This is a genomic window from Streptomyces sp. CT34 (genome assembly GCF_000805335.1).
Taxonomy (GTDB): domain Bacteria; phylum Actinomycetota; class Actinomycetes; order Streptomycetales; family Streptomycetaceae; genus Streptomyces.
Window position 1 is genome coordinate 1,630,728 of the sequence record NZ_KN708638.1, and the last position, 53,268, is coordinate 1,683,995.

Below are 53,268 nucleotides of genomic sequence, written 5' to 3' on the forward strand. Positions count from 1 at the left end.
GCCGACAACGTCGGGCGCGGCAAAGCGCAGCGGAACGGCGGGACGGCCGACAACGTGGGGCGCAGGCAAAGCGCAGCGGAACGGCCTAGCGGCCGGCCCCCGTTCGCCGCAGCAGATACGCCGCCCCGCCCGCCAACGTCAGCAGGGCCAGCCCGCCGGCGGCCTGGGTCGCGTCGACGCCCTCTGCCCAGCCGCGGCTCACCAGGAGGGTTTCGGTGTGCCGGGGGCCGCCCGGTGCGCATTCGACGGTCACCCGGTAGCGGCCCGGCACCGCCCGGCGGGCGATCCGGATGTCGGTGGCCATCCCGTGGGCGCCCGGCCGCAGCGGCACCGAACCGAACAGCCGGGAGACCGCCCGGACGTCGTGGGCCGTGCCGCACCGCCGGCCGTCGCTGATCGTGATCCGCTCCCCGGCCGCCACCGGATTCGGTGCGACCCGGGCCGCCGCGCCGGGCGCGGTCGCGCCGAGGGCGACGGCACTGATCAGGACGGCGGCGGACAGGTGCGCAGGCTTCACTTTCAGCTCCCGGGCCGGCCGGCCGCGGCCCCTCCGGCCGCCGGGGACGCACACCGGCACAGGGCGAGCGAACCACCGGCCGCGGCACCGGGCCAGGCGGGCGCGGCCGGTCAGGTGAAACCGGCGAGCCCCGCCGCCGGCTGCTGACAGGGCGGGCTCGCCGGCCCAATGCCCGTGGACCGGGGCTACTTGAACGGTGCTACATGACCGGGGCGATCGTGTCGACGATGCCCGGGTGGTCGCCGATCCACTTCTCGACGCCCTTGTTCTCGTTGCTCTTGCCGGCCTCCTGGATGTCCTGCTCCAGGCTGCCGAGCTCGTCGGCGGTCATCTTCCAGTTCTTCGGCCAGCCGTGGAACTCCGGGAACTTCTTCGGGAGGCTCTTGTTGCCGAGCGTCCTGATCTGGTCGTTGGCGCCCCATGTGCCCTTCGGGTCGGCGAGCTTGGTGAGGTGGTACTTGCCGTACGCCCGGTGCGGGGACCACAGGACGACGGCGACGGGCTCCTGCTTGTGGTGGGCCCGGTCCACCGGGAGGTCGCGTTTGGGGCATACGGCATCATGCGGGGTGTGAATCGACGCCTGATGCTCCTCGACACCGCCTCTCTGTACTTCCGCGCCTATTTCGGGGTACCGGAATCGGTCACGGCCCCGGACGGCACCCCGGTGAACGCGGTACGCGGTCTGCTGGACTTCATCGCCCGGCTCGTCCAGGACCACCACCCCGACGATCTGGTCGCCTGCATGGACTTCGACTGGCGCCCCCAGTGGCGGGTCGACCTGATCCCGTCGTACAAGGCGCACCGGGTCGCCGAGGAGGCCCCCGCGGGCTCCGCGGAGCCGGACGAGGAAGAGATTCCGGACACCCTCTCCCCGCAGGTCCCGGTGATCGAGGACGTCCTCGACGCGCTCGGCATCGCCCGGATCGGCGCGGCCGGCTACGAGGCCGACGACGTCATCGGCACCCTGGCCGCGCGGGCCCGGGGCCCGGTCGACATCGTCACCGGCGACCGCGACCTCTTCCAGCTCGTCGACGACGCCCGCGGCATCCGCGTCCTGTATCCCCTCAAGGGCGTCGGCACCCTCCAGGTCACCGACGGGGCGCTGCTGCGCGCGAAGTACGGGGTGGACGGCCCCGGTTACGCGGATCTCGCGCTGCTGCGCGGCGACCCCAGCGACGGTCTGCCGGGGGTGGTGGGCATCGGCGAGAAGACCGCGGCCAAGCTGCTGGACGCGTACGGCGACCTGGCCGGGATCAGGGCCGCCGCCGCCGATCCGGCCAGCAGGATCACCCCGGCGCAGCGCACCCGGCTCACCGAGGCGGGCGCCTACCTGGACGTCGCACCGCGGGTGGTCCGGGTGGCCACCGACGTACCGGTTCCGGACGTCGACCTGGCGCTGCCCGGCGAGCCGGCGGACCCGGAGCGGCTGGAGGCGCTGGCCGCCCGGTGGGGGCTGGGTGGCGCATTGCAGCGGTTGCTCGACGCGCTCCCCCGGTGAGCTGTTAAGTTAGGCAAACCTAACAAGCGGGGTTCACCCAGCGGGGCCGCCCCGTCGTCGACCGCGTCAGGGGAGATTGCCGTGGCAGCAGAGCGTCCGGCCCGCCGAACACCCACCCTCCACCGCGCCCGGGTGCGGCGCACCGAACGGCTGAGCCCGCACATGGTGCGGGTGGTCCTGGGCGGCGAGGGGCTGGCGGCGTTCGCCGCCGGCGAGTACACCGACCACTACATCAAGCTGGTCTTCCCGCTGCCGCACATCCGCTACCCGGAGCCGTTCGACATGGCCCGGATCCGGGCCGACCTGCCGCGCAACCAGTGGCCCAGGACGCGTACGTACACGGTGCGCTCCTGGGACCCGGCGGCGTGCGAGCTCGCGGTGGACTTCGTCGTGCACGGGGACGCCGGCCTGGCCGGGCCGTGGGCGGTGGCCGCCCGGCCCGGCGACGAGATCCGCTTCCTCGGTCCGGGCGGCGCCTACGCCCCGGACGCCACCGCCGACTGGCATCTGCTGGCCGGCGACGAAAGCGCCCTGCCGGCCGTCGCGGCGGCGCTCGCCGGCATGCCCGCGGACTCCCTGGTGCACGCCTTCATCGAGGTCGCGGGCCCGGAGGAGCAGCAGGAGCTGACCGCTCCGGCCGGCGCCCAGATCACCTGGCTGCACCGCGGCGCCGCCCCGGTCGGCCGGGAACTGGTCGCCGCCGTACGGGCGTTGGAGTTCCCGGCGGGCCGGGTCCAGGCGTTCGTCCACGGCGAGGCGGGCTTCGTCAAGGAGCTGCGCCGGCTGCTGCGGGTCGAGCACGGCGTCCCGCGCGAGGATCTGTCGATCTCCGGATACTGGCGTACCGGCCAGGACGAGGACGGCTGGCAGGCCGGCAAGCGCGAGTGGAACCAGCAGGTGGAGGCCGAGCAGGAGACCCCGGCGACGCTCGCCTCCTGACCCTTTTCCCGCCGTCTCTCCCCTCCGCGGCGCGGCTCAACTCCGGGCCGCGCCGCTCTTCTTCCCCTCCGGCCCGGCCGCCAGCCGCGCCTCGTGGCGCCGCGCCGAGCGGTCCACGTGCGCCAGCCGCCGCATCGCGGTGAGCACCGCATCACCCACCACGGTCCCCACGACCACGCTCTCCACCCGTCCCTCGACGTCCGCGTTGCGCCCCACGTACGCCAGGTCGGCGGCGGCGATCCGCTCGCACGCGTCGGCGTAGTCGTCGAGCACCTCCTCGTAGGCGCCCTGCCCGAGGTCCCGGAGGGTGGCCAGTGCGACGGCCATCGTCTCGGCGGCCGGATGGCCGTCCTCGACCCGCCAGCCGCGCCGCTCGATCAGCTCCGCGATCGTGCGCCGGGCCTCCGGCAGACCGTCCGGATCGCCCGACGGGCGCGCACAGCGTCGGTGTCCCCGACGGCGGCCCGGCCATGCCGCTGACCGGCTGGAACACCACCGGGGGCGATCTGCGCATCCCGCACTTCGTCGGGATGCACGCCCTCCAGGCCCTCCCCTTCTTCCGCTACGGGATCGAGGCGCCGGCCCGCCGCCTCCCCCGGCGGCGGCACGACCGGGTACGGCTGCGCCTGGTCCTGACCGCGGCCGGCTTCACCGCCGGGCTGCTCGCCCTCGTCACCTGGCAGGCGCTGCGCGGCCAGGCCCTGATCCACCCCGACGCGGCCACCCTCGGCGCGCTCGGCGCGCTCCTCGCGGCCACCGCGGCAGCCGCCGGCGCGGCCCTGCGCCTGCCCGTCCCAGGCTCGGAACGCCCCGCCACCGCCCAGGAGTTGGCCGCATGAACGACAGCGTCCTCTTCAACCTGGCGTTCGCTCTCGCGGCACCGTTCTGGGCACTGCTGATCCTGGTCCCCGGCCGCCGCTGGACCGACCGGATCGCCGCCTCACCGCTGACCGTGGTCCCGGTCATCGGCGTCTATCTCGCCCTGGCTGTACCGGTGTTCCCGCAGCTGTGGGCGGCGGTGAGCCGCCCGGACCTGGCCGGCTTCCAGAAGCTGCTGGCGCTCGGCGGCGGGGCGGGCGCGATCTGGGCGCAGCTGATCGCCTGGGATCTGTTCCTGGGCCAGTGGATGTACCGGGAGGCCCGCAGGCTCGGCATCCACCCGCTGGTGACGGGCCCGCTGCTGGTCCTGACCGTGCTGCTCTCCCCCTTCGGCGTCCTGGTCTTCCTGGGCCTGCGGGCGGTGGTACGGCGGCGGGCCGGGGCGGTCAGCGGGGCCGCGGCGCCACGATCTCGGCCAGTTCCGCCAGTGTCCGCTCCGCCTCGGGACCCCGGGCGCTGAGCACGATCTCCTCGCCGCACCGGATGCCGATCGACATCAGCGACAGCACACTGCGCGCCGAGACCTCCCGGGCGTCGTCCCCGGGACCGGGCCCCGGCCGGGCGCGGCGGACGGTCACCACCGCCGCGCTCCGGCCCGCGGTCTGCGCGAAGACGGCGGCGGGGCGGGCGTGCAGCCCGGCCGGCTCGGTGACGACCAGGCGGCGCTCCACCGCCTCGTCCGCGGCGTCCGGTCGGGTCCCCGGCGCGGCCCAGGTCAGGATCCCGGTGAGCCGCGCCACCACCTGCTCCTCCTCGTCGGCCGTCAGCGGGCGCGGATCGACGGCCAGCCGTCCGGCGGCCATGTCATGCCCCCGCAGGAAGATCGGCGGGGGGGCCGCCGCCGCCAGGCCCGCCGCGTCCCGCCCCGCCGCCTCCGGATCGACGGTCAGCTCGGCGCGGTGGATGCCCCGCCCGGCCGGGTCCGCCACGACCCGGGCCGACACCCCCGGCAGCCCGTCCAGCCGCGCCGCCAGCCGCGCCATCCGCGCCTGCTGCCCCGCCGCCCGGCCGGCCGCGTCCGCGCCGCCGGCCTCCTCGTACGCCCGCACCGCCCGGACGAGGCCGAACACGGCCTCCTTGCTCACCTTCATGGGGCGGCCGATGCCGCCGTACTGGGCGCGGCAGGCGGCGATCAACTCCGCCCGTCCGCAGATCAGTCCGGAGGTGGGGCCGCCGATGGCCTTGCCGCCGCTGTAGACGACCAGGTCGGCGCCGGTGGCCGGCCAGTACCGCAGGTCCTCCTCGGCCGCCGCGTCCACGATCACCGGCACACCGTGCGCCCGCCCGAGGGCCACCACCGTCTCCAGCGGCACCTCCCCGCTGCGCACCGCGTGGTGCGACCGGACGTACAGCAGCGCGGCGGTGCGCTCGGTGACGGCGGCCGAAAGATGCTCCGGACGCACCGTGTTGACGCTGCCGACCTCCACCGGACGGCCGCCGCCCAGCGCGATCATCTGGGTCAGCGGGGCGCCGAAGTGGACCGCGTGCCCTTTCTGGAGCACCACCTCGGCGGGGGCGTCGCCGGCGTCCGGCAGCCGCTCGACGCGCGCCGGGTCCGTACCGGCGACCAGCGCGGCGACCGCGATGGCGATCCCGGCGGCGGCGCCGGTGGTGGGGCAGGCGTCCTCGGTACCGGTGGCGCGGGCCAGCTCCCGGCCCGCGGCGACCAGCAGATCGTCCATCACCACATGGCTGCGGGCCGCCTCGCCCATCGCGGCGATCACCGCCTCGTCGAGCCTGCTGCCGCCCAGCACGGTCAGCTTGCCGGCGGCGTTGATGGCGGGGGTGACGCCCAGGTCCTCGTGGAGGGTGCTCATGGTGGGGTGCCTTCCGTCAGCGGTGGTGAGCGGTGCGCCGGTCCCGGCCGGCACGGGCACGACCGGTCCCGGCCGGCACGACCGGTCCCGGCCGGCACCGGCGCACCGAGGCGACCGGGCCGGTCCAACTCCGGTGCCTCCTCCCTCACTTCCCCGTGATCGGGAAGAACACCCCGAGAACCATCGCACCGAGGATCGCCCCACCGGTGAGCGGCTTGCGCCACCGGTAGAAGAGCGCCGCCCCGAGCGTGGCGCCCAGGCCCACGGGAAGCGACGCGGTGGCCGCGGCGATGATGACGAGCGGGCCGAGGTACCGCCCCGCGGCATTGCCGGCGCCCATCATCACGTCGGCCCCGAAGGTCGATCCGCCGCCGCCCGGGGAATGCACCGTGGCCCGGCGGACGGCGAGGACGACCGCGCCGATCAGCGCGCCCAGCACGGCCCCGGTGGGCACCGCCAGCCAGAAGTGCTCCAGCGGGGCGGTGATACCGGCCGCCAGCAGCATCGCGGGGATCCCGATGCCGACGCCAGTCTGGAGGGAGCCGCCGATGTCCAGGATCCCGACCATCGGTCCCTCGATGACCCGGGCGAAGAGGAAGCCCGCGCCGAAGGCCGCCGCCGCGCCGTAACTCCCGGTGTCCATACCGGCCTTGAGCAGCGCGGTGACCGCGATATCGCTGAAGGTGCCGGTGCGGTGGACGTAATACAGCTGCGTCCCGGCGAAGATGCCCGCCGCCAGGCACGCCGCGAAGAGCGGAAAGGCCCCTTCGGAGAGCCAGAGACTCCCCTCGCCGGAGGCGTCCCGCGGCCTCTTCCTCTTCCTCATGACGTCCTCATGGCTTCCTCATGGCTTCCTCGTGGCTCCCCTCACCTCGCCGGTCCGCCGCCGATGGCGTCGTGCAGCCGCCGCAGCCACCCCGGTACCTCGGCGTGCAGCTGGCGCAGCAGCTGGAGGTCGGCACCGCGCAGCACCGCGCCGGCCGCGAACAACGCCACCACCGCCGCGCACAGCACCCTGGTCGTCCTGGTCCAGCCCAGTTCGTCGACGCCCCTGCCGACGACGATGCCGAGCACGATGCCGGGCACCGCGTTGCCCATCACCACCTGCGCCAGCCCGCCGAGCGCGGTGCCCCAGCCGCCGGTCCGCCGCCCGGCGTCAACTGCCGCCATCCAGAAGACGATCGGCATCACCGGGTTGATCAGCCACTGCGACGCCGGCCCGAGGACACCCGCGGCGACCTGCTGGAGGGAGTGCGGAACGGCCGCCGCGGTGGTGTTCAGCACGGTCACCAGGACGAGGCCGACGGCCGCCCCGACCACCGCCATCCGCCGCGGGTCGTGCAGCGTCCCGGCGGCCTCCCGGCCACCGCGCCGGGCCGTCGACAGCGCCGCCGCCCAGTGCGGAACGATCCGATGGTCCACGTCCGAGGTCAGCGCACCGGTGCCGACGGCGCTCGCCCAGGCGTGGAAGAAGAAGCCGAGCCCGAAGGAGAAGTGCGCGACCGGGTCGTTCTCGCAGGCGTTCAGCTCGCCCAGGGTGCGGAAGGCGCCCATGCCCTGGACGGTGGGCGCATGGAACATCCGGGCCACGCCGGCGCCCGCCCCGAAGCCGATCAGCGCGCCGATGACCATCGACTCCAGCGCGACGGTGAGCGTCCGGCCCGGCGCGGCGGCCACGGCGGTGTCCCCGACGGCGTACAGGAGGCCGCTCACAGGGGTGTCCTGACCATACGGGTGTCCTCACCGCATGCGGAGCGCATGCTGAAGGGGCGTCAGCCGCTCCTCGCGGACGGTGAACGCGATGGCGTCCGGATCGAGTGCGGCGACCCGCACCTCGATCCGCAGCGTCAGCTCGTACCGCCGGCGCTCCCGGGGGAACAGCAGTCCCAGGAACCGTTCCGTCCACCGGTGTTCGACCGCCGAGACCACCTCTACGGCCAGCGGCTCCACCCGGTAGCAGACCCCGTCCACGGCCCTGCCGACCGCCGCGGCGACCTCCCGCAGCGCGGCGGCGAACGCCCGCTCCCGGGTCGGCCCGCCGCCGCTGACCCGGACCGTGCGCCGCTCCTCCGTCACGCCGGGTCCCCCAGCCTCCGCAGCAGCGCCTCGGCCACCGCGAAGCCCAGCTCCGCGGTGTCCAGGAACCCGAAGCCGAGCACCGTACGGCCCTCCTGGACGGCGGTGACCCCGGCCTGTGCCGAGCGCAGCCCGAACGCGATGTCGTGCCCGTACCGGGTCCGGGCGGTCACCGCCCCGGCGCCGCCGCTCCCGCAGAACGAGATCCCCAGCGCCGCCCCCTCGGCGGCCATCACCTCGCCGACCTTCATGTCCGCACCCGGCCCCGGGATCAGCACCGGTACGGCGCCGGCCGCCCGGATGCCGTCGGCGACCGCCTGGCCCTTGCCGAGCCGGTGCCCGATCACGATCTTGACTGTCATGCGGTGCTCCCTTGTGGTGGAGTCGGCCGATCACCCGGCCGGTACGGCCGCGCCATCGCCAGGTGCAGTGCCAGCAGCAGGACTTCGGCATCCCGGGCGCGGAAGCCGAGGGGCGCGCAGTACGCGTCGATGGCCGTACGGGCGGCGGTCAGCAGCCGCGGCGCGAGTTCCTCGGCCAGGGCCGCGTCCAGCGCGTCGAGGTGCGCGCCGGACCGCACCCGCCGGACGAACCCGAGGGCGTGCACGGCCAGCGCCAGCCCGCGCTCGTCGTCGAACGCGAGCCGCTCCGCGGCGGCCCGCTCCGCGATCAGCGGGAGCAGCCGGGCGAGGTCCCGGCGGTCCGCCTCCCGCACCGGGTCGCCGCTCGCGGCGACCGCGGCGGCCAGCCGCTCGACCAGGCCGGCGGCCCGCTCCGCACCCGTCATACGGCGGCCCCGCGCACCGGCACCAGCCGCCCCGCCCGTACGGCCGCGACCGGCACCGGCCACCGCCGCACCGGCCGACGCTCCCCCGCCGCGTCGACCAGCCACCGCGGCCCGCCCGCCGCCCGTTCCGCCAGCACGGTCAGATCCGCCACCGCCCCGACCCGCAGCGTTCCCAACTCCCCGCGCAGCCCGAGCACTTCGGCCGGATGCAGGGTGACGCAGCGGATCACCTCCGGCAGCGGCATGCCCAGCGCGAGCAGCTTGCCCATCGTCATGGTCAGGTCGTGCACGGGCCCCGCCGCGTTGTGCCGGTGGAGGTCGGTACTGATGGTGTACGGGCGGATGCCCGCCGCCAGCGCCCGTTCCGCCGTGCCGAACGCGAAGCTCGCACTGCCGTGCCCCACATCGAGGCGGACACCCCGCTCCAGCGCCGCCCGCACCTGCGGCAGGGGCTCCGGGCCGCCCCCGAACAGCCCGCCGGCCTTCCCGTGGAACGCATGGGTGACCACATCGCCCGGCCCGAGCAGATCCAGCACCGCACCCAGTTCCGGCGGCGCGTTCCCCACGTGCACCATCACCGGCACCCCGCACGCCTGCGCCACCTCGCGGGCGACCCGCAGCGGTGCCAGGCCGCTGCCGCCGAGCACCGAGCGGCTCATCCGCACCTTGATCCCGCGCACCGTCCCCCGTGCCCGGACCAGCACACCGGCGGTGGCCTCGGGATCCAGATCGGCCGAACCGCCGGCCAGTTCACCGCTCCCCCGGACCAGCCCGTGCCGTGCGACGTTGAGCCAGCCCAGTACGCGGGTACCGGCCGGCGCGACGACGGACGCGCCGAAGTCCGCCCACCGGTCGCTGCCACAACTCCCGGCATCCACAACCGTGGTGACGCCCCGTTCGATCCCCGCCCGGTCGGCCGGGAGCCCCAGATCCGTCGCCCCGTCGTAGACATGGACGTGCAGATCGATCAGCCCCGGGGCGACCAGCAGCCCGCTCGCGTCGTACACCTCGGCACCCGGCGCGGACAGCGTCCCGGGCGCACCGACCGCCGCGATCCGCCCGCCGGCCACGGCCACCTCGCCCGGCGCCGGCACGCCGCGCTCCGGATCGACCAACACCCCGCCGCGCAGCAGCAGTTGGCAGCGGACGTCGGGGCCGGGCGGGGACGGCGGCATGGTTGCGGGCATACCGGCGGCCTTTCGCTGCGAGGCGTCGCGTCGTGCCTTGGGCGGGGACCTTCCGTAGGGAGAGATTTACGCCGGGCGGCCCCGGCAAACCAGGCGCTGCCCGCCGGCCCGGCGCCGGTTCCTTGCCCGGTAAACGGTTGACGCCGCATACATCCGCCTGTTCCACTGGCTGCATGCGACCTCGGCAACGGCTGGTCACCCGGGACCACATCGACTTCGGTCGGGTGTGGTCCGCCTCCTGTTGCCGCTGACTTCTCGACACGCCCCAGACCCAGGCACTTTTCACGAGAAGACGAGGCCGTACCCATGCCTGTCGAGTTCCTCGGCATCGCCGCGACCAACGACGGATCCGAAGTCACCCCCCGCTCCGGCGCCTCCTTCGACAAGGAGTACACGCTCCGGCTCGCCCGCGCCCACGAGGACCACGGCTGGGACCGGGTCCTGTTCGCCTACGGATCCGGCTCCCCCGACCCCTCCCCGGCCGCCGCGTATGTCGCCGCCCGGACCGACACCCTCCAGATCCTGGTGGCGCACCGCCCGAACGTCTCGTACCCGACGTTCGCCGCGAAGACCTTCGCCACCCTGGACCACATCAGCGACGGCCGGCTCGCCGTCCACTTCATCACCGGCGGCAACGACCACGAGCAGCGCCGCGAGGGCGACACCCTCACCAAGGACGAGCGCTACGCCCGCACCCGCGAGTACATCCGGATCGTCAAGAAGATCTGGACCACCCATGAACCCTTCGACCACGAGGGGACGCACTACCGCTTCCACGACTTCGTCAGCGACACCTTCCCCGTCCAACAGCCGCATCCACGGGTCTCGTTCGGCGGCTCCTCCCCCGCGGCGTACGCGGCGGGCGGCGCCGAGGCGGACATCTACTGCCTGTGGGGCGAGCCGCTGGCGCAGACCGCCGAGCAGATCGCCTCGGTCGAGGCGGCGGCGCAGGCGGCCGGCCGCGGCGACGTCCCCCGGATCCAGGTCGCCTTCCGGCCGATCATCGCGCCCACGGAGGAGCTGGCCTGGGAGAAGGCGCACCGCACCCTCGGCCGGATCAAGGCGCGCACGGCGGGCGGCCCGCCGAGCCGCCGCCATCCGCTGACGAACCCTCAGAACGCCGGATCGCAGCGGCTGCTGGCGGTGGCCGCCGAGGGTGAACGACACGACCGTGCGCTGTGGACGCCGACCGCCGCGGAGACCGGCGGCGCCGGCAACTCCACGGCCCTGGTCGGCACGCCGGAGACGGTGGCCCGGGCGCTGCTGGACTACTACGACCTGGGCGTGAGCATCCTCTCCGCCCGCGGCTACGACCTCCTCGACGACGCCGTCGACTTCGGCCGCTACGTCATCCCGCTCGTCCGGGAAGAGGTCGCCAAGCGGGACGCGGAACGGGCGGCGGCCGAGCGGGCTTCGTAGCCCGGTATCCGTGGTGCCGGGCCGTCGCGGCGGGATGCGCCGCAACGGCCCGGCGGCGGACGGCAGGCCCGGCGGCGGGCCACCGCTAGCCCACCGACGAGTACGCCACGACCCCGCGCAGCACCCCGTCCATGGCCTTGCGCGCGGACCGCGCGACCGTGCCCTCGGCGGGCGCCGCCGCCGCGATCTGCCCGAGGACGTCCACCAGTTGCTTGCACCAGCGGACGAAGTCGCCGGCGGGCATGTCCGCCTCCTGGAGCACCTCGTCGAGGCCGAAGCCGGAGGCCCAGCGGTACGCGGCCCAGGCGAAGCCGAGGTCCGGTTCGCGCTGGCCGACGCCCTCCGCCTGGTTGATCTTGTGGTCCTCCTCCAGGGCGTCCAGCCGGCCCCAGATGTGGACCATCTCCGCCAGCGCGTCCCGCGCCTTGCCGGCCGGCAGCTTGGGCGCCACCGCGTCGTCCGCCTGCCGCGCCTCGTACACCAGCGCCGAGGCGCAGGCCGCCAGCTCCGCCGGGCCCAGGCCCTCCCAGACCCCCGCCCGCAGGCACTCGCTGGCCAGCAGGTCCAGCTCGCCGTAGAGCCGGGCCAGCCGGCGGCCCTCGTCGGTGACGGTGTCGCCTTCGAGGTAGTCCAGCTCGGTCAGCAGCGCGCAGATGCGGTCGAAGGTGCGCGCGATGGTGTTCGTCCGCCCCTCGATGCGCCGCTCCAGCTGGCGGGTGTCCCGCAGCAGCCGGTGATAGCGCTCCGCCCAGCGGGCGTGGTCCTCCCGCTCGTCGCAGCCATGGCAGGGATGCGCCCGGATCTCCGTCCGCAGCCGCCTGATCTCCCGGTCGTCGGCCGCCTCCGTCCGCGGCTTGCGGTGCCGCGAGGGCACCAGATGACCGGCCTTGGTGCGCAGTGCGGACGCCAGATCGCGCCGCGACTGCGGGCTGCGGGCGTTGAAGGTGCGCGGGATCCGCATCCGGTCCAGCGCCGTGACCGGCACCGGGAAATCGATCGAGGCCAGCCGCTTGACCTGCCGCTCGGCGGTCAGCACCAGCGGCCGGGGCCCGTCCTGGGCGTCGAAGCCGCGGTGGCCGTTGGTCCGCCCCGAGGGCATGCCCGGATCCAGCACCAGCGCCAGCCCCGCGTACTTGCCCGTCGGCACATGGATGACATCGCCGGGCTTCAGCTTCTCCAGCGCCGCCGCTGCCGCCGCCCGCCGCTGCACCGCGCCCTGCTTGGCCAGCTCCGTCTCGCGGTCCTTCAACTCCCGCCGCAGCCGGGAGTATTCCTCGAAGTCGCCGAGGTGGCAGACCATCGAGCCGCGGTAGCCGGCCAGCCCCTCCTCGTTCTTCTGCACCTGCCGGGAGATTCCGACCACCGACTTGTCCGCCTGGAACTGCGCGAACGACATCTCCAGCAGCTCCCGCGAACGGTGCCGCCCGAACTGCGAGACGAGATTGACCGCCATGTTGTACGACGGCTTGAACGAGGAGCGCAGCGGATACGTCCGCGTCCCGGCGAGACCGGCCAGCGCACCGGGATTCATCCCGCGCTGCCACAGCACCACCGCATGGCCCTCGACGTCGATCCCGCGGCGCCCGGCCCGGCCGGTCAGCTGGGTGTACTCGCCGGGGGTGATGTCGGCGTGCTGCTCGCCGTTCCACTTGACGAGCTTCTCCAACACCACCGACCGGGCGGGCATGTTGATGCCCAGCGCCAGCGTCTCGGTGGCGAAGACGGCCTTCACCAGGCCCTTGACGAACAGTTCCTCGACGACCTCCTTGAACGTCGGCAGCATGCCGGCGTGGTGCGCCGCGATGCCCCGCTCCAGGCCCTCCAGCCACTCGAAGTAGCCCAGCACGTGCAGGTCGTCGTCCGGGATCCCGGCCGTCCGGGCCTCCACTATCCGGCGGACCTGCTCACGGCCCTCCTGGTCGTTGAGCCGCAGGCCCGAATACAGGCACTGCTGGACGGCCGCCTCGCACCCGGCGCGGCTGAAGATGAAGGTGATGGCGGGCAGCAGCCCTTCGTTGTCGAGCCGCTCGATCACCTCGGGCCGGCTCGGCGTCCAGATCCGGGCCCGCTGGCGGCGCTCCCGCTCGCGGTCCGCCTCACGCATGTTCCGCCCGCGGCGCTTGTCGCGGCCGAACGTGGGCCGGCTGTTCTCCATCCGCGCCAGCCGCTCCAGGTCGGGGTTGACCTCCCGCCGGCCGCCGCTCTGCCCGTCCCGCTCCTCGAAGAGGTCGTATATCCGGCGGCCCGCGAGGACGTGCTGCCACAGGGGCACCGGGCGGTGCTCGGAGACGATCACCGCGGTGTCACCGCGGACCGTGTCCAGCCAGTCCCCGAACTCCTCGGCGTTGGAGACCGTCGCGGACAGTGACACCAGCGTCACCGACTCGGGAAGATGGATGATCACCTCTTCCCAGACGGCGCCGCGGAACCGGTCGGAGAGGTAGTGCACCTCGTCCATGACCACATAGCCCAGGCCCCGCAGCGACTGCGAGCCCGCATAGAGCATGTTCCGCAGGACCTCGGTGGTCATCACGATCACCGGGGCATCGCCGTTGACACTGTTGTCGCCGGTCAGCAGGCCGACCTTCTCGGGGCCGTAACGCTTGACCAGGTCCTGGAACTTCTGGTTGGACAACGCCTTGATGGGCGTGGTGTAGAAGCATTTGCGGCCCTGCGCCAGGGCCAGGTGGACGGCGAATTCGCCGACGATCGTCTTGCCGGATCCGGTGGGAGCGGCGACCAGCACGCCCTTACCGGCCTCCAGGGCCTGGCACGCCTCGACCTGATACGGGTCCAGCTCGAAGTCGTACAGCTCCCGGAAGGGGGCGAGTGCGGTGGCCTGCTCGGCCGCCCGGAGCTTGGCGGCGGCATAGCGCTCAGCAGGGGACATGTCCTCGGTCATCGTGCTTACGAGCCTACCGGCCACCTCTGACAACGACCCGATCTTTATGGCGGGGCTTTACCCGGCCCGCCCGGCACCGGCCCCGCATCCGCGCACACGACGACGGCCCCCGGCTCGAAGAGCTCGGGGGCCGCAAGGCCGGTCCGCGGTAGGTCACTTCACGTGACGCCGCGACTACGCGTCATCTGCCGCGCGCCGTCCGATCACCGCCGTCTCAGGTCGCATCGTCGTAGCCGCCGCGGCGGTTGCCGTCGTTCTCGCCGCTCGGCTGCTCCGGCAGCATCCGGCTGGACGAGACCGACTCGATGGCATCGACGTCCGACGGCGTCAGGTCCAGATCCGACGCCTCGTCGTCGGACAGACCCGCGTTCGGGTCGGCGAGCCTGCGCCGGCGGTCGTTGAGGAGGCAGATACCGACGGCGCCGAAGTACAGCAGGATGATCGGGGCCGCCAGCAGCGACATGGTCAGCGGGTCACCGGTCGGGGTGGCGACGGCCGCGAAGATCGTGATGCCCAGCACCATGAACCGCCACCAGCCCAGGATCCGCTTGCCGGTGAGCACCCCGCCCTTGTTGAGCAGCACCAGCAGCAGCGGCAACTCGAAGGAGAAGCCGAAGACCAGCACCATGCGCGTGACGATGTCGAAGAAGTCATCGGCCGGGAAGAGGTTGGACCAGTTCTCCGGGGTCAGGCCGACCAGCGCGGCGGCGGTGGTGGGCAGCACCGCGTAGGCCAGGTAGGCACCGCCGACGAAGAGCGGTACACCGGCGGCGACGAAGCTCAGCGCGTACTTCTTCTCGTGCTTGTGCAGACCGGGGGCGAGGAAGGCCCACAGCTGGTAGAGCCAGAGCGGGCTGGCGGCGACCAGGCCCACGGTCAGCGACAGCTTGAGCATGATCGTGAAAGGCGCGATGAAGCCGTTCGCGATGATCTGCGCACAGGGGTGGGGGTGCCCGCCACTCTTGGGACAGCCGACGGCCGCGATGGTCGGGCCCGTGATGAAGTCGGCGATCGCCCGGTACTTGAGCGCGGCGATGACGGTGACCACGAGGATCGCCAGCACCGATTTCAGCAGCCGGTTGCGCAGTTCACGCAGATGCGCCGCGAGGGGCATCCGCCCCTCGGGGTCCTTCTCCTGCTTGCGGGCAGACTTGGGCAACCCACTTCCTCGTCTCATGCGTCAGCCGTACCGACGGGGTCGGGACGGCTGGATCCGGCTCGGTCAGCTCTGGGTGGTGCGGTTCGGCTCGGCCACGGGGCGCGAGCTCGCCACATCACCGGGCGCAGCCTGAATCGTACGAGGTGCCTGGGGCGCCGCGTCGGCAGGAGCCTGCGACTTGCTGCCGCTGTCGGCCGCCCGCTCCGCCTCGCCCTCCCGCTTCATCGCCTTGGCCTCGCTCTTGAGGATGCGGGCCGACTTGCCGAGCGAGCGCGCCATGTCGGGCAGCTTCTTCGCGCCGAACAGCAGGAAGACCACGGCGAGGATCAGCAGAATCTCGGTGGGCCTCAGGTTGGCTAGCATGTGCGACTACCTTCTCGCCGGGGCGGCGTCTCCTGTGGTGCCTGCCGATGGGGTCGGACTGGCGTCCGGATGGTTCCTCGATCGTAACGTTCGGTGGTGAACGTCCGGCAATCCCCGTGCGTATTCCGGATTGCCCGTGCCACCGCACGGCCCGACCCGCCGGTGCAGCCTACCTTCCGGGACCCCGGCGGAGCAGAGCGCGGCCGTCAGTCACGGGCGGCGTCGTGCATCCGGGCGGCGAGCGGGACCGCGGCCCGCTCCAGGTCCTGTGCGGCCCGCTGGATCCGCTCCGTGGCCGTACCGACCTGCCGGGCCAGCCGCCGCACTTCGACGAAGACACGGACGGCGAGGACACCGAGGACGGCGATCCCCAGGAAGCCGAGGGCGATTGCGATCATGGGCCAGAGCATGGGGCGAGCTTATCGGTCGGGGCGGGAGGGCCGGCCGCCACCGGGAGCGCCGCCGTCGGCCCCGCCCGCACCGGTCACACGTCGTCGCCACACCGGGACCGGCCGGGGCTCGCTCGGCCGGTGCGCAACCGCGAGGCCGGTGCACAACCGCTCAGCCCGTGTGCAGCCGCAGCGTCCGCACCCCGCCGCCGGTGAGCAGCTCCACGATGCGCTCCCCGGCCGGCCTGCGCACCGCCCGGTCGCACTCGGGACAGGTGAAGGAGTAGAAGGTGGTGCGGCTGCTGGCACCGATGGCCAGCCGGAAGGCGTCCGAGGCCAGTTCGAAGCGGCCCCGGCAGTCCGGGCAGGCCGCCTTGAAGAACACCGGAGCGGCCATGCTCGCCAGAGTGGTCGTCGCCATCGTGGTCGTCATCCTTCGCTGCCTCCAACGGTCATCGGTGCGCCCGCGCGCTCCCGCGGTGGACCGGGCTCACCCGCCGTACGCCGCGAGCGCCTGCCCGGCCGCCTGCCGCGCGCTGTCCGCGAGTTCCGCGGGCGACACGATCCGGCCGTCCCGGCCCAGCCGCAGCGCCAGCCGCCGCAGCGACGCCGGGTCCGGGGTGCGCAGCGTGATCCGCAGCCCGCCGTCGGGGAGTTCGTCGGCCCGGTCGTGCGGGTAGTACTCGGCGACCCAGCGCCCGCCGGGCCCGACCTCGATCACGACCTCGGGGTCCTCGGCCGCGGGCTGCACCAGGCCCTCGGACAGATCGCGCAGCTCGACGGGCGGCGGGTCGGCCGGCGCGTCCAGCAGCTTGATCTTGGCCACCCGGTCGAGCCGGAAGGTCCGCCGGGCCTCGGAGAGCCGGCACCACGCCTCCATGTAGGTGTGGCCGACGGCGAACAGCCGGATCGGGTCCACCTCGCGCTCGGTCAGCTCGTCGCGTGCCGGGGAGTAGTAGCGCAGCCACAGCCGGCGCCGCTCGGCGATGGCGCGGTCCACATCGGCGAACACCCCACCCTCGGACTCGAAGGTCACCGACAGCCGGGAGCTGGCCCCGGCCGCCTCGCCCGCCGCCGCCTCCAGCTTGGCGGTGGCCCGCAGCAGCGCCTGCCGGTCGCCCTCGCGCAGCCCCGGGAGGGTGGCCACCGCACGCGCCGCGACCAGCAGCGCGGTGGCCTCGTCGGCGGCCAGCCGCAGCGGCTCCGCGGCGTCGTCGGGGTTGTGCCACCAGATGCGGTCGCCGTCGGTGTCGATGTCGAGGAGGTCGCCGCCGCGGAAGCTCGTCCCGCACATCGGCAGCACGTCGAGGTCGGCGATCAGCTCGTCCTCGGTGATGCCGAAGGCGCGGGCGACATCGCCGACCCGGGCGCCGGGGCGCTCGCGCAGATACGTCACCAGCGACAGCATCCGGCGGGTCTGGTCGATCGCGTTCGTAGCCATGGAGTCCGCTCCCCGTCCCTCTCAGCCCTTGGCCACGGCGCGCAGCCGATCGACGACGTCGGCACGCAGCTCCGCGGGTTCCAGTACGACCACATCCGGCCCGAACTCGACGAGCCAGGCGTCGAGTCCGTGCCCGTACGGGATCTCCAGCTCGTCCCAGCCGTCGCCCAGCGCGCGGACGGTCAGCGCGCGGGCACGCAGCGGATAGCCGTGCTCCGCGCGGAGTTTGATCCTCGCGGTGCCGGTGGCGGTCTCCCCGGCCCAGCTCTCGACGGTCTCGCGGACGGTGACGTGGTCGGGCACCGGAGCGGTGAACGCCCCTTGCCGGGAACGGACCTTGCCGGTGATCCGGGACAGCCGGAAGACCCGCTCGGCCTGCCGCTCCCGGTCCCAGCCGGCGACGTACCAGTGGCCGCGCCAGCACTCCAGGATCCACGGCTCGATGTGCCGCTGCTCGGGGCGCGCGGCGTTGGACTTGCGGTAGTCGAAGACCACCGGCCGGCGGTCGCGGCAGGCCAGCATCAGCGGCTCGAAGGCGGCTTCGTGGGCCGGGATCCGCGGTTCCAGGGCGCTGTGCGGCTGCCCGGCGTCCACGTCCCCGCCGTCCCCGACCAGCGGCATCCCGGCCGCGCGCAGCTTCTGCAGGGCGCCGCTGGCCGCACCGGCGAGCCGGGCCTGCTGCCAGACCTTGGCGGCGAGCCCGAGGGCGGCGGCCTCCTCGGCGTCCAGAGTGATCGGGGGCAGCCGGTTGCTGTCGCGGCGGGCGAGATAGCCGACCTCGCCGTCGATCCCGTCGACGGTCTCGATGACCAGACCGAGTTCGCGCAGATCGTCCTTGTCCCGCTCGAACATCCGGTTGAAGGACTCGTCCCCGCCGGCCGCGGCACCGCCCGGTCTACCGACCACAGCGTTTCCCGGTCTGCCGACCGCGGCACCGCCCGGTCTACCGACCTCGATGTACGCCTCGATCGACGTCCGCAGCTCGCGCTTGGACAGCGGGCGTCGCGTCCCCAGCAGGCACAGCGCCAGACTCATCAGCCGCTCGGCCTTGGCAATCGCCATCGACGCCCTCTCTCGTTGAGCTCCCGACCGCTGACCGTACCGTTCTGGGTGCGTGCGGCAAAGCCGAGGGCCCATGCCATCCAGCATGGGCCCTCGGAGCGTCGGACGGGGTCTCAGACCGCGACCAGATCGCAGACGAAGATCAGCGTCTCGTTCGGCGCGATACGGCCGCCACCGGCGCCGCGCTCGCCGTAGGCGAGGTGCGGCGGGATGGTCAGCCGGCGCCGGCCGCCGACCTTCATGCCCTGCACACCCTTGTCCCAACCCGGGATGACCTGGCCGACGCCCAGCTGGAACTGGAGCGGCTTGCCTCGGTTCCAGCTCGCGTCGAACTCCTCGCCGGTGCTGAAGGAGACGCCGACGTAGTGCACGGAGACCATGTCCCCGGCCTTGGCGACCGGCCCGTTGCCCTCCCACAGGTCCACGATCTCCAGGTCGGTGGGAACCGGGCCCTCGGGGAAGTCGATCTCGGGCTTGTCGATGTTCACGTATGTGCTCCTACTTGCGAATCTTTTCGATTACCGGGCCAGTCTTGCAGATCTTGCGGCAGCCGCCGTCAGACCGTGCCGACGATGTCGACCACGAAGACCAGGGTGTTCTTCGCCAGCTCGTGCTGCGGGCTCCCGCCGTAGCCCAGCTTCGGCGGGATCACGACCTCCACCCGGTCCCCGACGTGCTTGCCGACCAGCGCCTGGTCCCAGCCCTGGACGACCTGCCCGGTACCGATCTGGAACGCGGTCGCGCCCCCGTGGTCCCAGGACGAGTCGAACTTCTTGCCGTCCTCCCACTTCACACCGGTGTACTGGGCGATCAGCCCGTCACCGGCCTTCACCTCGGCGCCCTTGCCCTTGATCAGCACCTGCTGCTTGAGGTCGGCGGGCGCCTTCTCCCCCTTGGGGACGGTGATCGTCGCGGCCTTGTCGTCCGCCGCCTTGACCTCCGGCATCCCGTCCTCCGGCGCCGCCTGGGTGCCCTCGGCCTTCGCCTTCTTGTCCACCTTCTTCGCACCGACCACGTCGACGACCCACACCAGGCCGTCCTCCGGCTTGATGCCGGACTGCGGGTTCAGGCCCTCGCCGATCAGCGCCTTCGCGGTGCCCTCCACCTCGAACCGGCCGCCGACCTTCTGCCCGGCCACCGAGGTCATGACCTTGGGCGGCAGCATCTGCTGCGTCATCTGGTCGGTGACCTCGCTGACGACCTGGGTCCGCGGCGCACCCGGCTTGGCCCCCGGCTCCGGCGTCCAGCTGCTGCCGAGGTTCTGGCCCTTCATCGTCTGCGCGACGAAGTCCAGCCGGACCAGATCACCCTTGTCGACCACCGCGCCCTTGCCCTCGATGAGGGTCTTGGTGACGGCCTTGTCGGTGGGCTTGGCACCCTTGGGCACGGTGATCGTGGGCTTCTTGCCCGCGGTGCCCGCCACCTTGACCACCGCCTCGCCGGAGGTCTTGCCGTCGTCGGACCCGCAGGCGGCGGTGAAGAGCAGAACGGGCACGGCCAGCGCGGCGACGGCGGCGCGACGGGTGTGCTTGGTGAACGGACGGGGGAAGCGCCCCCCGGGAATATTCAGCATCTGTCCAACTCGGGCTCGTGGGGTAGATGGGCAATGCCCGCCACTCTACGACCTGCGCCTGTGGCGGTTTCCCGGCACAACACACGCAATGCGCCGGGAGCATTCCGCTCCCGGCGCACCGCCTGGCATTCCCGCCGCTCACATCCCGGCGATCAGCTTCTCGACCCTGTCGTCGACGGAACGGAACGGGTCCTTGCACAGGACCGTGCGCTGCGCCTGGTCATTGAGCTTCAGATGCACCCAGTCGACCGTGAAATCACGGCGCTGCTCCTGCGCCCGGCGAATGAAGTCACCGCGCAGCCGCGCACGCGTGGTCTGCGGCGGCACCGACTTGCCCTCGAAGATCTTCAAGTCGTTGCAGATCCGCTCCGCTTGCCCCTTCCGCTCCAGGAGGTAGTAGAGCCCCCGGCGGCGGTGGATGTCGTGATACGCGAGGTCTATCTGCGCCACTCTCGGATGGGACATGGTGATGTTGTGCTTCGTGCGGTAACGCTCGATGAGCTGATGCTTCATCACCCAGTCGATCTCGGTGGAGATACGGTCCAGCTCCTCGTCCCGGACCGCCTCCAGCGTCCGGCCCCACAACTCCAGAACCCGCTCGACGGTGCCGGTCCGGATTCCCCGGCGGTCGCAGAAGTCGACGGCCTTTTCGTAGTACTCCTGCTGGACCTCCAGCGCCGACGCCTCGCGCCCGCTCGCCAGCCGCACCTTGCGCTGGCCGGTGATGTCGTGACTGACCTCGCGGATCGCCCGGATCGGGTTCTCCAGCGTCAGATCGCGCATGACGGTGCCCGCCTCGATCATGCGCAGGACGAGGTCGGTGGCGCCGACCTTCAGCATCATCGTCGTCTCGGACATGTTCGAGTCGCCGACGATGACGTGCAGCCGGCGGTAGCGCTCGGCGTCCGCGTGCGGCTCGTCGCGGGTGTTGATGATGGGCCGCGAGCGGGTGGTCGCCGAGGAGACGCCCTCCCAGATGTGTTCCGCCCGCTGGCTGACGCAGTACACGGCGCCGCGCGGGGTCTGGAGGACCTTGCCCGCGCCGCACAGCAGCTGCCGGGTGACCAGGAACGGAATGAGGATGTCCGCGAGCCGGGAGAACTCGCCGTGCCGGGCGACGAGATAGTTCTCGTGGCAGCCGTAGGAGTTTCCCGCCGAATCGGTGTTGTTCTTGAAGAGATAGACGTCGCCCGCGATTCCCTCCTCGTGCAACCGGCGTTCGGCGTCGACGAGCAGACCTTCGAGAATGCGCTCACCGGCCTTGTCGTGCGTGACCAGCTCGGTCACGTTGTCGCACTCGGGAGTTGCGTATTCCGGGTGCGAACCCACGTCCAAGTACAGGCGGGCGCCGTTCCGCAGGAAGACATTGCTGCTGCGGCCCCATGACACGACTCGGCGGAAGAGGTAACGCGCCACCTCGTCAGGAGACAGTCGGCGCTGTCCCCTGAACGTGCACGTGACGCCGTACTCGTTCTCCAGCCCGAAAATGCGGCGGTCCATGACTGAACATTACGCCTGATGGCCTGCTCTGAAACCGGGTTCGACAGCCCCGTTTCGATCATTTTCCGCCGGGCGCGCACCCGCTGTACGCTGCACCGGGTCACCCAGAAAGCGCTTCGTCGACAAAAGGACGAGCAGCGCGGCGACCCCGCCGGCCCCGGCGACCGCGAACCCGCCCGCCGGACCACCGGCCTCCACCACGGGCCCCACCACCGAGGCGCCCACCGCCGAACCGACCCCGAACGTGGTCACCAGCCAGGAAAACGCCTCCGTCACCGTCCCCTTGGGCGCATGCCGGTCCACCACCACGAAAGCGCAGGCCAGCGCGGGCGCCAGGAACACCCCGGCCACGCCCGTCAGCGCCGTCATCCCGGCCACACCCGGCACCAGCGCCAGCGGCAGATACCCCAGCGCCAGCAGCGCGACGAGCAGCCGCAGCCGCCCCTCCGGACGCCCCGGCCACTCCCGGGCGCCGTAGACGATGCCGCCGGCCAGCGCCCCGGCGCCGAGCGCGGAGAGCAGATAGCTGGAGACCATCCCGCCACCGTGCTCATCGGCGTACGCCACCGCCGCCACCGCTATCGACCCCAGCGCCAGCCCGACGAAGAAGAACGCACCGATCAGCACCAGCATCCCAGCCGACCGCAGCGCCCCCAGCCAGTGCGCCTCGCGCGGTCCGCTGCGCCACTCCCGGGAGGGCTCGGAGACCACGACGGACAGCGCGCCGAGCACCCCGAGCGCGTTGATGACCAGCAGCGCCGCGCCGGCCGACCAGGCCGCCACGCACAGCGTCACCAGCAACGGCCCCACCGCGAACATGACTTCCTGCGCCACCGCGTCCAGCGCGTACGCGGCGTGCACCCGGTCCGCGCGCCGGAGCACCCCCGGCCACAGCGCCCGCAGCCCGCCCTCCAGCGGCGGGGTGAAGAACCCGGCGATCACCACGGCGGCGTAGGCGAGCCACAGCGGATCCACCCCGACGGCCGCGAGCAGCGCCATCCCGAGCGCGGAGAGCACCGAGCCGGGCAGCATCACCCGCGGCTGCCCGTAGAGGTCCACCGCCCGCCCGAGGAGCGGCTGGCCGATCGCGTTGCAGACGCCGTAGACCGCGGAGAGCGCGCCGGCCAGGGCGTAGCTGCCGCCCTGGGCGCGGACGAAGAGGACCACCGCCAGAGGCGCGGTGGCGTTCGGCAGCCGGCCCACCAGGGTCCCCGCCAGCAGCCGGGCCGCATGCCGGGTCCTGAGCAAATCCGCATATCCCGCGGCCATGCCTGCCCCTCTCCGCCCGACCCGGGCCGGCCCGGACGTGTTACGTATAACTTCCGCCGTCATACGTACCATGGCGGCAATCCGCGGGTCCACCCCGCAGCGGACACACGCAAGGAGTGACACCCCGGTGACCAGCAACGAGGCCGCGCAGCCTGCCCGCCGCCCGGCCGCCGCCGACCGTGTCACCAGCCGCGACGTCGCCCGCGTCGCCGGCGTCTCGCAGGCCGCCGTCTCCCTCGTCCTCGGCGACAAATGGCGCGGCCGGGTCTCCCCGGGCAAGGCCGACGCCGTCCGCGCCGCCGCCCGCGAGCTGGGCTACCGCCCCAATCTCGCCGCCCGCAGCCTACGCATGGGCCGCACCCGTACGGCGCTGCTCGTCGTGCCGGCCCTCACCACCGAGTTCTTCGCCCGGGTCTACACGGGCGCCGCCCGGATCGCCGCCGGCCACGATTTCGGCGTGGTCCTCTACCCGTCCCCCGAGGGCATCGGCCCCGCCCGCGACCCCTTCGACTCCGCCGCCGCCACCCTCGACGGCGTCATCGCCTCCTCCATGGCCGCCGAGGCTCTCACCCCGCTGCGCGCCGCCGGGCTGCCCCTGGTGATGCTCGACAGCGACCCCGCCGACACCCGCGCCTCGGCCACCGTCAACCTCGACATCGCCGACGGCGTACGGCAGTTGGCCCGCCACCTCACCGGCCTCGGGCACCGCCGCATCACCCACCTCGCGGCCGATGTCGACTCCTGGACCTTCGCGGTCCGCGCCCGGACCCTCGGCGACACCCTGGCCGGCGTCCCCGGCGCCGTACTGCACCGGCAGCCGGCCGCCCTCGGCGTCACCGCCGGACTCCACGCCGCGCACACCGCGCTGACCGCCCCCGGCCCCCGCCCCACCGCGCTCCTGTGCGACGACGACATCATCGCCGCCGGCGCCTGCAAGGCGGTCCGCCGCCTCGGTCTGCGCATCCCGGAGGACATCTCGGTCACCGGCTTCGACGACCTGGCCCTGGCCGTCGCCGTGGAACCGGAGCTGACGACCGTACGGCTCCCCGCGGAGGAGTTCGGCGAGGCCGGTATGCGCGCCCTGATGGCCGTGCTGGACGGCGCCCCCGCCGGCGCCGAGACGCTCCCCGTCACGCTCGTTCCGCGCGGCTCCACCGCCCCGCCGCCGGGCGCCCCGCACAACAGCGCGCGCCCCGGCGGGCGATGACCCACCGGGGCGCGCGATCCGGGCACGGAGGCCGGCCGGCGTTCCTCCGGAATCCTCAGTCCGCGGACCCGGACTCCCCTTCGCTCCCGTCGGCGGCGTCCGGACCGGAGTCGTCCTTGCCGCCGGCTCCGCCCTCGGTGGCCTTGCCGTTGGCGCCCTTCCCCTTGGCGCCCTTGCCGGCCGCGCCGGACGCGTCGCCGGCACCCGAGGACTCGCCCGAGTCCCCCTCCTCGCCGTCGGCCTCGGGCTTTTCCGCTCCCGAGGCACCGTGCTCGTCCAGCAGCCGGGACAGCTGGCGGCCCAGGATCCGCTTGAACTTCCGCTGCTGCGGGCGGGTCCGGTCCAGGGTCGCGACCTCCAGGTGCTCGGCGGTCAGCGTCCGCTCGCCCCCGTTGGTGTCCCGCGACAGCGACTCCACCGCCAGCCGCAGCGCCTCCGCCAGCGTCATCCCGTCGCGGTGCCGCTGGTCGAGATAGCTGCTGATCTGGTCCGCGTTGCCGCCCACCGCGACCGAGCCGTGCTCGTCCACGATCGAGCCGTCGTGCGGCAGCCGGTAGATCTGGTCGTCCTCGGGGGCGTTGCCCACCTCGGCCACGATCAGCTCGACCTCGTAGGGCTTCTCGGCCGCGCTGGAGAAGATCGAGCCGAGCGTCTGCGCGTAGACGTTGGCCAGACCGCGCGCGGTCACGTCATCCCGGTCGTAGGTGTAGCCGCGCAGATCGGCGTAGCGCACACCGCCGATCCGCAGGCTCTCGAACTCGTTGTACTTGCCGACCGCAGCGAAGGCGATGCGGTCGTAGATCTCGCTGACCTTGTGCAGGGCGCGGGAGGGATTCTCGGCGACGAAGACCACGCCGTCGGTGTATTGCAGCACCACGACGCTGCGACCGCGCGCGATGCCCTTGCGGGCGTACTCGGCACGGTCGGCCATGGCCTGCTGGGGTGAGACATAGAACGGCGTCGACACCGGCTATCCGTCCCTTCCTGTCAAAAGCTCTCTCGGTGGCTGGGGGCGCATGGCGGAACATCCGTCCCGTCAGAGCAGCGCGGCGCGCGGACCGTCGGGCTGATCGAGGCGGCGCTCGTGAACGGCGCGGGCGATCTCCGAGACCTCGGCCTCGGTGAGCTTCTTGAAGCCCTCTTCCGTGATCACCGTGACGATCGGGTAGATCCGCCGCGCCATGTCCGGCCCGCCGGTCGCCGAGTCGTCGTCGGCGGCGTCGTACAGCGCCTGGACGACGGCGGTGGCGGCCTGATGCTCCGTGAAGTCCTCGCGGAAGAGCTTCTTCAGCGCACTGCGCGCGAAGACCGAGCCGGAGCCCGTCGCCGCGAAGCCGTGCTCCTCCGAGCGCCCGCCGGTGACGTCGTACGAGAAGATACGGCCCTTCTCGCGGTCGATGTCGTAGCCGGCGAACAGCGGCACCACGGCGAGGCCCTGCATGGCCATCCCGAGGTTGCTGCGAATCATCGTCGAGAGGCGGTTCGCCTTGCCCTCCAGGGAGAGTTGGGTCCCCTCGACCTTCTCGAAGTGCTCCAGTTCCAGCTGGAACAGCTTGACCATCTCCACCGCGAGCCCGGCCGTGCCCGCGATACCGACCGCCGAGTACTCGTCTGCCGGGAAGACCTTCTCGATGTCGCGCTGCGCGATCACATTGCCCATCGTCGCCCGACGGTCACCGGCGAGCACCACACCGCCGGGGAAGGACGTCGCCACGATGGTCGTGCCGTGCGGCGCCTCGATGGCGCCCTGCACCGGCGGCAACGGGCGCTTGCCCGGCAGCAGCTCGGGCGAGTGGTCACCGAGAAAGTCCATGAACGAGGACGACCCGGGCGTCAGGAAGGCAGCCGGTAGACGCCCGGTGCTTCGAGGATTGGCTTCCACACGTTTCCTTCCAGATACTCAGCCGCCCGCCTCAAGGCGTCCGGCCGATCCTTGAATTGGCCCAAGGCTGCATTGCAGCTGAAGCACAGTACGCCTCGGACTTTACCCGTCTCGTGATCGTGATCCACATGCGCGGGAGCGGCGTCCAAGCAGATTACGCACAGCCCCCACTGCTCCTTGACCAGAGCGTCACGCTCGGCTTCGGTGATGCCGTACTGGCGCTTCAGGTGACGGACCCGCCCTTTCGCTGCTTTACACGGCTTGCAGAGCGTGGCGAATCCATCCGAAGTGCGACGATTCCGATGCCACTCGCTGTGCGGTTTAGCCTCCCCACACGTGCGGCAATGCTTGTACCCTTCCGGCGCCTCGACTTTCGGCCTGACATTCTTGCCGCGAGCAAGCTGGCGCGCCTGGTGGTACGCCGCCGCACACTCACGGCAGTACGCCTGGAGGCCATCTCGCATGGACCTGTTGCCGGCGAACGCCACCCGCGGTTTCCGCTCCCGGCACCGCGAGCAACGCCGCCCCTCGTCCGCCTTGGACAACTACACCCTCCCCTATTTCAACCTTCATTTTGAAGGTTGAATCACTCCCCACCCTTCTGAACGAAGGAACGCACGAAATCCTCGGCGTTCTCCTCGAGTACGTCATCGATTTCGTCGAGGACCGAGTCCACGTCGTCGCTCAGCTTCTCCTGCCGCTCCTTGAGGTCCTCGGAGACCTGCGCGTCCTGCGTCTGCTCCTCGACCTCTTCGGTGGAACGGGTGGCCTTCTGCTGTCCGCCGCCGCTGTCCTTGGTCGCCATATCCCTCACCCCGCTCGGTTCGCCCCGCTCGATGTGACCTTCAAGATCCGACCCTACAAGCAGGGTCCGACATCGGCCCTGCACTTCCTGCAACGCCCGGGAGTCACCTCGATGATTCCCACGCCGCGACCTTTTCAGCCGCGGATCAGCTGCCGATCATGGCGAATTTGCCATGAACCTGCCGCAAGTCAGCGGCCGGACAACGTCCTGACCAGCTCTTCTGCCGTCCGGCACCGGTCCAGCAGCTCCTTGACGTGCTTACGGGTCCCGCGCAGCGGCTCCAGCGTGGGCACCCGTTGCAGGGAGTCACGGCCGGGCAGATCGAAAATGACCGAATCCCACGAGGCGGCGGCGACATCGTCCGCGTACTGCTCCAGGCACCGGCCGCGGAAGTAGGCCCTGGTGTCCTCCGGAGGCTTCAGCTCGGCCCGCTCGACCGCGGGCTCGTCCAGGAGTCGCCTCATCTTGCCGCGGGCCGCCAGACGGTTGTACAGGCCCTTCTCCGGACGCACGTCGGCGTACTGGAGGTCGATGAGGTGCAGCCGGGCGGAGTCCCAGTCCAGGCCGTCCCGCCGGCGGTAGCCCTCCATGAGCTCGCGCTTGGCGACCCAGTCCAGCTCGCCGGACAGGCTCATCGGGTCGTTCTCCAGCCGCCCGAGCACGTCCTCCCACCGGGTCAGGACGTCCTTGGTCTGCTCGTCGGCATCCGCCCCGTAGCGGTCCTCGACGTATTTGCGGGCCAGCTCGAAGTACTCCATCTGGAGCTGTACGGCGGTGAGCGTACGGCCGCTGCGGAGCGTGATCAGGTATTGCAGCGTGGGGTCGTGCGAGACGTGGTGCAGGGTGCGTACGGGCTGATCGACGGCAAGATCGACGGCGATGAAGCCGTCCTCGATCATGGACAGCACCAGCGAGGTGGTGCCCAGCTTCAGGTACGTGGAGATCTCGGAGAGGTTCGCGTCACCGATGATCACATGCAGCCGGCGGTACTTCTCCGCGTCCGCGTGCGGTTCGTCGCGGGTGTTGATGATGGGCCGCTTGAGGGTCGTCTCCAGGCCCACCTCCACCTCGAAGTAGTCGGCGCGCTGGCTGATCTGGAAGCCGTGCTCGTGGCCGTCCTGGCCGATTCCGACCCGGCCGGCGCCGGTGATGACCTGCCGGGAGACGAAGAACGGCGTCAGGTGGCGCACGATGTCCGAGAAGGGGGTCTCCCGCTTCATCAGGTAGTTCTCGTGCGTCCCGTAGGAGGCGCCCTTGTTGTCGGTGTTGTTCTTGTAGAGGTGGATCGGCTGGGCGCCGGGGACCTGGGCGGCCCGCTCGGCGGCCTCGGCCATGATCCGCTCGCCGGCCTTGTCCCAGAGGACCGCGTCGCGCGGATTGGTGACCTCGGGGGCGCTGTACTCGGGGTGTGCGTGGTCGACGTAGAGCCTGGCCCCGTTGGTGAGGATCACGTTGGCCAGGCCGATGTCCTCGTCGGTGAGCTGGCTGGAGTCGGCGGCCTCGCGGGCGAGGTCGAAGCCGCGGGCGTCCCGCAGCGGGTTCTCCTCCTCGAAGTCCCAGCGGGCACGGCGTGCCCGGTGCATCGCCGCCGCGTAGGCGTTGACGACCTGGGACGAGGTGAGCATGGCATTGGCATTCGGGTGGCCGGGGACGGAGATCCCGTACTCCGTCTCGATCCCCATTACTCGCCGTACGGTCATGCGGCCCTCCTTGCCCGGCGGCGGCCCCGGATGGGGCCGGCGCTCAAGTACCGCTGCGCTTCCGGTCCGTGTGCGTGCCCCGCGTCAGCACAGCGTGACGCAGCGGTACCGAAGAGCCTAGAACGCCTTTGCGGCGCTGGGGAGATCATTACAGTCATTGCTCCAGTCCGGTTTTCCCTGGTTCATCGCTGCCGTCGGGGGGCGGTCCGCTCGCCCCCGCAAAAGCGTCCGGCTGCGGACGCCCCGTGCAGGACATCCGCAGCCGGAGAGCGGTGTTACAGGTATTGGCCGGTATTGGCCACCGTGTCGATGGAGCGACCGGTGTCCGCGCCCTGCTTTCCGGTGACGAGGGTGCGGATGTATACGATCCGCTCGCCCTTCTTGCCGGAGATCCGGGCCCAGTCGTCCGGGTTGGTGGTGTTGGGCAGGTCCTCGTTCTCCTTGAACTCGTCCACGCACGCCTGGAGGAGGTGGGAGACCCGCAGACCCTTCTGGTTGTGCTCGAGGAAAGCCTTGATGGCCATCTTCTTCGCACGTCCGACGATGTTTTCGATCATCGCGCCGGAGTTGAAGTCCTTGAAGTAAAGGACTTCCTTGTCACCATTGGCATAGGTGACCTCCAGGAATCGGTTTTCCTCGGATTCCGCGTACATCTGCTCGACGACCGACTGAATCATCCCGCTGACCGCGGCTGTGCGCGAATCGCCGTGCTCGGCGAGATCGTCGGCGTGCAGCGGGAGGTTTTCCGTGAGGTACTTCGAGAAGATGTCCTTGGCGGCCTCCGCGTCCGGACGCTCGATCTTGATTTTCACGTCGAGGCGGCCGGGGCGCAGGATCGCCGGGTCGATCATGTCCTCGCGGTTCGAGGCACCGATGACGATGACGTTCTCCAGGCCCTCCACACCGTCGATCTCGGAGAGCAGCTGCGGGACGATGGTGTTCTCCACGTCCGAGCTGACGCCGGATCCCCGGGTGCGGAAGAGGGAGTCCATCTCGTCGAAGAAGACGATGACGGGCGTGCCCTCGCTCGCCTTTTCCCTGGCGCGCTGGAAGACCAGGCGGATGTGCCGCTCGGTCTCGCCGACGTACTTGTTGAGCAGCTCGGGGCCCTTGATGTTGAGGAAGAAGCTCTTCCCGGCCGGCTGCCCGGTGACCTCGGCGACCTTCTTGGCAAGGGAGTTGGCGACCGCCTTGGCGATGAGCGTCTTGCCGCAGCCGGGCGGGCCGTAGAGCAAGACACCCTTGGGCGGCCGGAGTTCGTGTTCCTTGAAGAGGTCGGGGTAGAGGTAGGGGAGCTCGACCGCGTCCCGGATCTGCTCGATCTGGCCGCCCAGACCGCCGATCTTGGTGTAGTCGATATCCGGAACCTCTTCGAGGACCAGTTCCTCGACCTCGCTCTTCGGGATGACCTCGTAGACATAGCCGGAGCGGGATTCGAGCAGCAGGGCGTCGCCGGGGCGGATGGTGGTGTCCAGCAGTGGCTCGGCGAGCCGCACCACCCGCTCCTCGTCGGTGTGCCCGATCACCAGCGCGCGCTCGCCGTCCTCAAGGATTTCCTTGAGGGTGACGATGTCGCCGGCGCACTCGAACTCCATGGCCTCGACCACGTTGAGCGCTTCGTTGAGCATCACCTCTTGGCCGCGCCGGAGGTCGTCGATCTCAACGCTGGGGCTGACGTTCACCCGGAGCTTTCGGCCTCCGGTGAAAATGTCGACCGTGCCGTCCTCGTTCGCCTGCAGGAAGACACCGAAGCCGGCCGGCGGCTGGGCGAGCCGGTCGACCTCCTCCTTGAGCGCGACGATCTGGTCGCGGGCCTCGCGGAGCGTATTGGCGAGACGCTCGTTCTGAGCGGAAACGCCGGCCAGGTTGGTCTGCAGCTCGACGATCCGCTCTTCGAGAATCCTCGTGTGCCGCGGAGAGTCGGCGAGCTTGCGTCGCAGGACGGCGATCTCCTGCTCAAGATAGGCAACCTGGCCGGCTGGATCTTCAGACCCGCGCCCCGGCCGGATGCCGCGGTTGATGTCGTCGTCGTGGGCTGCCACGGTCCTCACCTCCTCCAAGGAGCTGGACGCTTCCTGACCCTACCTGGGCCGGTGCAGGTTGAAACCCCTAGATCGAAAAGACTGTCGGGGTGTGTCCGATCTTCACCCTTGCGCACGTCCTCACGCCAAGGGAATACCCACCCAACAACATCGGAAAGCGAGCGGTTGTATCGTCGAGTCGGTCAACACCCGTCAGGGCTGGCGCCACTTAGACAAAAACGGTTCACGTACGCAGGAACGGCAGGCGAGATGACCGCGCAGGACGAAGCACCGGAGCTGGAAGTCTGGATCGACCAGGACCTGTGCACCGGGGACGGCATCTGCGCGCAGTACGCGCCGGAGGTCTTCGAGCTGGACATCGACGGCCTGGCCTATGTCAAGAGCGCGGACGACGAGCTGTTGCAGGAGAAGGGGGCCACAACGCCCGTCCCCCTGCCGCTGCTCAACGATGTGCGGGACTCGGCCAACGAGTGTCCCGGCGACTGCATCCACGTGCGCCGCGTCGCCGACCAGGTCGAGGTCTACGGGCCGGACGCCGGCTGAACAGCACGTATCACGCGGTGTGGACGCGTACGGACAGGGCGTAGGCGAGACACGGGAGATCGGCGGACGCGAGCACGTCGGGTGAGGGATCAGGCACCCTCGGTGGTGCCGTCGGCGGGGAGTTCGCTCTGGACGAACTTCCCGCCCTGCCATTGCCACTTGACGCTCTTGTGGACGTCGGGGCAGCAGCGCGGCACATCGAGCGTGGAGTAGCCGAGCAGCGTCGTGGAGATCTCCCGGCCCTGGATGCCGATGTCCTGGACCGTGAGCCGCCGGTCGGGCGCCAGAAGGGTCGCGACGATGCGCGGTGCGGCCTTGGGGTCGGAGGGCTGCGCGAGGACGTAGACGCCGCTGGGCGGGGTCCCGGCCTCGGTGTGGCAGCGGACCACGGCGACGGTCTCCGTACCGCCGGTGCCGTCGAGGTCGCCGGAGACCTTGTCGGTCACGTCGAGGCGGTTGGGCCCGCAGTTGACGGGAAACACCACCCGGCTCGGGTCGGGAGCCGGCGCGGGCCGCGCGGACCGGGTGGTGGCGACCGCCGTGGCCGTGGCGTCGGGCGGCTGGATGAGGGACGAGACCGCGATGACCGCCGAGACGGCGGTCGCGGTGGCGAGCCAGTGCATGGGGTGGGGCTGGGTGTGCAACAGGTCCTGGCCTGCCAAGGGCTGCACGTGGGGTAACTCCTGTGAAGTGCTGTGGCGGTGGGAGTGCCCAGCATCGTTCCACAGGAGGGGTCGGCAAGGAACCGGCGGGGGCGGAGTTTTCCGTGCAGATGCCGGGGTGGAAACGAAACGGCGCCGCCGGCGGTTCCCCGGCGGGGAACTCGTCGGCGGCGCCTGGTGGTTCGGCGGCCGGAGCGGGCGCGTCAGCCGTGCTCGTTGGAGCCGTCCGGGCGGGCGGACGCCGCCCCGTCGGGCCTACCGGGGACGCCATTCTCCCGCCCGCCCGGCACGCTCTTCTCCCGCCCGCCCGGCACGCTCTTCTCCCGCCCGCCCGGCACGCTCTTCTCCCGCCCGCCCGGCCCTGCGTAGTCCTCCCCGTAAGCGCCCTTGGCCGGTCGGCGGCGGCGCAGCGGGGGCTCGACTCCGTCGGCGAGACGGCGTGCGGTGAGCAGGAAGCCGGTGTGGCCGATCATGCGGTGGTCGGGGCGGACGGCGAGGCCCTCGACGTGCCAGGTGCGGACCATGGTCTCCCAGGCCGACGGCTCGTTGAAGGTGCCGTGTTCGCGGATCGCCTCGACCGTGCGGGCCAGCTGCGTGGTGGTGGCCACGTAGGCGCAGAGGATGCCGCCGGGCACCAGGGCCTTGGAGACCGCCTCCAGGCACTCCCAGGGGGCGAGCATGTCCAGGATGACGCGGTCGACGTCGGTGTCGGAGAGGTTGTCCTGGAGGTCGCCGACGGTGAGCGTCCAGGCGGGGTGCGGGCCGCCGAAGTAGCGCTCCACGTTCTGCGTGGCGATCTCGGCGAAGTCGGCGCGGCGCTCGTAGGAGTGCAGCATGCCGTCGTCGCCGATGGCGCGCAGCAGGAAGCTGCTGAGGGAGCCGGATCCCACGCCCGCCTCGACGACGCGGGCGCCGGGGAAGATGTCGGCCATCGCCAGGATCTGCCCCGCGTCCTTGGGGTAGACCACGGCGGCGCCGCGGGGCATGGACAGGACGTAGTCGGGGAGCAGGGGGCGCAGCGCGAGGTAGGCGACGTTCCCGGTGGTACGGACAACACTGCCCTCGGGAGCGCCGATCAGCTCGTCGTGGGGGAAGGCTCCCTTGTGGGTGTGGAAGCTCTTGCCCTCTTCGAGCGTGAAGGTGTAGTGGCGTCCCTTGGGGTCGGTGAGCTGGACCTGGTCCCCGACCTTGAAGGGCCCGCGACGGCGGGCGGCACCGGTCGGTTCGGACATGTGACCAGCCTACCGGCCGTACGGCATGCCCCGTACCAGGGGAGCGGCGGGCGGGGGGCCGGGGCCGCGGGGCGGGCCGTGCTGCGGACGGGCGGCGGGCGGCGGGCGGCGGCCAGGAGGCCGGCGGTGGGGCCGCCGGTGCCAGGGTGCGCGGGGCGGCTATCGGGGCGGTCGAACGCGGCTGTCCCCCCGGCTGGGGGCTACCCAAGGGTGCGCGGCGAGAACCGCGGGTGCGGGGAGGGGCCGGGCCGGGCCGGCGTGGGGTGCGGCCGGAGCAGGCGGGTGCGGCGGCCCCGTCAGGACGGCGGGGTGCGGCCGGTGCGGGTCCGTAGGGACACCCGGGACTCGCGGGACGCCCGGGACGCCCGGAGGCGCGAGCGGGGCCGGTCAGGCATGGACGGCCGGGGGCGGACCGGCGGCCCCAGGACGACGCACGGCCGGGCGCGGACCTGGCGAACAAACCTCAGGACGGACGGTCGCAGGCGCGCGGCAGGGCGCAGCCGGGGCGTCCTCAGGACGGGCGGGCCATGGCGGCGACGAAGGCGCGTTCCACGTCGGCGGTGGAGAGGACGCCGTAGATCTCGCCGGTGTCCTCGACGACCAGGTACTCCGTGGCGGGCGTGGCGCGGAGGTACTCCAGGAGGTTTTCGCCGGCCAGCTCGGCGCCGACGCGCATCCCGTCCCTGAGGTCCTGGGCCAGGGTGCCCACGGAGACCCAGGGACGGCGGTGGTCGGGGATGCCGACGATGGCGGCCTCGCGGACCAGGGCGGTGGGGGTGCCCTGGCGGTCGACGACCACCAGGGCGCGGGCGCCGGCGTCGTTGGCGCGGCGCAGCGCCTCGGAGAGCGGGGTGTCGGTCTCGACGGGGATGGCGCGCCGGGTGAGCGTACGGGCGGTGAGGTCGGGGAGGCGTTCGCGCAGCCGGGCCATGCGGAGGCTGTTGCCGGCGCCGGTCCAGATGATCGCGGCCAGGATCGCGGCGAGCAGGGCGTCGGTGAGCGAGTCGGCGCCGCCGATCTCCTCGGGGGCGCGGCCGAGGGCGCCGGTGTGGGTGAGCAGCGGCAGGCCGATGAGGACGGTGACGGCGAGCGCGCGGCCGACCCAGGCGGCGGCAACGGTGCCGCTCATGGGCTTGCCGGTGATCTTCCAGACGACGGCGCGCAGCATCCGGCCGCCGTCCAGGGGGAGGCCGGGGAGCAGGTTGAAGATCGCGACGATGAGGTTGGAGATCATCAGGCCGGCGAGCAGGACGCCGGGGACGGTGCCCGCTTCGACCATCTGCATGCCCACGTAGAAGACGCCGGCGAGGACGAGGGAGAGCAGCGGGCCGACGAAGGCGAGGACGAATTCCCGGCCGGGGGTCTCGGTCTCCTTCTCGATCTCGGAGACGCCGCCGAAGAACTGGAGCTGGATGCGGCGTACCGGGAGCTTGAAGCTGAGCGCGGCGACGGTGTGTGCGAGTTCGTGGACGAGCACGGAGGCGTAGAAGGCGACCGCGAAGAAGAGGGAGACCAGGTAGCGGGCGGCGCCGAGCTCGGGCAGCACGCGCTCCAGTTGGCCGCCGAAGACCCAGGTGATCAGGGCGGCGACCAGGAACCAGCTGGGGGCGACGTAGACGGGCACGCCGAAGGGGCGGCCCATGAGGATGCCGCCGCCGACGCCCCGCTGCCTGACCGGCGCCGGTTCCTTGGCGCCGTCGCCGTGCTCGGGCTGCTGGGGCGGCTGGGCCTGCGCGGACTCCTTGGGGTCCTGCGGCTTCCCGCTCTCGTCCACGGCATCCCCTCGTCGAATACGGCATTGGCGCCTGCTCTGCGTGATAACTCGATCATGCAGGGCAAAGGTGCCCGACGTCGATGGTATGCGGAGCTTCCCGCCGTGATCCGACGCGGGTGGCGGGGTGCCGGGGTCCGGTCCGCGCCGGGCGGTGCGCGGGCCGCGGCGTTCACCGTTCGTGACCCGTCGGCGATTGTCAGTGGCGGGCCGTAGGGTTCTGTGGCATGGGATGGAGCACGGAAGAGACCGAGGCGGCCACGCAGGGTGGCGGGGGTGCGTCGGGTGCGGCGCAGGAGACGGCCGGGGTGCCGGCGCAGGGCGGGGCGCAGCCGCCGGTGGCGCTGTCGCCGTCGCGGGCCGGCGATTTCATGCAGTGCCCGCTGCTCTACCGCTTCCGCGTGATCGACAAGCTGCCGGAGAAGCCCAGCGCGGCGGCGACCCGGGGCACGGTCGTGCATGCGGTGCTGGAGCGGCTCTTCGACGCCCCGGCGGCGGAGCGTACGGCGGCCGGGGCACGCGCGATGGTGCCCGGTGAGTGGGAGAAGCTGCTGGCCAGGCGCCCGGAGCTGGCCGAGCTGTTCGAGGACGACGCGGACGGGTCGCGGCTGGGGCAGTGGCTGGCGGAGGCCGAGGCGCTGGTGGAGCAGTGGTTCTCGCTGGAGGACCCGACGCGGCTGGAGCCGGCGGACCGCGAGCTGTATGTGGAGACGGTGCTGGATTCGGGGCTGCGGTTGCGGGGGTTCATCGACCGGGTCGATGTGGCGCCGACGGGCGAGGTGCGGCTGGTCGACTACAAGACGGGCAAGGCGCCGCGCCCGCAGTTCGCCGAGAGCGCGCTGTTCCAGATGAAGTTCTACGCGCTGGTGGTGTGGCGGCTGCGCGGGGTGCTGCCGCGGCGGCTCCAGCTGGTCTATCTGGGCAGCGGGGAGGTGGTGACGTACGACCCGGGAGAGGCCGATCTGCGGGCCGTGGAGCGGAAGTTGCTGGCCCTGTGGGAGGCGATCCGGGTGGCGACGGAGACCGGGGACTGGCGGCCCCGGCCGACGAAGCTGTGCGGCTGGTGCGACCACCAGGCGCACTGCCCGGAGTTCGGTGGCACTCCCCCGGTGTATCCGTTGCCGGTGCGAGCAGCGGAGGCCGATCCGGCCGGCGGTCCGGGGGATGCCCCCCGGGAGCCCCAGGCGCCGCCGGTGCGCCCGGCGGACGGTGACGGCGGGCCGCAGGGCAGAATGGAGCGGATCGTGTAGATCGAGCCCTGTCGAAGGAGCGCTTGTGGCTATCCGCGTCCTGCTGGTCGACGACCAGCCCCTGCTGCGTACGGGTTTCCGGATGATTCTGGAGGCGGAGCAGGACCTGGCTGTCGTCGGTGAGGCGGGCGACGGTCTCCAGGCGCTGGAGCAGGTCCGGGCGCTCCAGCCCGATGTGGTGCTGATGGACATCCGGATGCCGCGGATGGACGGCGTCGAGGCGACCCGGCAGATCACCGGTCCGGCGAAGGACGGCCCGGCGAAGGTGCTGGTGCTGACGACGTTCGATCTGGACGAGTACGTCGTCGAGGCGCTGCGGGCCGGGGCGAGCGGCTTTCTGCTGAAGGACGCCCCGGCCAATGAGCTGGTGCAGGCGATCCGGGTGGTGGCGGCCGGCGAGGCGATGCTCGCGCCGAGCATCACCCGGCGGTTGCTCGACAAGTACGCCGGTCATCTGCCGTCGGGCGAGGAGCCGGTGCCGGACACCCTCCACACGCTCACGGAGCGCGAGGTGGAGGTGCTGAAGCTGGTGGCGCGCGGGCTGTCGAACGCGGAGATCGCGGCGGACCTGTTCGTCAGCGAGACGACGGTGAAGACGCATGTGGGCCATGTGCTGACGAAGCTGGGGCTACGGGACCGGGTGCAGGCCGCGGTGTACGCGTACGAGAGCGGGCTGGTGCGGCCGGGCACGCAATAGACCTAAAACCCTCCGGCGCGGCCCGCAGGGCACGTCGGGGGCTCCGAGCGGGCTCAGCGGCACCGAGAGAGCAGGCGGGGCCGGTCCGGGAAGTTCCCGGACCGGCCCCGGTGTCGTCCGCGGCGCGGTCAGCTCACGGCGGACTTGCTGATCTCCCAGAAGCGGAAGACGGTCGACGAGTCGAGCGTCCACTCCAGGCCGGAGACGCCGCGGCGGGACACCGCGTACTGCTTGCCCTGCCAGATCGGGATGACCGGCAGGTCCCTGGCGACGATGTCCTGGAGCTCGCGGAAGGCGTCCTTGGTGGCGCCGCGGTTGGGCTGGTCGGCCGTCCTGGGCAGCAACTGGCCCGAGATGACGGGCGAGTTGTAGTGGTTGTCCAGCACGTTGTCCTTGCCGAAGAACGGCTGGGTGAAGTTGTCCGGGTCCGGGTAGTCCGGGATCCAGCCCCTCACGTAGGCGCCGAAGCGGCCGGACGCCATGCCCTGCTCGTATTCCTGGGTGGGCACGCTGCGCACCTGGACGTTGAACAGCTTGCTGGCGTTGAGCTGTTGGGCGATTTCCCGGACGGCGGGGACGGTGCCGGGGCCGTACCGGTCGGGGGTGGCCCACAGGGTGAGCGGGACCTTGCTCTCGATGCCGGCGTCGCGGAGTGCCGCGGCGGCCTTGTCGGGCTGCGGGTGGTCGCCGTAGGTGTCGAAGTACGGGGTGGTGTGGCCGGTGATGCCGGCCGGGACGACCGAGTAGAGCGGTTCGGCGGTGCGCTGGTAGACGTCCCGTACCAGGGTTGCGCGGTCGAGCAGGTAGGCGATGGCCTTGCGGACGCCGAGCTTGCCGGCGACCGGGTCGTTCAGGTTGAAGACCAGGTGCATGACCTCGGCGCTGCCGCCCTCCACGACCTGGGTGCCGTGCTGCTGGTCCGGGGAGGCGTGGTCCAGTAAGGCGATGTCCTTCATGGCGAGTCCGCGGTAGGCGACGTCGACGGCACCGCCCTGGACGGCCTTCTTGAGCTGGTCGGTGCCGCCGAAGAACTTCACGGTCATACCGGAGTTCTTGACCTTGGCGGGGCCCTTGTAGGACCGGTTGACGGAGAACTTGGCCTGCTGGGGCCCGTAGGAGTCGAGGGTGTAGACGCCGGAGCCGGTGGCCTTGCCGTCGGTGCGCAGCCGGTCGGCGGGGTAGACGGCGTGGTCGACGATGGAGCCGGCACCCGAGGCGATCTTCATGGGGAAGGTGGCGTCGGGTGTCTTGAGGCGGAAGACGACGGTCCTGGCGTCCGGGGCGTCGACCGCGTCGAGGGCGGAGAACATCACGGCGGGGCCGTTCTTGTCCTTGATGCGCCGGGTGCGGTCGAAGGAGAACTTGACGTCCTGTGAGGTGAGCTTGTCGCCGTTGCTGAAGGCCAGGCCGTCCTTGAGGGTGCAGCGGTAGACCTTGCTGGCGGTGTCGGTGAAGCCGCACTTCTCGGCGGCTTCCGGTTCCGGCGTCGTACTGCCCTTGGGGAAACTCAGCAGCGATTGGAAGACGTTGTTGAACAGCAGCCAGGAGCCGGGGTCGTAGCCGGCCGCGGGGTCCGTGGCGACGACCTTGTCCGTCGTCCCCATGACCACGGGCTCCCCGTGGCCGGCCGCCGGTGAGTTGTCCGAGCCGCACCCGGCGACCGCAAGCAGGGCTGTCGCCAGCCCCGCTCGGATCGGGGCGGCCAGCCACTGGTCACGCTTCACTCGGTGGTTCCTCACGTTCTGGTGGTACCGGTCGGGGCGCGGTCGGTGGTTCCTCACGTTCTGGTGGTACCGGTCGGGCCGCGGCCGGGGGGCCGCGGCGGCGGGTGGTTGCGAGGTGAGGGTACGGCCCGCGGTCAGTTGGAGACGCCGCGGCCCAGCTCCCAGATCTGCAGCGCCGAGGAGGAGTTGAGGGCCCATTCGACGCCGGTGACGCTATCGCGCGCCGCCACATACTGCTTGCCCTGCCACAGCGGCAGGACCGGGACGTCGTCGGCGAGGAGGTCCTGTGCCTCCTTGAAGCCGGCCGCGGCGGCGTTGCGGTCGGTCTGCTGCCGGGTGGCCGGAATCAGATCCGACTCGATCTTGTCGTTCCGGTAGGGCAGGTTGAGGAAGTTCCCCTTGCCGACGAAGGGCGCGATGTAGTTGTCCGCGTCGGGGATGTCGGCGAACCACCCCATGCCGTACGCCGCGTACTTGCCGTTCGACGAATCGGTGCGGAACTGCTGCCACTTGTCGATGCCCTGGATGCTGACGTCGAAGAGCTTGGTGCTGTTGAGCTGCTTCTGCAGCGCCTGGAACTCCTTGGCCGTGCTGGAGCCGTAGTGGTTCTTGGTGTACGTCAGGGTGAACTTCACCGGGGTGGTGATGTTCGCCTGCGACAGGATCTGCCGGGCCGCGGAGACATCGGGGTTGCCGTACTTGGTGAAGAAGGAGTTGATGTGGCCGGTGAGGCCGGTGGGCACGAGCGAGTAGAGCGGGTCGCCGGTGTACGCGTAGACGTCGCGCACGAGCTGGGAGCGGTTGACGACCTGTGCCACCGCCTGCCGTACGGCCTTGTTGGAGACCGACGGGTCCTTGGTGTTGAAGGCGATGTAGCGGATCTCCTGGCCGGGCATCTCCTGCAGCATGATGTGCTTGTCCGTGGAGTTCTGCAGGCCCTTGACCTGGCCCGGCGACAGGCCGCGGTTGACCAGGTCGATGTCGCCCTTGCGCAGCGCCGCCTCCATGTCCGCGGAGTCGTCGAAGAACCGCATCTCGACCTTCTCGCTCTTCACCGTCAGCCCGCCCTTGTAGTCGGGGTTCTTGGTGAAGGTGGCCTTGGTGAGGCGGTCGCCGGAGCGCTCGGTCTTGACGGTGTAGGGGCCGGAGCCGACCACGTCCCAGCCCTTGTAGAGGCTGTTGTTGGGGTAGACCTGGCTGTCGACGATCGCGGCGGCGGGGGTGGCGAGCTTCTGCGGGAAGGTGGCGTCCGGCTTGGTGAGGTGGAAGACCACCTCGCGGTCGCTGGGGGTCTCGACCCGGTCGATGTCGTTGAGCAGCGACACCGGGCCGTTGGTGTAGTTGATGGTCCGCAGGCGGTCGATGGAGAACTTCACGTCCCGCGACGTGAGCGCATGCCCGTTCGAAAACTTCAGGCCGGTGCGCAGGGTGCAGCGGTACTGCTCGTTCTGGGTGTCGCGGAAGCCGCACGACTCGGCGGCCTCCGGCACCGGAGCGGTACCGGTACGGGGCAGCCGCATCAGCGTCTGGAAGGTGCTGCGCAACACGTTCCATGCGTCGACGTCGTACGCCTGCGCCGGGTCCAGCGGCGCCGGAGCCGCCTGGGTGGCCTCGATCTGCGAGGCGACGCCGACGACGATCGGCGAGCCGCCCGAGCCCGCGCCGTCCGAGCTGCCGCACGCAGCGAGAGCCGGGGCGAGGAGTCCGGCCAGTGCCGGCAGCACCAAGGTCTTGCGATTCATCGTCGGCAGGTTCCTTATCAGCGCAGAGGTGTTGCTCGCGTCGAGATTAGTAGGCACCGCCAGCCGGTCATCGACGCAATGGAGTTGCGGCGATATGGCGGTGGGATAACGGCGGTGCGGCGATCGATATACGGACGGCGGAACGTTTCACGCGTTGCTCCATCAATCCGGACACTTACCCCCGTAGAAACCCCCGGCGAGGCCCCCTGGATCACCCGTCGGGCCCGCTGTCGACGCCCCGGAACGTGAGAAACGTCACGCGCCCAAAGGCCCTGTGGACCACAGGAATTCCACAGGCGTATTCGTCACGGAAAATGAGCGCACCGCTGCCCTGAGTTCCGCGGGATTCCCCGGGACACGCTCAGTGCACGGTTCAGCGGCTTTCCGTGATGAGCGCCCGTAGAAAAGGGAGATCGACTTCTTCGAGCGAGTCCACGACGGTACGGCCGGGGGCGGGCGGGATGGCCGCCACGGACGGCACCGCGACCACCCGGCAGCCCGCCGCCTCCCCCGCCGTCACCCCGGTCAGGGTGTCCTCGACGACGGCGCACCGGGCCGGGTCCACGCCCAGCCGTGCGGCGGCCGTCAGATACGGGTCCGGATGCGGCTTCGTCCGCTCCAGGTCGTCACCGGCGAGCGTCAGGCGGAAGTTCTCCGGGCCGAGGGAGTGCAGCATCCGCTCGATGATGCTGCGGTGCGAGGCGGAGACCAGGGCGGTGGGGACCTCGTGGGCGGCCAGCTCGGCCAGCAGTCTGCGGGCGCCGGGCATCAGTGGGACACCGCGGCCGATCCGGGCCGTGAACGCCGCGTTGAGCAGCGCACTCAGCTCCGCCAGTCCGATGTCGGCGCCGGTTTCCCGGAGCAGGTAGCCGGCACTGCGGGTCATCGGCCCGCCGACGACGACCTCGCGGTGGGTGTCGTCGAGGGTGTGGCCGAGCTCGGCGAAGACCTCGGACTCCGCCTCCCACCAGAACCCCTCGGTGTCGACGAGGGTGCCGTCCAGATCGAGGAAGACGGCCTGGAGGGTCGCGGCTTCGGCTGCACGGGTGCCGACTACGGGGATGCTGCTGGTCATCCATCCACCTCCGTTGGGACGTCCCCGGAGGGACGAAAGGGCCGGCCGCCTCCCCGGCTGGGGAAACGACCGGCCGCTACCGGACCGACCAGTGTACGACCGTGCGCGGCGAAACGCGTGGCGAGCGCGGCCCTCCCCGGGGCGGGCGGACCGGCTACCGCCGGTTACCGCGCGTTGAAGTACTTGGCTTCCGGGTGGTGGATGACGATGGCGTCGGTGGACTGCTCGGGGTGGAGCTGGAACTCCTCGGAGAGCTGGACGCCGATGCGCTCGGGCTGGAGGAGGTCGGCGATCTTGGCGCGGTCCTCCAGGTCGGGGCAGGCGCCGTAGCCGAGGGAGAAGCGCGCGCCGCGGTACTTCAGCGCGAACATGTCCTCGACGTCGGCCGGGTCCTCGCCGGCGAAGCCCAGTTCGGCACGGACCCGGGCGTGCCAGTACTCGGCCAGCGCCTCGGCCAACTGGACGGACAGGCCGTGCAGTTCGAGGTAGTCGCGGTAGGAGTTGGCGGCGAACAGCTCGGCGGTGGCGGCGCCGATCTTCGAGCCGACGGTGACGACCTGGAGGCCGACCACGTCCGTCTCGCCGGACTCCTCGGGGCGGAAGAAGTCGGCCAGGCACAGCCGGCGGCCACGGCGCTGGCGCGGGAAGGTGAAGCGGGTGCGCTCGGTGCCGTCCTCGTGGAGCAGGACGAGGTCCTCGCCCTTGGAGTAGCAGGGGAAGTAGCCGTGGACCACGGCGGCTTCCAGGAGGTTGTCGGTCTGCAGCTTGTCCAGCCAGCCGCGCAGGTGGGGCCGGCCCTCGGTCTCCACCAGCTCCTCGTAGGTGGGGCCCTCGCCGGTGCGGGCCTGCTTGAGGCCCCACTGGCCCTTGAACAGGGCGCCCTCGTCCAGCCAGGAGGCGTACTCCTTGAGCTGGATGCCCTTGATGACGCGGGTGCCCCAGAACGGCGGGGTGGGGACGGGGTTGTCGGTGGCCACGTCGGAGCGGACCGCGCCCTGCTCCGGCTCGGGCTCCACCACCTCCACGGCCGGCTTCCTGGGCACCCGGCGCTGCTTGAGCTCGGGGAGGGTGGCGCCGGGCACGCCGCGCTTGACGGCGATCAGCGCGTCCATCAGGCGCAGGCCCTCGAACGCGTCGCGGGCGTAGCGGACTTCGCCCTCGTAGATCTCGTGCAGGTCCTGCTCGACGTAGGCGCGGGTGAGGGCCGCGCCGCCGAGGATGACGGGGAAGTCGGCGGCCATCTTGCGCTGGTTGAGCTCCTCCAGGTTCTCCTTCATGATCACCGTGGACTTGACCAGCAGGCCGGACATGCCGATGACGTCGGCGCGGTGCTCCTCGGCGGCTTCCAGGATCGCCGAAACGGGCTGCTTGATACCGAGGTTGACGACGTTGTAGCCGTTGTTGGACAGGATGATGTCGACCAGGTTCTTGCCGATGTCGTGCACGTCGCCGCGGACGGTGGCCAGGACGATGGTGCCCTTGGCGGCGTCCGAACCGTCCTCGGACTTCTCCATGTGCGGCTCCAGGTAGGCCACCGCGCTCTTCATGACCTCGGCGGACTGGAGGACGAACGGCAGCTGCATCTGACCGGAACCGAACAGGTCGCCGACCACCTTCATCCCGTCCAGGAGGGTCTCGTTGACGATGTCGAGGGCCGGGCGCTCCTTCAGGGCCGCGTCCAGGTCGTCCTCCAACCCGTTCTTCTCGCCGTCGATGATGCGCCGCTTGAGGCGCTCCTCCAGCGGGAGGGCCGCCAACTCCTCGGCCTTGCCCGCCTTCAGGGACTTCGCGGTGGCGCCCTCGAAGAGCTCCATCAGCTTCTGCAGCGGGTCGTAGCCCTCGGCACGCCGGTCGTGGATCAGGTCCCGCGCCACCGTGACCTGTTCCTCTTCGAAGCGGGCGATCGGCAGGATCTTGCTCGCGTGCACGATCGCCGAGTCCAGGCCGGCCTTGACGCACTCGTCCAGGAACACCGAGTTCAGCACGATCCGGGCGGCCGGGTTGAGGCCGAAGGAGATGTTCGACAGGCCCAGGGTCGTCTGCACCTCGGGGTGGCGGCGCTTGAGCTCGCGGATCGCCTCGATGGTGGCGATGCCGTCCTTGCGGGACTCCTCCTGGCCGGTGCAGATGGTGAAGGTCAGACAGTCGATGAGGATGTCCGACTCCCGCACCCCCCAGTTCCCCGTCAGGTCGGCGATCAGCCGCTCGGCGATCTCCACCTTCTTCTCCGCGGTGCGGGCCTGGCCCTCCTCGTCGATGGTCAGCGCGATCAGCGCCGCGCCGTGCTCGGCGGCCAGCGCGGTGACCTTGGCGAAGCGGGACTCGGGACCGTCGCCGTCCTCGTAGTTGACGGAGTTGAGCACCGCCCGGCCGCCCAGCTTCTCCAGGCCGGCGCGCAGCACGTCGAGTTCGGTGGAGTCCAGCACGATGGGCAGGGTGGAGGCGGTGGCGAACCGGCCGGCCAGCTCCTCCATGTCCGCCACGCCGTCGCGGCCCACGTAGTCGACGCACAGGTCGAGCATGTGGGCGCCCTCGCGGATCTGGTCGCGGGCCATCTCCACGCAGTCGTCCCAGCGGCCCTCCAGCATCGCCTCACGGAACTTCTTCGACCCGTTGGCGTTGGTCCGCTCGCCGATGGCCAGGTACGAGGTGTCCTGGCGGAACGGCACGGTCTGGTAGAGGGAGGCGGCGCCGGGCTCGGGGCGCGGCTCACGCGCCGGCGGCGTCACGCCGCGGACCCGCTCGACGACCTGCCGCAGATGCTCCGGCGTCGTACCGCAGCAGCCGCCGACCAGGGACAGGCCGTACTCACCGACGAAGGTCTCCTGGGCGTCGGCCAGCTCGGTGGCGGACAGCGGGTAGTGCGCGCCGTCCTTGCCCAGCACCGGCAGGCCCGCGTTCGGCATGCAGGACAGCGGGATGCGGGAGTGCCTGGCCAGGTAGCGCAGGTGCTCGCTCATCTCGGCCGGTCCCGTGGCGCAGTTCAGGCCGATCATGTCGATGCCCAGCGGCTCCAGGGCGCACAGCGCCGCGCCGATCTCCGAGCCGAGCAGCATCGTGCCGGTGGTCTCCACCGTCACCGAACAGATGACGGGCAGGTCGGTGCCGGTCACCTCCAGGGCGCGGCGGGCACCGAGCACGGCGGCCTTGGTCTGGAGCAGGTCCTGGGTGGTCTCCACCAGCAGCGCGTCCGCACCACCGGCGATCATGCCCTCGGCGTTCCGCTGGTAGGCGTCGCGCAGGGTGCGGTACGGGGCGTGACCGAGAGTGGGCAGCTTGGTGCCGGGGCCCATCGAGCCCAGGACGTAGCGCTGCTGCCCGGTGGCGGCGGTGAACTCGTCGGCGACCTCGCGGGCGATCCGGGCACCGGACTCGGACAGCTCGAAGACCCGCTCGGCGATGTCGTACTCGGCCAGCGCGGCGTGGTTCGCGCCGAAGGTGTTGGTCTCCACGCAGTCCACACCCACGGCGAAGTACGCCTCGTGCACCGAGCGCACGATGTCGGGGCGGGTCAGGTTGAGGATCTCGTTGCAGCCCTCCAGCTGCTGGAAGTCCTCCAGGGTCGGATCCTGCGCCTGCAGCATCGTGCCCATCGCCCCATCGGCGACCACCACGCGCGAGGCGAGGGCTTCGCGGAGTGAGGTGACGCGGGACGGGCTGGTGGACGATGGCGTCTTCGAGGCCATGGAGATGCTCCCGTGGTTGCGACGGCTGTCGGCTTTGCACCCTCCTGGAAAGGGCGCACCCGGCCAGCGTAGCTGCCGGGCACGGGACAGGTGTTCCCCGTTCCACGCCGTGGACAGCGGCGCCCGGGTGAGGCTCGGTCGACTATCCATGATCGTTGTTGGCCCGCCTCGCTCCCCAAGAGTCGGCATGGACCGATATCGTTCAGCATTGTCGAACCGCACACTTCGGAGGTCGCCCGATGGCACGCACCATCCAGTCGTTGGAGCGAGCAGCCGCCATGCTGCGGCTGCTCGCGGGGGGGGAACGACGGCTGGGACTCTCCGACATCTCCTCCTCCCTGGGACTGGCCAAGGGAACCGCGCACGGCATCCTGCGCACGCTCCAGCAGGAGGGCTTCGTCGAGCAGGACGCGGCCTCGGGCCGCTACCAGCTCGGCGCCGAGCTGCTGCGGCTGGGCAACAGCTACCTCGACGTCCACGAACTGCGCGCCCGCGCCCTGGTGTGGACCGACGACCTGGCCCGCTCCAGCGGGGAGAGCGTCTACCTGGGCGTGCTGCACCAGCAGGGCGTGCTGATCGTGCACCACGTCTTCCGGCCCGACGACAGCCGGCAGGTGCTGGAGGTCGGTGCGATGCAGCCGCTGCACAGCACGGCGCTGGGCAAGGTGCTGTCGGCGTACGACCCGGTGGCGCACAGCGAGGTCGTGGAGGCGGAGCGGGAGCCGTTCACGCCGCGCACGGTGACCGGGCTGGCGGACTTCGAGGGGCTGCTGGACCTGACGCGGGCGCGCGGCTGGGCCGCGGACGTGGAGGAGACCTGGGAGGGCGTGGCCTCCATCGCCGCGCCGATCCACGACCGGCGGCGGATGCCGGTGGGCGCCGTGGGGGTCACCGGGGCCGTGGAACGGGTGTGCCGGGACGGCGAACTGCGGCCGGAAATCGTCGCCGCTGTGAGGGATTGCGCACGCGCGGTCTCCAGGGATCTTGGCGCAGGGCGATTCTGACCCGTTTCGCGGTAAATGTTCACCTAAGTTTTTCGCCATGCAACCCTTGACGCGGTCTGGGAGGTGAACAAAACTGCCGTTCGTCGGTCGGCATTGTCGAACACCTAACGACAATATTCGCTATGGTGTGCACTGCCGCGGGCCGACCAACGCCCTCTCGGAGGGCGCGGACCACCGGAGGGACCCGGGGTTCGCCTTCCCCTGGACGAAGGACAAAGGAGTCGCGGGTGTCCAGCTCCGATATCTTCATCAGCGAGACCATCGGTACCGCTGTTCTGATCTTGATGGGTGGCGGCGTCTGCGCCGCCGTCACGTTCAAGCGCTCCAAGGCGTTCAACGCCGGATGGGTCGCCATCGCCTTCGGGTGGGGCTTCGCCGTCCTCACGGGTGCCTACATCGCCGCGAAGTCCGGCGCACACCTCAACCCCGCCGTCACCATCGGCCTCGCCCTCAAGGGCGCCATCCAGTGGAGCCAGGTGCCGGTGTACTTCGCCGGCGAGATGCTCGGCGCCATGCTCGGCGCGGTGCTGGTGTGGGTCGTGTACTACGGACAGTTCCGGGCCCACCTCACCGACCCCGAGGTGCTGGCCAACCACACCAGTGAAGAGGGCATGGTCGACCCGACCGCCGCGCCGAAGGCCGGCCCGGTGCTCGGCATCTTCTCCACCGGTCCGGAGATCCGGAACGTGGTCCAGAACCTGGCCACCGAGATCATCGCCACCATCGTGCTCGTGCTGGCGATCCTCACCCTCGGACTGAGCGACAACGGCAAGGGCGTCGGCCCGATCGGCACACTGCTGGTCGCACTCGTCGTCACCGGCATCGGTCTGTCGCTGGGCGGCCCGACCGGATACGCCATCAACCCGGTCCGCGACCTCGGCCCGCGCATCGTGCACGCGCTGCTGCCGCTGCCGAACAAGGGCGGTTCAGACTGGGGCTACGCCTGGATCCCGGTCGCCGGCCCGCTCATCGGCGGCGCCATCGCCGGTGGCCTCTACCAGGTGGCGTTCGCCTGAGCCGTCCGACCGCCCGCCTCCGCCCGCACAGACTTCCTGGAGCACACACCATGAGCGACACCCACAGCACCTCCTCCCACGGGCACGGCCCGTTCATCGCGGCCATCGACCAGGGCACCACGTCCAGCCGCTGCATCGTCTTCGACAAGGACGGCCGGATCGTCTCGGTCGACCAGAAGGAGCACGAGCAGATCTTCCCGAAGCCGGGCTGGGTCGAGCACGACGCGGCCGAGATCTGGTCCAACGTGCAGCAGGTCGTCGACAACGCCGTCCAGAAGGCCGGGATCACCGCCGCCGACGTCAAGGCGATCGGCATCACCAACCAGCGCGAGACCACCCTCCTCTGGGACAAGAACACCGGTGAGCCGGTCCACAACGCCATCGTCTGGCAGGACACCCGCACCGACGCGCTGTGCCGGGAACTCGGCCGCAACGTCGGCCAGGACCGCTTCCGCCGGGAGACCGGGCTGCCGCTCGCCTCGTACTTCGCCGGACCGAAGATCCGCTGGCTGCTGGACAACGTCGAGGGCCTGCGCGAGCGCGCCGAGCGCGGCGAGATCCTCTTCGGCACCATGGACTCCTGGGTCATCTGGAACCTCACCGGCGGTGTCGACGGCGGCCACCACGTCACCGACGTCACCAACGCCTCGCGCACCCTCCTGATGAACCTGCACTCCCTGGAGTGGGACGAGAAGATCCTCGCGTCGTTGGACATCCCGGCGGCCGTGCTGCCGGAGATCCGCTCCTCCGCCGAGGTCTACGGCACCACCGCCTCCGGTGCGCTGGCCGGCGTCCCGGTCGCCTCGGCGCTCGGCGACCAGCAGGCCGCGCTCTTCGGCCAGACCTGTTTCGACCAGGGCGAGGCCAAGTCCACGTACGGCACCGGCACCTTCATGCTGATGAACACCGGCCACGAGCCGGTCAACTCGTACAACGGGCTGCTCACCACGGTCGGTTACCGCATCGGCGACCAGCAGCCGGTCTACGCGCTGGAGGGCTCGATCGCCGTCACCGGCTCGCTCGTCCAGTGGATGCGCGACCAGATGGGGCTCATCAACAGCGCGGCCGAGATCGAGACCCTGGCCAGCACGGTCGAGGACAACGGCGGCGCGTACTTCGTGCCGGCCTTCTCCGGCCTGTTCGCCCCCTACTGGCGCTCGGACGCGCGCGGTGTCATCGCGGGCCTGACCCGCTACGTCACCAAGGCGCACATCGCCCGAGCCGTCCTCGAGGCCACCGCCTGGCAGACCCGCGAGATCACCGACGCCATGACCAAGGACTCCGGCGTCGACCTGACCGCGCTCAAGGTCGACGGCGGAATGACCTCCAACAACCTGCTGATGCAGACCATCTCGGACTTCCTGGACGCACCCGTGGTGCGCCCGATGGTCGCCGAGACCACCTGCCTCGGCGCTGCCTATGCGGCCGGACTGGCCGTCGGCTTCTGGTCCAGCACCGACGAACTGCGCGCCAACTGGCGCCGGGCCGCCGAATGGACCCCACGCATGGACGCGGCCACCCGTGACCGCGAGTACAAGAACTGGCTCAAGGCCGTCGAGCGGACCATGGGCTGGATCGACGACGAGAGCTGACGAGGAGCACATCATGAGCACCCTGCAGAGCGTCCCGGCCCTCGGGACGCACCCGGCCGACGGTTCCACCCCGAGCCGCGCCGAAACCCGGGAGCAGCTGTCCAAGGCGACCTACGACCTCCTGGTGATCGGCGGCGGCATCCTGGGCATCTCCACCGCCTGGCATGCCGCGCAGGCCGGACTGCGGGTGGCCCTGGTGGACGCCGGCGACTTCGCCGGCGCCACCTCCTCGGCTTCCTCCAAGCTGCTGCACGGCGGTCTGCGCTACCTGCAGACCGGTGCGGTCAAGCTGGTCGCCGAGAACCACTTCGAGCGGCGTGCGGTCTCCCGCCAGGTCGCCCCGCACCTCGCCAACCCCCTCACCTTCTACCTGCCGGTCTACAAGGGCGGCCCGCACGGTGCGGCCAAGCTCGGCGCCGGTGTCTTCGCCTACTCCGCGCTCTCCGCGTTCGGCGACGGCGTCGGCCACGTCATAAGCCCGGCCAAGGCCCAGCGCGACGTGCCGGAGCTGCGCACCGACAACCTCAAGGCCGTGGCCGTGTACGGCGACGACCAGATGAACGACTCCCGGATGGCCCTGATGACCGTCCGCGCGGCCGTCGCGGCCGGCGCCACGGTCCTCAACCACGCCGAGGTCACCGGCCTCCGCTTCACCCAGGGCCGGGTCACCGGCGCCGAGCTCAAGGACCGTACGGACGGCCGGGAGTTCGGCGTCAACGCGCGCCTGGTGCTCAACGCCACCGGCCCGTGGGTCGACCACCTGCGCAAGATGGAGGACCCGAACGCGGCCCCCTCCATCCGCCTCTCCAAGGGCGCCCACCTGGTCCTCAAGCGCACCGCCCCCTGGAAGGCCGCGCTGGCCACCCCGATCGACAAGTACCGCATCACTTTCGCCCTCCCCTGGGAGGACATGCTGCTCCTCGGCACCACGGACGAGGAGTACGAGGGCGACCCCGCGGACCTCACGGTCACCGAGAAGGACACCGCCCAGATCCTGGACGAGGCCGCCTTCTCCATCCGCGACCAGCAGCTGTCCCGCGACCTGATCACCTACTCCTTCGCGGGCCTGCGGGTGCTGCCCGGCGGCCCCGGCGACACCTCCAAGGCCAAGCGCGAGACGGTGGTCACCGAGGGCAGCGGCGGCATGCTGTCGGTCGCCGGCGGCAAGTGGACGACCTTCCGGCACATCGGCCGTACGGTCATGAACAAGCTCGCCGCGCTGCCCGGCCACCCGCTGGCGGACGACATGGAGCCGATCTCGCAGCTGCCGAAGAAGCTCCCGCTGCCCGGTATCGCCAACCCCAACGCGGTCGCCCACCGGCTGCTCGTCGACGGCGGCACCCCCGGCCCGCGGATGGCGCCGGAGACCGCGCGGCACCTCGCCACCCACTACGGCTCGCTCTCCTTCGACATCGCCCGGCTGGCGAACGACGACCCGGCGCTGGCCGAGCGGATCCACCCGGACGCGCCGGAGATCTGGGCGCAGGTCGCCTACGCGCGCGACCACGAGTGGGCCGAGACGGTCGACGACGTGCTGCGCCGCCGTACCACGCTGACCATCCGCGGCCTGGACACGGAGGACGTGCGGGCCCGGGTCAAGGAGATGCTGGCGGGCTGACGCCAATAACTGACGTCGCGTCAGCGCGCCGTGGGTGAACCACGATGGGGCGGTCGCCAGGCCGCCCCATCGTCGTATCCGGGGCACCGGGCGGACGCCGCCCACGGCGCACCCGGTCACCGCGCCCGCGTACGCGGCCCGGCCGCACGCCGCCTATGCCCGACTCATCGCGTACCACCGGGAGCGGTTCGCCGCGTACGGCCACGACCCGGCCCGGGCGCGGGTCGCCGCGGGCTCCGGCGGGCCGCTCGTCGCGGACACCGAACGGCAGGCGGTGGTGCGCCACAAGGACCTCGACGAGGCCAGGTCGCCCAGACCTTCCGGCCGCACCCGGCGGGCCGGGGTGCCGGCTGCCGCACCCCGTTCCGCACCGTCGAGGACGCCCTCACCGGCGGCCCGCAGCCGATCGGCTCCCCGCAGCAGATCACCGAACCGACAAGATCCTGGGCCACCGCGAGGTGTACGGGGACGATCTCCAGTCGATCACGGCCGACGGATTCGGACCGGAGCTCGGTGAACGACCGGAGACCCTCCAGCGGTTCGCCGAGGAGATCGCGCCCGGGTGGTGCGCGGGGAGGTGCCCGGCACGCTGTCGGAGGAGGCCGGGCCGGGCGGTAGCGCCTCGTGACACCTGTCCGGTGGAGGTCCCGCAGGCCATAATGGACCCAGACATCGGATGTCTGTGCCGGCCGGTGCGGAGGTCCGGGCGGGTGCGAGCGGGGAGGGCGGCCATGGCGGTCACCGACGAGGCCATCGAGAAGATCAAGGGAATGATCCTCTCCGGGGCGCTGCGGCCGGGCGACCGGCTGCCGAAGGAGAGCGAGCTGGCGGCCGAACTCGGGCTGTCCCGCAACTCCTTGCGGGAGGCGGTGCGGGCGCTCTCGCTCATCCGGATCCTGGACGTCCGCCAGGGCGACGGCACCTACGTCACCAGTCTGGACCCGCAACTCCTCCTGGAGGCCATGAGCTTCGTGGTGGACTTCCACCGCGACGACACCGTGCTGGAGTTCCTGGCCGTCCGCCGGATCCTGGAGCCGGCCGCCACCGGTATGGCCGCCGGCCGCATCCGGCCGACCGAACTGGACGCGCTGGAGGCGCAGTTGGACGCGCTGGGACCGCGGCCCCCGGTGGAGGACCTGGTCGCCGGCGACCTGGAGTTCCACCGGAGGATCGTGGCCGCGTCCGGTAACTCCGTGCTCTGCTCGCTCCTGGACGGCATGTCCGGGCCGACCACCCGCGCCAGGATCTGGCGCGGGCTGACCCAGAAGGACGCGGTGGCCCGCACCCTCACCGAGCACCGGGCGATCCTGGGTGCGCTCCGCGACGGGGACGCGGAGGCAGCGCGGGCCTGGGCGACGGTGCACGTCGCGAGCGTGGAGCAGTGGCTGCGGTCCTCGCTGTGACCGCCGCGGTGCGCTGACGACCGCGGGCGCCGACGGCCGCGCCGCCGCCCGCGGGTCCGGCGTCGGACCGCGAATCCGCCGTCGACCGCGATCGCCGCCCCCTCGGGCCTGGGCAGGCACCCTGGGATGTCGCGCGGATGCCACGGAAGAACATCGGACCTTTCCCGGTCCTCCGATGTATAGCCTCCGCCTCTCGCCCCCGTCCGGACGCCGTACGGAAGTTGACCGGACAACTCCCTGCACCTCCCGAAACAGATCGGATGTATCTACACCTCTTCCTGCACAGGGGCTGCGGAACGCCACCGCGGAAGCCGTAGTCTTGGGAACGCACGCACAGGAACTGCAGCCGGCAGCCGTCCGCACACGGCCGGACCGGCCGGAAGGAGGCGCTGGGTGATCGAGCTGGAGGGGGTGCCCGAGCTGATCGACCCGGTCATGGTGGCTGCGTTCGAAGGCTGGAACGACGCCGGCGACGCCGCCTCCGCCGCGGTCGGCCACCTGGACCGCGAGTGGAAGGGCGAGGTCTTCGCCGCGCTCGACGCCGAGGACTACTACGACTTCCAGGTCAACCGCCCGACGGTCTTCCTGGAGAACGGCGTCCGCAAGATCACCTGGCCCACGACCCGGCTCTCCGTCGTCCGGGTCGGCGACACCGACGGCAAGGGCCGCACCCGCGACCTCGTCCTGGTCCGGGGCATCGAGCCGAGCATGCGCTGGCGCTCGTTCTGCAACGAACTCCTCGGCTTCGCCCATGAGTTGGGCGTCGAGATGGTGGTGGTGCTGGGCTCCCTGCTCGGCGACACCCCGCACACCCGCCCGGTCCCGGTCAGCGGCGTCACCTCCGACGCGGACCTGGCCCGCCGACTGGACCTGGAGGAGTCGCGCTACGAAGGCCCGACCGGCATCGTCGGCATCCTCCAGGAGGCGTGCACGCACGCGGGCATCCCGGCCGTCAGCCTGTGGGCGGCGGTGCCGCACTACGTCTCCCAGCCGCCCAACCCCAAGGCCAGCCTCGCCCTCCTCAACCGCCTGGAGGACCTGCTCGACGTACGGATCCCGCTCGGCGAGCTGACCGAGGACGCCCGCGCCTGGCAGCTGGGCGTGGACCAACTCGCCGCGGAGGACAGCGAGGTGGCCGAGTACGTCCAGTCGCTGGAGGAGGCCCGGGACACCGCCGATCTGCCCGAGGCGTCCGGCGAGGCCATCGCCCGCGAGTTCGAGCGCTATCTCCGCCGCCGCGATCCGCAGGCCGGCCCCGGCGTGGCGACCGAGGGCGGACTCGCCGACGGCCGCGACGGCTCCTACCTCCGCGACGCCGCCAGCGGCCGTACCCGCTACCCGCGTTCCGCGCCCAAGGAGCCGCGCGAACCCCGGCCGTCGGACGCCCCGGAGGGACCGGAGGCCGGCGGCGCCGGCCCCGCCGGGAAGCCCGACGACGGCCCGGACGACACCGGCACAGGCACCGGCACCGAGCACTGACCCGGGAGCCGGACGCACGGAATCCGGACGCACGGAAACGGGGACGCACGGGAAAGGGGCGCCTCCGCCACTCGGCGGGGGCGCCCCCGACGGACCGGAACCCGGCGTACGGGCGGGACTCAGCGGGCCGCGGTCAGCGGCCGGCCGTCACAGCGCCACACCCAGCAGCGCGTCCACCGCACGGGAGACGAGGCCGGGCGCGCCCTCGTCCGTACCGCCGCCGTCCTGCTGCGCGGCGGCCCAGCGGTCGACCGCCGCGAGGGCGGCCGGCGCGTCCAGGTCGTCGGCCAGCGCCTCCCGGATCTCCTCCAGGAGCGCCTCGGCGGGTGGGCCGTCGGGGCGGGAGACGGCGGGCCCCCCG

General features: G+C 71.5%; 48 protein-coding genes and 3 pseudogenes. 16 read left to right on the plus strand and 35 right to left on the minus strand.

Annotated elements, in window-relative coordinates; translation table 11 throughout:
* Positions 1-85: 85 nt before the first annotated feature.
* Together RZ84_RS37965 and RZ84_RS07300 are read right to left on the minus strand one after the other, a co-directional pair.
* On the minus strand, positions 86-517 hold the full coding sequence (locus tag RZ84_RS37965) for a hypothetical protein (protein ID WP_241777614.1): 432 nt from the start codon (positions 515-517) through the stop codon (positions 86-88).
* A gap of 199 nt (positions 518-716) precedes the next feature.
* Complete coding sequence (locus RZ84_RS07300; protein ID WP_043263604.1) at positions 717-1,046, minus strand: glycine betaine ABC transporter substrate-binding protein; 330 nt, start codon at positions 1,044-1,046, stop codon at positions 717-719.
* Positions 1,047-1,100: 54 nt separating this feature from the next.
* Between RZ84_RS07300 and RZ84_RS07305 the strand changes: the two genes are divergently transcribed.
* Together RZ84_RS07305 and RZ84_RS07310 are read left to right on the plus strand one after the other, a co-directional pair.
* The gene (locus RZ84_RS07305; RefSeq protein ID WP_043263605.1) at positions 1,101-2,015 is read left to right on the plus strand and encodes a 5'-3' exonuclease; all 915 of its coding nucleotides are present in this window, start codon (positions 1,101-1,103) and stop codon (positions 2,013-2,015) included.
* 81 nt (positions 2,016-2,096) lie between these two features.
* Positions 2,097-2,954 carry a siderophore-interacting protein gene (locus RZ84_RS07310; RefSeq protein WP_043263606.1) on the plus strand — a complete coding sequence of 286 codons (858 nt, stop codon included), beginning with the start codon at positions 2,097-2,099 and terminating at the stop codon, positions 2,952-2,954.
* Between the two features lie 36 nt (positions 2,955-2,990).
* Here the strand turns inward: RZ84_RS07310 and RZ84_RS34960 are convergent, their stop codons facing one another.
* Positions 2,991-3,281: a hypothetical protein gene (locus tag RZ84_RS34960; protein WP_052229816.1), complete on the minus strand. Its 291-nt coding sequence runs from the start codon at positions 3,279-3,281 to the stop codon at positions 2,991-2,993.
* A 104-nt stretch (positions 3,282-3,385) separates the two neighbouring features.
* Between RZ84_RS34960 and RZ84_RS07320 the strand changes: the two are divergent.
* Both RZ84_RS07320 and RZ84_RS07325 read left to right on the plus strand, forming a co-directional pair.
* Positions 3,386-3,793: pseudogene (locus RZ84_RS07320) on the plus strand (hypothetical protein); the annotation flags it as partial.
* On the plus strand, positions 3,790-4,293 hold the full coding sequence (locus RZ84_RS07325; RefSeq protein WP_052229817.1) for an ABA4-like family protein: 504 nt from the start codon (positions 3,790-3,792) through the stop codon (positions 4,291-4,293). The pseudogene RZ84_RS07320 and the gene RZ84_RS07325, both read left to right, overlap by 4 nt.
* Here the strand turns inward: RZ84_RS07325 and RZ84_RS07330 are convergent.
* The 7 genes from RZ84_RS07330 to RZ84_RS07360 all read right to left on the minus strand — a co-directional run bounded on the left by RZ84_RS07330 (position 4,220) and on the right by RZ84_RS07360 (position 9,700).
* Entirely contained in the window at positions 4,220-5,650 is a 1,431-nt protein-coding gene (locus RZ84_RS07330) for an HPr family phosphocarrier protein (protein ID WP_063772665.1), read from the minus strand. The genes RZ84_RS07325 and RZ84_RS07330 overlap by 74 nt on opposite strands.
* 145 nt (positions 5,651-5,795) lie before the next feature.
* On the minus strand, positions 5,796-6,476 hold the full coding sequence (locus RZ84_RS07335) for a DUF4310 family protein (protein WP_043263607.1): 681 nt from the start codon (positions 6,474-6,476) through the stop codon (positions 5,796-5,798).
* A 41-nt stretch (positions 6,477-6,517) separates the two neighbouring features.
* Positions 6,518-7,363 (minus strand): DUF4311 domain-containing protein, encoded by an 846-nt coding sequence (locus RZ84_RS07340; RefSeq protein WP_198539950.1) that lies wholly within the window; start codon positions 7,361-7,363, stop codon positions 6,518-6,520.
* 27 nt (positions 7,364-7,390) lie between these two features.
* On the minus strand, positions 7,391-7,726 hold the full coding sequence (locus RZ84_RS07345; RefSeq protein ID WP_043263608.1) for a DUF4312 family protein: 336 nt from the start codon (positions 7,724-7,726) through the stop codon (positions 7,391-7,393).
* The gene (locus tag RZ84_RS07350; protein WP_043263609.1) at positions 7,723-8,088 is read right to left on the minus strand and encodes an SFCGS family glycine-rich protein; all 366 of its coding nucleotides are present in this window, start codon (positions 8,086-8,088) and stop codon (positions 7,723-7,725) included. Before RZ84_RS07350 ends, RZ84_RS07345 begins: the two co-directional genes overlap by 4 nt.
* Positions 8,085-8,513 carry a hypothetical protein gene (locus RZ84_RS07355; protein WP_043263610.1) on the minus strand — a complete coding sequence of 143 codons (429 nt, stop codon included), beginning with the start codon at positions 8,511-8,513 and terminating at the stop codon, positions 8,085-8,087. The genes RZ84_RS07350 and RZ84_RS07355 overlap by 4 nt, the downstream gene beginning before the upstream one ends.
* Complete coding sequence (locus RZ84_RS07360; protein WP_078893619.1) at positions 8,510-9,700, minus strand: amidohydrolase/deacetylase family metallohydrolase; 1,191 nt, start codon at positions 9,698-9,700, stop codon at positions 8,510-8,512. Before RZ84_RS07360 ends, RZ84_RS07355 begins: the two co-directional genes overlap by 4 nt.
* A 306-nt stretch (positions 9,701-10,006) precedes the next feature.
* Here RZ84_RS07360 and RZ84_RS07365 point away from each other — a divergent pair, with 306 nt between their 5' ends.
* Entirely contained in the window at positions 10,007-11,119 is a 1,113-nt protein-coding gene (locus tag RZ84_RS07365; RefSeq protein WP_043263612.1) for an LLM class flavin-dependent oxidoreductase, read from the plus strand.
* 85 nt (positions 11,120-11,204) lie between these two features.
* Here RZ84_RS07365 and RZ84_RS07370 read toward each other — a convergent pair whose 3' ends face one another.
* The 11 genes from RZ84_RS07370 to RZ84_RS07420 all read right to left on the minus strand — a co-directional run bounded on the left by RZ84_RS07370 (position 11,205) and on the right by RZ84_RS07420 (position 22,777).
* Positions 11,205-14,021, minus strand: coding sequence for a DEAD/DEAH box helicase (locus tag RZ84_RS07370; RefSeq protein ID WP_043263613.1), 2,817 nt, complete (start codon positions 14,019-14,021; stop codon positions 11,205-11,207).
* A 214-nt stretch (positions 14,022-14,235) separates the two neighbouring features.
* Complete coding sequence (tatC, locus tag RZ84_RS07375; RefSeq protein ID WP_043263614.1) at positions 14,236-15,180, minus strand: twin-arginine translocase subunit TatC; 945 nt, start codon at positions 15,178-15,180, stop codon at positions 14,236-14,238.
* 63 nt (positions 15,181-15,243) lie between these two features.
* Positions 15,244-15,543 (minus strand): Sec-independent protein translocase subunit TatA, encoded by a 300-nt coding sequence (gene tatA, locus RZ84_RS07380; protein WP_043263615.1) that lies wholly within the window; start codon positions 15,541-15,543, stop codon positions 15,244-15,246.
* A 206-nt stretch (positions 15,544-15,749) separates the two neighbouring features.
* Positions 15,750-15,953, minus strand: a complete 204-nt coding sequence (locus RZ84_RS07385) for a hypothetical protein (RefSeq protein WP_043263616.1) — start codon at positions 15,951-15,953, stop codon at positions 15,750-15,752.
* Positions 15,954-16,104: 151 nt separating this feature from the next.
* Positions 16,105-16,353 (minus strand): hypothetical protein, encoded by a 249-nt coding sequence (locus tag RZ84_RS07390; protein ID WP_043263617.1) that lies wholly within the window; start codon positions 16,351-16,353, stop codon positions 16,105-16,107.
* 69 nt (positions 16,354-16,422) lie between these two features.
* The gene (locus RZ84_RS07395) at positions 16,423-17,373 is read right to left on the minus strand and encodes a helix-turn-helix transcriptional regulator (RefSeq protein WP_043263618.1); all 951 of its coding nucleotides are present in this window, start codon (positions 17,371-17,373) and stop codon (positions 16,423-16,425) included.
* Between the two features lie 21 nt (positions 17,374-17,394).
* Positions 17,395-18,435, minus strand: coding sequence for a helix-turn-helix transcriptional regulator (locus RZ84_RS07400; RefSeq protein WP_043263619.1), 1,041 nt, complete (start codon positions 18,433-18,435; stop codon positions 17,395-17,397).
* Positions 18,436-18,548: 113 nt separating this feature from the next.
* On the minus strand, positions 18,549-18,923 hold the full coding sequence (locus tag RZ84_RS07405) for an FKBP-type peptidyl-prolyl cis-trans isomerase (RefSeq protein ID WP_043263620.1): 375 nt from the start codon (positions 18,921-18,923) through the stop codon (positions 18,549-18,551).
* A gap of 68 nt (positions 18,924-18,991) precedes the next feature.
* Positions 18,992-20,008: an FKBP-type peptidyl-prolyl cis-trans isomerase gene (locus tag RZ84_RS07410; RefSeq protein ID WP_078893620.1), complete on the minus strand. Its 1,017-nt coding sequence runs from the start codon at positions 20,006-20,008 to the stop codon at positions 18,992-18,994.
* A 138-nt stretch (positions 20,009-20,146) separates the two neighbouring features.
* On the minus strand, positions 20,147-21,508 hold the full coding sequence (gene pafA, locus RZ84_RS07415) for a Pup--protein ligase (protein WP_043263621.1): 1,362 nt from the start codon (positions 21,506-21,508) through the stop codon (positions 20,147-20,149).
* A 9-nt stretch (positions 21,509-21,517) separates the two neighbouring features.
* A complete protein-coding gene (locus RZ84_RS07420) occupies positions 21,518-22,777 on the minus strand; it encodes an MFS transporter (protein ID WP_043263622.1) in 1,260 nt (419 codons plus the stop codon).
* Between the two features lie 127 nt (positions 22,778-22,904).
* On the opposite strand from RZ84_RS07420, the gene RZ84_RS07425 reads away from it, so the two are divergent.
* Entirely contained in the window at positions 22,905-23,984 is a 1,080-nt protein-coding gene (locus tag RZ84_RS07425; protein ID WP_043263623.1) for a LacI family DNA-binding transcriptional regulator, read from the plus strand.
* Between the two features lie 55 nt (positions 23,985-24,039).
* Here the strand turns inward: RZ84_RS07425 and prcA are convergent, their stop codons facing one another.
* The 6 genes from prcA to arc all read right to left on the minus strand — a co-directional run bounded on the left by prcA (position 24,040) and on the right by arc (position 30,413).
* A complete protein-coding gene (prcA, locus tag RZ84_RS07430; protein WP_043263624.1) occupies positions 24,040-24,951 on the minus strand; it encodes a proteasome subunit alpha in 912 nt (303 codons plus the stop codon).
* 69 nt (positions 24,952-25,020) lie between these two features.
* Complete coding sequence (gene prcB / locus RZ84_RS07435) at positions 25,021-25,866, minus strand: proteasome subunit beta (protein ID WP_043263625.1); 846 nt, start codon at positions 25,864-25,866, stop codon at positions 25,021-25,023.
* A complete protein-coding gene (locus RZ84_RS36275; RefSeq protein ID WP_078894578.1) occupies positions 25,818-26,330 on the minus strand; it encodes an endonuclease VII domain-containing protein in 513 nt (170 codons plus the stop codon). The genes prcB and RZ84_RS36275 overlap by 49 nt, the downstream gene beginning before the upstream one ends.
* Positions 26,331-26,452: 122 nt before the next feature.
* A complete protein-coding gene (locus RZ84_RS07445) occupies positions 26,453-26,671 on the minus strand; it encodes a ubiquitin-like protein Pup (RefSeq protein WP_043263627.1) in 219 nt (72 codons plus the stop codon).
* A 188-nt stretch (positions 26,672-26,859) separates the two neighbouring features.
* Positions 26,860-28,371, minus strand: coding sequence for a depupylase/deamidase Dop (gene dop / locus RZ84_RS07450; RefSeq protein ID WP_078893622.1), 1,512 nt, complete (start codon positions 28,369-28,371; stop codon positions 26,860-26,862).
* Between the two features lie 275 nt (positions 28,372-28,646).
* Positions 28,647-30,413: a proteasome ATPase gene (arc, locus tag RZ84_RS07455; protein ID WP_043263629.1), complete on the minus strand. Its 1,767-nt coding sequence runs from the start codon at positions 30,411-30,413 to the stop codon at positions 28,647-28,649.
* Between the two features lie 249 nt (positions 30,414-30,662).
* Here arc and RZ84_RS07460 point away from each other — a divergent pair, with 249 nt between their 5' ends.
* A complete protein-coding gene (locus RZ84_RS07460; RefSeq protein ID WP_043263630.1) occupies positions 30,663-30,956 on the plus strand; it encodes a ferredoxin in 294 nt (97 codons plus the stop codon).
* An 89-nt stretch (positions 30,957-31,045) separates the two neighbouring features.
* On the opposite strand, the gene RZ84_RS07465 is transcribed toward RZ84_RS07460, so the two are convergent.
* The 3 genes from RZ84_RS07465 to RZ84_RS07475 form a co-directional block, all read right to left on the minus strand.
* Positions 31,046-31,627, minus strand: coding sequence for a hypothetical protein (locus RZ84_RS07465; RefSeq protein ID WP_043263631.1), 582 nt, complete (start codon positions 31,625-31,627; stop codon positions 31,046-31,048).
* Positions 31,628-31,821: 194 nt separating this feature from the next.
* A complete protein-coding gene (locus RZ84_RS07470) occupies positions 31,822-32,850 on the minus strand; it encodes a tRNA (adenine-N1)-methyltransferase (RefSeq protein WP_043263632.1) in 1,029 nt (342 codons plus the stop codon).
* A 511-nt stretch (positions 32,851-33,361) separates the two neighbouring features.
* Positions 33,362-34,624 carry a site-2 protease family protein gene (locus RZ84_RS07475; protein ID WP_043263633.1) on the minus strand — a complete coding sequence of 421 codons (1,263 nt, stop codon included), beginning with the start codon at positions 34,622-34,624 and terminating at the stop codon, positions 33,362-33,364.
* Between the two features lie 224 nt (positions 34,625-34,848).
* Here RZ84_RS07475 and RZ84_RS07480 point away from each other — a divergent pair, with 224 nt between their 5' ends.
* Together RZ84_RS07480 and RZ84_RS07485 are read left to right on the plus strand one after the other, a co-directional pair.
* Positions 34,849-35,871 carry a RecB family exonuclease gene (locus RZ84_RS07480; RefSeq protein WP_052229819.1) on the plus strand — a complete coding sequence of 341 codons (1,023 nt, stop codon included), beginning with the start codon at positions 34,849-34,851 and terminating at the stop codon, positions 35,869-35,871.
* A 25-nt stretch (positions 35,872-35,896) separates the two neighbouring features.
* Positions 35,897-36,568: a response regulator gene (locus RZ84_RS07485; RefSeq protein WP_043263634.1), complete on the plus strand. Its 672-nt coding sequence runs from the start codon at positions 35,897-35,899 to the stop codon at positions 36,566-36,568.
* 128 nt (positions 36,569-36,696) lie between these two features.
* Here the strand turns inward: RZ84_RS07485 and RZ84_RS07490 are convergent, their stop codons facing one another.
* From RZ84_RS07490 to metH, 4 genes are all read right to left on the minus strand, one after another.
* Positions 36,697-38,292 carry an ABC transporter substrate-binding protein gene (locus tag RZ84_RS07490; protein WP_043263635.1) on the minus strand — a complete coding sequence of 532 codons (1,596 nt, stop codon included), beginning with the start codon at positions 38,290-38,292 and terminating at the stop codon, positions 36,697-36,699.
* Positions 38,293-38,426: 134 nt separating this feature from the next.
* Positions 38,427-40,034, minus strand: coding sequence for an ABC transporter substrate-binding protein (locus tag RZ84_RS07495; protein ID WP_043263636.1), 1,608 nt, complete (start codon positions 40,032-40,034; stop codon positions 38,427-38,429).
* 373 nt (positions 40,035-40,407) lie between these two features.
* Entirely contained in the window at positions 40,408-41,109 is a 702-nt protein-coding gene (locus RZ84_RS07500) for an HAD family hydrolase (RefSeq protein WP_043263637.1), read from the minus strand.
* Positions 41,110-41,273: 164 nt separating this feature from the next.
* Complete coding sequence (gene metH, locus RZ84_RS07505; protein ID WP_043263638.1) at positions 41,274-44,795, minus strand: methionine synthase; 3,522 nt, start codon at positions 44,793-44,795, stop codon at positions 41,274-41,276.
* Between the two features lie 239 nt (positions 44,796-45,034).
* On the opposite strand from metH, the gene RZ84_RS07510 reads away from it, so the two are divergent.
* The 7 genes and pseudogenes from RZ84_RS07510 (at position 45,035) to RZ84_RS07535 (ending at position 52,907) form a co-directional block, all read left to right on the plus strand.
* On the plus strand, positions 45,035-45,799 hold the full coding sequence (locus tag RZ84_RS07510) for an IclR family transcriptional regulator (protein WP_043263639.1): 765 nt from the start codon (positions 45,035-45,037) through the stop codon (positions 45,797-45,799).
* A 227-nt stretch (positions 45,800-46,026) separates the two neighbouring features.
* Entirely contained in the window at positions 46,027-46,815 is a 789-nt protein-coding gene (locus tag RZ84_RS07515) for an MIP/aquaporin family protein (RefSeq protein WP_043263640.1), read from the plus strand.
* A 50-nt stretch (positions 46,816-46,865) separates the two neighbouring features.
* The gene (gene glpK, locus RZ84_RS07520; protein WP_043263641.1) at positions 46,866-48,407 is read left to right on the plus strand and encodes a glycerol kinase GlpK; all 1,542 of its coding nucleotides are present in this window, start codon (positions 46,866-46,868) and stop codon (positions 48,405-48,407) included.
* A gap of 13 nt (positions 48,408-48,420) precedes the next feature.
* Entirely contained in the window at positions 48,421-50,025 is a 1,605-nt protein-coding gene (locus RZ84_RS07525; RefSeq protein ID WP_043263642.1) for a glycerol-3-phosphate dehydrogenase/oxidase, read from the plus strand.
* A 139-nt stretch (positions 50,026-50,164) separates the two neighbouring features.
* Positions 50,165-50,653: pseudogene (locus RZ84_RS40745) on the plus strand (LLM class flavin-dependent oxidoreductase); the annotation flags it as partial.
* Positions 50,654-50,756: 103 nt separating this feature from the next.
* Complete coding sequence (locus RZ84_RS07530) at positions 50,757-51,428, plus strand: FadR/GntR family transcriptional regulator (RefSeq protein ID WP_043263643.1); 672 nt, start codon at positions 50,757-50,759, stop codon at positions 51,426-51,428.
* 393 nt (positions 51,429-51,821) lie between these two features.
* Entirely contained in the window at positions 51,822-52,907 is a 1,086-nt protein-coding gene (locus tag RZ84_RS07535; RefSeq protein ID WP_078893623.1) for a PAC2 family protein, read from the plus strand.
* A 147-nt stretch (positions 52,908-53,054) separates the two neighbouring features.
* On the opposite strand, the pseudogene RZ84_RS40750 reads toward RZ84_RS07535, so the two are convergent.
* A pseudogene (locus RZ84_RS40750) lies at positions 53,055-53,268 on the minus strand (cysteine--1-D-myo-inosityl 2-amino-2-deoxy-alpha-D-glucopyranoside ligase); the annotation flags it as partial.

Excerpts from the sequence above, each read along its gene's own strand:
- RZ84_RS07470 (WP_043263632.1), bottom strand. The coding sequence starts at position 32,850 with ATGTCCGAACCGACCGGTGCCGCCCGCCGTCGCGGGCCCTTCAAGGTC.
- RZ84_RS07445 (WP_043263627.1), bottom strand. The coding sequence starts at position 26,671 with ATGGCGACCAAGGACAGCGGCGGCGGACAGCAGAAGGCCACCCGTTCC.
- RZ84_RS07460 (WP_043263630.1), top strand. The coding sequence starts at position 30,663 with ATGACCGCGCAGGACGAAGCACCGGAGCTGGAAGTCTGGATCGACCAG.
- RZ84_RS07395 (WP_043263618.1), bottom strand. The coding sequence starts at position 17,373 with ATGGCTACGAACGCGATCGACCAGACCCGCCGGATGCTGTCGCTGGTG.
- RZ84_RS07495 (WP_043263636.1), bottom strand. The coding sequence starts at position 40,034 with ATGAATCGCAAGACCTTGGTGCTGCCGGCACTGGCCGGACTCCTCGCC.
- RZ84_RS07410 (WP_078893620.1), bottom strand. The coding sequence starts at position 20,008 with ATGCTGAATATTCCCGGGGGGCGCTTCCCCCGTCCGTTCACCAAGCAC.
- RZ84_RS07370 (WP_043263613.1), bottom strand. The coding sequence starts at position 14,021 with ATGACCGAGGACATGTCCCCTGCTGAGCGCTATGCCGCCGCCAAGCTC.
- RZ84_RS07530 (WP_043263643.1), top strand. The coding sequence starts at position 50,757 with ATGGCGGTCACCGACGAGGCCATCGAGAAGATCAAGGGAATGATCCTC.
- dop (WP_078893622.1), bottom strand. The coding sequence starts at position 28,371 with ATGACCGTACGGCGAGTAATGGGGATCGAGACGGAGTACGGGATCTCC.
- RZ84_RS07400 (WP_043263619.1), bottom strand. The coding sequence starts at position 18,435 with ATGGCGATTGCCAAGGCCGAGCGGCTGATGAGTCTGGCGCTGTGCCTG.
- RZ84_RS07360 (WP_078893619.1), bottom strand. The coding sequence starts at position 9,700 with ATGCCCGCAACCATGCCGCCGTCCCCGCCCGGCCCCGACGTCCGCTGC.
- RZ84_RS07420 (WP_043263622.1), bottom strand. The coding sequence starts at position 22,777 with ATGGCCGCGGGATATGCGGATTTGCTCAGGACCCGGCATGCGGCCCGG.
- RZ84_RS07480 (WP_052229819.1), top strand. The coding sequence starts at position 34,849 with ATGGGATGGAGCACGGAAGAGACCGAGGCGGCCACGCAGGGTGGCGGG.
- RZ84_RS07525 (WP_043263642.1), top strand. The coding sequence starts at position 48,421 with ATGAGCACCCTGCAGAGCGTCCCGGCCCTCGGGACGCACCCGGCCGAC.
- RZ84_RS07350 (WP_043263609.1), bottom strand. The coding sequence starts at position 8,088 with ATGACAGTCAAGATCGTGATCGGGCACCGGCTCGGCAAGGGCCAGGCG.
- pafA (WP_043263621.1), bottom strand. The coding sequence starts at position 21,508 with ATGGACCGCCGCATTTTCGGGCTGGAGAACGAGTACGGCGTCACGTGC.
- RZ84_RS07305 (WP_043263605.1), top strand. The coding sequence starts at position 1,101 with ATGCTCCTCGACACCGCCTCTCTGTACTTCCGCGCCTATTTCGGGGTA.
- RZ84_RS34960 (WP_052229816.1), bottom strand. The coding sequence starts at position 3,281 with ATGGCCGTCGCACTGGCCACCCTCCGGGACCTCGGGCAGGGCGCCTAC.
- RZ84_RS07325 (WP_052229817.1), top strand. The coding sequence starts at position 3,790 with ATGAACGACAGCGTCCTCTTCAACCTGGCGTTCGCTCTCGCGGCACCG.
- glpK (WP_043263641.1), top strand. The coding sequence starts at position 46,866 with ATGAGCGACACCCACAGCACCTCCTCCCACGGGCACGGCCCGTTCATC.
- RZ84_RS07330 (WP_063772665.1), bottom strand. The coding sequence starts at position 5,650 with ATGAGCACCCTCCACGAGGACCTGGGCGTCACCCCCGCCATCAACGCC.
- RZ84_RS07385 (WP_043263616.1), bottom strand. The coding sequence starts at position 15,953 with ATGCTCTGGCCCATGATCGCAATCGCCCTCGGCTTCCTGGGGATCGCC.
- RZ84_RS07335 (WP_043263607.1), bottom strand. The coding sequence starts at position 6,476 with ATGAGGAAGAGGAAGAGGCCGCGGGACGCCTCCGGCGAGGGGAGTCTC.
- tatA (WP_043263615.1), bottom strand. The coding sequence starts at position 15,543 with ATGCTAGCCAACCTGAGGCCCACCGAGATTCTGCTGATCCTCGCCGTG.
- RZ84_RS07355 (WP_043263610.1), bottom strand. The coding sequence starts at position 8,513 with ATGACGGGTGCGGAGCGGGCCGCCGGCCTGGTCGAGCGGCTGGCCGCC.
- RZ84_RS07500 (WP_043263637.1), bottom strand. The coding sequence starts at position 41,109 with ATGACCAGCAGCATCCCCGTAGTCGGCACCCGTGCAGCCGAAGCCGCG.
- RZ84_RS36275 (WP_078894578.1), bottom strand. The coding sequence starts at position 26,330 with ATGCGAGATGGCCTCCAGGCGTACTGCCGTGAGTGTGCGGCGGCGTAC.
- metH (WP_043263638.1), bottom strand. The coding sequence starts at position 44,795 with ATGGCCTCGAAGACGCCATCGTCCACCAGCCCGTCCCGCGTCACCTCA.
- RZ84_RS07390 (WP_043263617.1), bottom strand. The coding sequence starts at position 16,353 with ATGGCGACGACCACTCTGGCGAGCATGGCCGCTCCGGTGTTCTTCAAG.
- RZ84_RS07365 (WP_043263612.1), top strand. The coding sequence starts at position 10,007 with ATGCCTGTCGAGTTCCTCGGCATCGCCGCGACCAACGACGGATCCGAA.
- RZ84_RS07510 (WP_043263639.1), top strand. The coding sequence starts at position 45,035 with ATGGCACGCACCATCCAGTCGTTGGAGCGAGCAGCCGCCATGCTGCGG.